At 58.8% G+C, this 57,671-nt stretch carries 51 protein-coding genes, 1 tRNA gene and 1 pseudogene (1 of these 53 running past the window's edge); 25 read left to right on the forward strand and 28 right to left on the reverse strand.

The features are described 5' to 3' along the window. Positions 1-26: 26 nt before the first annotated feature. The 7 genes from clpB to miaA form a co-directional block, all read right to left on the reverse strand. Positions 27-2,630, reverse strand: a complete 2,604-nt coding sequence (clpB, locus tag GXY01S_RS07840) for an ATP-dependent chaperone ClpB (RefSeq protein ID WP_061273839.1) — start codon at positions 2,628-2,630, stop codon at positions 27-29. A 417-nt stretch (positions 2,631-3,047) separates the two neighbouring features. Then, on the reverse strand, positions 3,048-4,121 hold the full coding sequence (locus GXY01S_RS07845) for an aldo/keto reductase (RefSeq protein ID WP_061273841.1): 1,074 nt from the start codon (positions 4,119-4,121) through the stop codon (positions 3,048-3,050). Positions 4,122-4,291: 170 nt separating this feature from the next. Beyond that, positions 4,292-5,068 carry a fumarylacetoacetate hydrolase family protein gene (locus tag GXY01S_RS07850; protein WP_061273952.1) on the reverse strand — a complete coding sequence of 259 codons (777 nt, stop codon included), beginning with the start codon at positions 5,066-5,068 and terminating at the stop codon, positions 4,292-4,294. A 90-nt stretch (positions 5,069-5,158) separates the two neighbouring features. Beyond that, complete coding sequence (gene ilvC, locus GXY01S_RS07855) at positions 5,159-6,178, reverse strand: ketol-acid reductoisomerase (RefSeq protein ID WP_061273843.1); 1,020 nt, start codon at positions 6,176-6,178, stop codon at positions 5,159-5,161. Between the two features lie 51 nt (positions 6,179-6,229). Then, on the reverse strand, positions 6,230-6,745 hold the full coding sequence (gene ilvN / locus GXY01S_RS07860) for an acetolactate synthase small subunit (RefSeq protein ID WP_061273845.1): 516 nt from the start codon (positions 6,743-6,745) through the stop codon (positions 6,230-6,232). Positions 6,746-6,845: 100 nt separating this feature from the next. Next, complete coding sequence (ilvB, locus tag GXY01S_RS07865; RefSeq protein ID WP_061273847.1) at positions 6,846-8,666, reverse strand: biosynthetic-type acetolactate synthase large subunit; 1,821 nt, start codon at positions 8,664-8,666, stop codon at positions 6,846-6,848. Positions 8,667-8,738: 72 nt separating this feature from the next. Further along, positions 8,739-9,743, reverse strand: coding sequence for a tRNA (adenosine(37)-N6)-dimethylallyltransferase MiaA (miaA, locus tag GXY01S_RS07870; protein ID WP_061273954.1), 1,005 nt, complete (start codon positions 9,741-9,743; stop codon positions 8,739-8,741). 31 nt (positions 9,744-9,774) lie between these two features. Here miaA and serB point away from each other — a divergent pair, with 31 nt between their 5' ends. After that, positions 9,775-10,665 (forward strand): phosphoserine phosphatase SerB, encoded by an 891-nt coding sequence (serB, locus tag GXY01S_RS07875; RefSeq protein ID WP_061273849.1) that lies wholly within the window; start codon positions 9,775-9,777, stop codon positions 10,663-10,665. Here serB and GXY01S_RS07880 read toward each other — a convergent pair. After that, positions 10,655-11,614 (reverse strand): cation diffusion facilitator family transporter, encoded by a 960-nt coding sequence (locus tag GXY01S_RS07880; protein ID WP_061273851.1) that lies wholly within the window; start codon positions 11,612-11,614, stop codon positions 10,655-10,657. The genes serB and GXY01S_RS07880 overlap by 11 nt on opposite strands. A gap of 140 nt (positions 11,615-11,754) precedes the next feature. Between GXY01S_RS07880 and GXY01S_RS07885 the strand changes: the two genes are divergently transcribed. Together GXY01S_RS07885 and GXY01S_RS07890 are read left to right on the forward strand one after the other, a co-directional pair. Further along, positions 11,755-12,606: a carbon-nitrogen hydrolase family protein gene (locus GXY01S_RS07885; protein ID WP_061273853.1), complete on the forward strand. Its 852-nt coding sequence runs from the start codon at positions 11,755-11,757 to the stop codon at positions 12,604-12,606. After that, positions 12,603-13,406, forward strand: a complete 804-nt coding sequence (locus GXY01S_RS07890; protein WP_061273855.1) for an NAD kinase — start codon at positions 12,603-12,605, stop codon at positions 13,404-13,406. The genes GXY01S_RS07885 and GXY01S_RS07890 overlap by 4 nt, the downstream gene beginning before the upstream one ends. A gap of 98 nt (positions 13,407-13,504) precedes the next feature. Here the strand turns inward: GXY01S_RS07890 and GXY01S_RS07895 are convergent, their stop codons facing one another. Genes GXY01S_RS07895 through GXY01S_RS07915 form a run of 5 tightly spaced genes read right to left on the reverse strand, consistent with a single transcriptional unit; the run spans position 13,505 to position 17,398 of the window. Beyond that, positions 13,505-14,224 carry a M48 family metallopeptidase gene (locus GXY01S_RS07895; protein ID WP_061273857.1) on the reverse strand — a complete coding sequence of 240 codons (720 nt, stop codon included), beginning with the start codon at positions 14,222-14,224 and terminating at the stop codon, positions 13,505-13,507. Continuing rightward, positions 14,224-14,712 carry a YcgN family cysteine cluster protein gene (locus tag GXY01S_RS07900; protein WP_061273859.1) on the reverse strand — a complete coding sequence of 163 codons (489 nt, stop codon included), beginning with the start codon at positions 14,710-14,712 and terminating at the stop codon, positions 14,224-14,226. The genes GXY01S_RS07895 and GXY01S_RS07900 overlap by 1 nt, the downstream gene beginning before the upstream one ends. 33 nt (positions 14,713-14,745) lie before the next feature. Beyond that, positions 14,746-15,210, reverse strand: a complete 465-nt coding sequence (locus GXY01S_RS07905) for a hypothetical protein (protein ID WP_174520930.1) — start codon at positions 15,208-15,210, stop codon at positions 14,746-14,748. Continuing rightward, positions 15,210-16,241, reverse strand: coding sequence for an extracellular solute-binding protein (locus GXY01S_RS07910; protein WP_061273863.1), 1,032 nt, complete (start codon positions 16,239-16,241; stop codon positions 15,210-15,212). The genes GXY01S_RS07905 and GXY01S_RS07910 overlap by 1 nt, the downstream gene beginning before the upstream one ends. A gap of 44 nt (positions 16,242-16,285) precedes the next feature. Then, complete coding sequence (locus tag GXY01S_RS07915) at positions 16,286-17,398, reverse strand: ABC transporter ATP-binding protein (protein ID WP_061273865.1); 1,113 nt, start codon at positions 17,396-17,398, stop codon at positions 16,286-16,288. 101 nt (positions 17,399-17,499) lie between these two features. On the opposite strand from GXY01S_RS07915, the gene GXY01S_RS07920 reads away from it, so the two are divergent. From GXY01S_RS07920 to GXY01S_RS17040, 10 genes are all read left to right on the forward strand, one after another. Beyond that, positions 17,500-17,760 (forward strand): hypothetical protein, encoded by a 261-nt coding sequence (locus GXY01S_RS07920; RefSeq protein WP_061273866.1) that lies wholly within the window; start codon positions 17,500-17,502, stop codon positions 17,758-17,760. 40 nt (positions 17,761-17,800) lie between these two features. Further along, positions 17,801-18,235 (forward strand): hypothetical protein, encoded by a 435-nt coding sequence (locus tag GXY01S_RS07925; RefSeq protein ID WP_061273868.1) that lies wholly within the window; start codon positions 17,801-17,803, stop codon positions 18,233-18,235. Between the two features lie 181 nt (positions 18,236-18,416). Then, positions 18,417-18,896, forward strand: coding sequence for a MarR family winged helix-turn-helix transcriptional regulator (locus tag GXY01S_RS07930; protein ID WP_061273870.1), 480 nt, complete (start codon positions 18,417-18,419; stop codon positions 18,894-18,896). A 187-nt stretch (positions 18,897-19,083) separates the two neighbouring features. Beyond that, positions 19,084-19,278, forward strand: coding sequence for a DUF1656 domain-containing protein (locus GXY01S_RS07935; protein ID WP_061273872.1), 195 nt, complete (start codon positions 19,084-19,086; stop codon positions 19,276-19,278). Between the two features lie 27 nt (positions 19,279-19,305). Then, positions 19,306-20,217: an HlyD family efflux transporter periplasmic adaptor subunit gene (locus GXY01S_RS07940; RefSeq protein ID WP_061273873.1), complete on the forward strand. Its 912-nt coding sequence runs from the start codon at positions 19,306-19,308 to the stop codon at positions 20,215-20,217. A gap of 15 nt (positions 20,218-20,232) precedes the next feature. Then, entirely contained in the window at positions 20,233-21,759 is a 1,527-nt protein-coding gene (locus GXY01S_RS07945) for an efflux transporter outer membrane subunit (protein WP_061273875.1), read from the forward strand. A 318-nt stretch (positions 21,760-22,077) separates the two neighbouring features. Next, positions 22,078-22,165 (forward strand) — tRNA-Leu (locus tag GXY01S_RS07950). Between the two features lie 95 nt (positions 22,166-22,260). Continuing rightward, a complete protein-coding gene (locus GXY01S_RS07955) occupies positions 22,261-23,862 on the forward strand; it encodes a DUF6538 domain-containing protein (RefSeq protein ID WP_061273877.1) in 1,602 nt (533 codons plus the stop codon). A gap of 44 nt (positions 23,863-23,906) precedes the next feature. Further along, a complete protein-coding gene (locus tag GXY01S_RS18050; protein ID WP_146222743.1) occupies positions 23,907-25,067 on the forward strand; it encodes a DUF3644 domain-containing protein in 1,161 nt (386 codons plus the stop codon). A 114-nt stretch (positions 25,068-25,181) separates the two neighbouring features. Beyond that, complete coding sequence (locus tag GXY01S_RS17040) at positions 25,182-26,162, forward strand: DNA cytosine methyltransferase (RefSeq protein WP_082770780.1); 981 nt, start codon at positions 25,182-25,184, stop codon at positions 26,160-26,162. Between the two features lie 48 nt (positions 26,163-26,210). Here GXY01S_RS17040 and GXY01S_RS17045 read toward each other — a convergent pair whose 3' ends face one another. Together GXY01S_RS17045 and GXY01S_RS07965 are read right to left on the reverse strand one after the other, a co-directional pair. After that, complete coding sequence (locus tag GXY01S_RS17045) at positions 26,211-26,864, reverse strand: HNH endonuclease (protein ID WP_082770781.1); 654 nt, start codon at positions 26,862-26,864, stop codon at positions 26,211-26,213. A 149-nt stretch (positions 26,865-27,013) separates the two neighbouring features. Next, entirely contained in the window at positions 27,014-27,334 is a 321-nt protein-coding gene (locus GXY01S_RS07965; RefSeq protein ID WP_061273881.1) for a hypothetical protein, read from the reverse strand. A gap of 478 nt (positions 27,335-27,812) precedes the next feature. Between GXY01S_RS07965 and GXY01S_RS07970 the strand changes: the two genes are divergently transcribed. The 5 genes from GXY01S_RS07970 (at position 27,813) to GXY01S_RS18055 (ending at position 33,385) form a co-directional block, all read left to right on the forward strand. After that, positions 27,813-29,204 (forward strand): hypothetical protein, encoded by a 1,392-nt coding sequence (locus GXY01S_RS07970; RefSeq protein ID WP_061273883.1) that lies wholly within the window; start codon positions 27,813-27,815, stop codon positions 29,202-29,204. Between the two features lie 786 nt (positions 29,205-29,990). Next, positions 29,991-30,422, forward strand: coding sequence for a hypothetical protein (locus GXY01S_RS07975; RefSeq protein WP_061273885.1), 432 nt, complete (start codon positions 29,991-29,993; stop codon positions 30,420-30,422). Positions 30,423-30,496: 74 nt separating this feature from the next. Beyond that, positions 30,497-30,916, forward strand: a complete 420-nt coding sequence (locus GXY01S_RS07980) for a hypothetical protein (RefSeq protein WP_061273887.1) — start codon at positions 30,497-30,499, stop codon at positions 30,914-30,916. A 316-nt stretch (positions 30,917-31,232) separates the two neighbouring features. Further along, entirely contained in the window at positions 31,233-31,616 is a 384-nt protein-coding gene (locus GXY01S_RS07985) for a hypothetical protein (RefSeq protein ID WP_061273889.1), read from the forward strand. Continuing rightward, positions 31,616-33,385: a hypothetical protein gene (locus GXY01S_RS18055; protein WP_146222744.1), complete on the forward strand. Its 1,770-nt coding sequence runs from the start codon at positions 31,616-31,618 to the stop codon at positions 33,383-33,385. Before GXY01S_RS07985 ends, GXY01S_RS18055 begins: the two co-directional genes overlap by 1 nt. Positions 33,386-33,453: 68 nt before the next feature. On the opposite strand, the gene GXY01S_RS17050 is transcribed toward GXY01S_RS18055, so the two are convergent. Then, positions 33,454-33,642, reverse strand: a complete 189-nt coding sequence (locus GXY01S_RS17050) for a Flp family type IVb pilin (protein WP_082770782.1) — start codon at positions 33,640-33,642, stop codon at positions 33,454-33,456. Positions 33,643-33,848: 206 nt separating this feature from the next. After that, positions 33,849-34,577 carry a Flp family type IVb pilin gene (locus tag GXY01S_RS17055; RefSeq protein WP_082770783.1) on the reverse strand — a complete coding sequence of 243 codons (729 nt, stop codon included), beginning with the start codon at positions 34,575-34,577 and terminating at the stop codon, positions 33,849-33,851. Between the two features lie 215 nt (positions 34,578-34,792). On the opposite strand from GXY01S_RS17055, the gene GXY01S_RS08005 reads away from it, so the two are divergent. From GXY01S_RS08005 to pglX, 3 genes and pseudogenes are all read left to right on the forward strand, one after another. After that, on the forward strand, positions 34,793-35,338 hold the full coding sequence (locus GXY01S_RS08005; RefSeq protein ID WP_061273897.1) for a hypothetical protein: 546 nt from the start codon (positions 34,793-34,795) through the stop codon (positions 35,336-35,338). After that, a complete protein-coding gene (locus tag GXY01S_RS17060) occupies positions 35,335-35,961 on the forward strand; it encodes a recombinase family protein (RefSeq protein ID WP_082770784.1) in 627 nt (208 codons plus the stop codon). Before GXY01S_RS08005 ends, GXY01S_RS17060 begins: the two co-directional genes overlap by 4 nt. A 967-nt stretch (positions 35,962-36,928) precedes the next feature. After that, a pseudogene (gene pglX / locus GXY01S_RS18900) lies at positions 36,929-40,048 on the forward strand (BREX-1 system adenine-specific DNA-methyltransferase PglX). 15 nt (positions 40,049-40,063) lie between these two features. Here pglX and GXY01S_RS08015 read toward each other — a convergent pair. The 3 genes from GXY01S_RS08015 to GXY01S_RS08025 form a co-directional block, all read right to left on the reverse strand. Further along, complete coding sequence (locus tag GXY01S_RS08015; protein ID WP_061273899.1) at positions 40,064-42,607, reverse strand: polynucleotide kinase-phosphatase; 2,544 nt, start codon at positions 42,605-42,607, stop codon at positions 40,064-40,066. Beyond that, complete coding sequence (locus GXY01S_RS08020; RefSeq protein WP_061273901.1) at positions 42,604-44,007, reverse strand: 3' terminal RNA ribose 2'-O-methyltransferase Hen1; 1,404 nt, start codon at positions 44,005-44,007, stop codon at positions 42,604-42,606. The genes GXY01S_RS08015 and GXY01S_RS08020 overlap by 4 nt, the downstream gene beginning before the upstream one ends. A 289-nt stretch (positions 44,008-44,296) precedes the next feature. Then, a complete protein-coding gene (locus GXY01S_RS08025) occupies positions 44,297-45,055 on the reverse strand; it encodes a class II aldolase/adducin family protein (protein WP_061273903.1) in 759 nt (252 codons plus the stop codon). A 54-nt stretch (positions 45,056-45,109) separates the two neighbouring features. On the opposite strand from GXY01S_RS08025, the gene GXY01S_RS08030 reads away from it, so the two are divergent. The 4 genes from GXY01S_RS08030 to GXY01S_RS08045 all read left to right on the forward strand — a co-directional run bounded on the left by GXY01S_RS08030 (position 45,110) and on the right by GXY01S_RS08045 (position 48,985). Next, complete coding sequence (locus GXY01S_RS08030) at positions 45,110-45,322, forward strand: hypothetical protein (RefSeq protein ID WP_129551489.1); 213 nt, start codon at positions 45,110-45,112, stop codon at positions 45,320-45,322. A 333-nt stretch (positions 45,323-45,655) separates the two neighbouring features. After that, on the forward strand, positions 45,656-46,636 hold the full coding sequence (locus GXY01S_RS08035; RefSeq protein WP_061273907.1) for a LysR family transcriptional regulator: 981 nt from the start codon (positions 45,656-45,658) through the stop codon (positions 46,634-46,636). A gap of 47 nt (positions 46,637-46,683) precedes the next feature. Beyond that, positions 46,684-48,252, forward strand: a complete 1,569-nt coding sequence (locus GXY01S_RS08040) for an ABC transporter substrate-binding protein/permease (protein WP_082770785.1) — start codon at positions 46,684-46,686, stop codon at positions 48,250-48,252. Beyond that, positions 48,242-48,985, forward strand: a complete 744-nt coding sequence (locus GXY01S_RS08045; RefSeq protein WP_061273909.1) for an amino acid ABC transporter ATP-binding protein — start codon at positions 48,242-48,244, stop codon at positions 48,983-48,985. The genes GXY01S_RS08040 and GXY01S_RS08045 overlap by 11 nt, the downstream gene beginning before the upstream one ends. A gap of 176 nt (positions 48,986-49,161) precedes the next feature. Here GXY01S_RS08045 and GXY01S_RS08050 read toward each other — a convergent pair whose 3' ends face one another. The 8 genes from GXY01S_RS08050 to GXY01S_RS08085 form a co-directional block, all read right to left on the reverse strand. After that, positions 49,162-51,531 (reverse strand): phosphoketolase family protein, encoded by a 2,370-nt coding sequence (locus GXY01S_RS08050; protein ID WP_061273911.1) that lies wholly within the window; start codon positions 51,529-51,531, stop codon positions 49,162-49,164. Between the two features lie 38 nt (positions 51,532-51,569). Further along, complete coding sequence (locus GXY01S_RS08055) at positions 51,570-52,784, reverse strand: acetate/propionate family kinase (RefSeq protein ID WP_061273913.1); 1,215 nt, start codon at positions 52,782-52,784, stop codon at positions 51,570-51,572. Positions 52,785-53,109: 325 nt separating this feature from the next. Next, positions 53,110-53,790: a phosphorylase family protein gene (locus tag GXY01S_RS08060; RefSeq protein WP_061273959.1), complete on the reverse strand. Its 681-nt coding sequence runs from the start codon at positions 53,788-53,790 to the stop codon at positions 53,110-53,112. Positions 53,791-53,813: 23 nt separating this feature from the next. Next, positions 53,814-54,095 (reverse strand): hypothetical protein, encoded by a 282-nt coding sequence (locus tag GXY01S_RS08065; protein ID WP_129551492.1) that lies wholly within the window; start codon positions 54,093-54,095, stop codon positions 53,814-53,816. A gap of 3 nt (positions 54,096-54,098) precedes the next feature. Continuing rightward, complete coding sequence (gene hpnE, locus GXY01S_RS08070; RefSeq protein ID WP_061273917.1) at positions 54,099-55,412, reverse strand: hydroxysqualene dehydroxylase HpnE; 1,314 nt, start codon at positions 55,410-55,412, stop codon at positions 54,099-54,101. A 4-nt stretch (positions 55,413-55,416) separates the two neighbouring features. Further along, complete coding sequence (hpnD, locus tag GXY01S_RS08075) at positions 55,417-56,298, reverse strand: presqualene diphosphate synthase HpnD (protein ID WP_061273919.1); 882 nt, start codon at positions 56,296-56,298, stop codon at positions 55,417-55,419. Positions 56,299-56,383: 85 nt separating this feature from the next. After that, positions 56,384-57,247, reverse strand: coding sequence for a squalene synthase HpnC (gene hpnC, locus GXY01S_RS08080; protein WP_061273922.1), 864 nt, complete (start codon positions 57,245-57,247; stop codon positions 56,384-56,386). Further along, on the reverse strand, positions 57,244-57,671 hold the end of the coding sequence (locus tag GXY01S_RS08085) for a glycosyltransferase (RefSeq protein WP_061273924.1). 805 nt of this gene lie beyond the right edge of the window; only the last 428 of its 1,233 coding nucleotides appear in the window; its start codon lies beyond the right edge, outside the window — the gene reads right to left on this strand; its stop codon occupies positions 57,244-57,246. The genes hpnC and GXY01S_RS08085 overlap by 4 nt, the downstream gene beginning before the upstream one ends.

A 57,671-nucleotide genomic window follows, 5' to 3' on the forward strand; every position in this document is an offset into this window, starting at 1 on the left:
TCCCAGTCCGGTAATGTGCGCCGGTATCAGTCGGCCTCGACCTCGGTGCCATTGATGGTCAGGCGATCATCCTTCGCATCAACGGTCACGGTTTCACCGTCATGGATGGTGCCTTCAAGCAGCAGGCCTGCCAGCGGGTTCTGCAGGGCGCGCTGGATCACGCGCTTGAGCGGACGCGCACCATAGACCGGGTCATAGCCCTCATTCGCCAGCCAGATCTCGCCGCCCTTGTCCAGGCGGAGCGCGATGTTGCGCTCGGCAAGCAGCTTGCGCAGGCGACCGATCTGGATTTCCACGATCTTGCCCATATCCGCTTTCTGCAGGCGGGAGAACAGGATGATCTCGTCCAGACGGTTGAGGAACTCGGGCCGGAAGTGGTTGCGCACCACCTGCATGACCTCGGGCCGCACGCTATCAACCGATTCACCATCAGGCAGATGGGCCAGCACGTCGGAGCCGAGGTTACTGGTCAGCACGATCAGGGTGTTGCGGAAGTCAACCGTGCGTCCCTGCCCATCGGTCAGGCGGCCATCATCGAGCACCTGCAGCAGGATGTTGAACACATCCTCATGCGCCTTCTCGACCTCATCGAACAGGATGACCTGATAGGGCCTGCGGCGGACGGCCTCGGTCAGCACGCCGCCTTCCTCGTAGCCGACATAACCAGGAGGCGCACCGACGAGCCGCGAGACGGCATGCTTCTCCATGAACTCGCTCATGTCGATGCGCAGCAGGGCCTTCTCGTCATCGAATAGGAAGCGGGCCAGCGCCTTGCACAGCTCGGTCTTGCCCACGCCCGTCGGACCAAGGAACAGGAACGAGCCGATGGGGCGGTTGGGGTCCTGCAACCCGGCACGCGCACGGCGCACGGCGTTGGAGACGGCCTTGAGGGCTGGTTCCTGCCCCACCACGCTCTTGCGCAGTTCATCTTCCATGCGCAACAGCTTGGCGCGCTCGCCTTCAAGCATGCGGTCCACCGGCACGCCGGTCCAGCGCGAGACCACGGCGGCGATGCCCTGATCGGTCACGGTATCGCTGACCATGCCATCGCCCTTGCTGATCTGGTCAGCCTCTTCCTGCGCCTTGGCAATCTGAGCCTGAAGCTGCGGCAGGCGGCTGTACATCAGCTCCGATGCCCGGGCGAGGTCACCCTTGCGCTGGGCGATCTCGATATCCGAGCGGATCTGGTCCATTTCCTCCTGCAGCTTCTGCACCGCGTTCACGCGGTCCTTTTCAGCATGCCAGGCGGCGGTCAGCGCATCGGATTTTTCCTGCAGTTCCGACAGTTCGGCTTCCAGCTTGACCAGACGCTCCTTGCTCGCCGCGTCGTCTTCCTTGCGGATGGCTTCGCGCTCGATCTTGAGCTGGATCAGGCGGCGGTCGAGTTCATCGAGTTCCTCGGGCTTGCTGTCAATCTGCATGCGCAGGCGGCTTGCGGCCTCATCAACAAGGTCAATCGCCTTGTCCGGCAGGAAGCGATCGGTGATGTAGCGATTGGACAGCGTTGCCGCCGCCACCAGCGCACCATCGGAAATACGGATACCGTGATGGAGTTCGTATTTCTCCTTGATGCCACGCAGGATGGAGATGGTGTCGGCCACCGTCGGCTCGCCTACATAGACCGGCTGGAAGCGCCGGGCGAGGGCCGCGTCCTTCTCGATATACTTGCGGTATTCATCAAGCGTGGTGGCGCCGATGCAGTGCAGCACGCCACGGGCGAGTTCGGGCTTGATGAGGTTGGAGGCATCCATCGCGCCATCGCTGCGGCCTGCACCCACAAGGGTATGCATCTCATCGATGAACAGGATGACCTGGCCCTCGGCGGACTCGATCTCCTTGAGCACGGCTTTCAGGCGTTCCTCAAACTCGCCACGGAACTTGGCACCCGCGACCAGCGCGCCCATGTCGAGCGAGAGCAGCTTCTTGTTCTTGAGCGCCTCGGGCACGTCGCCATTGACAATACGCTGGGCCAGCCCTTCAACAATGGCGGTCTTGCCCACGCCCGGCTCACCGATCAGGACCGGGTTGTTCTTGCTGCGGCGCGCCAGCACCTGAATGGCGCGGCGGATTTCCTCATCGCGGCCGATGACCGGGTCAAGCTTGCCCTGAAGGGCGACCTCGGTCACGTCGCGGGCATATTTCTTCAGCGCGTCAAAATTGGCTTCAGCGTTTTCGCTATCCACGGTGCGTCCCTTGCGGATGGTGGCAATGGCTTTTTCCAGCGCCTGGGGCGTAGCACCACCCGCACGCAGGGCCTGACCGGCAGGCGTTTCGGATGCGGCGATGGCGGCCAGAAGCCGGTCCTGCGCTACAAAACCGTCACCCGCCTTCTGCGCGGCCTGCTCGGCGGCATCAAGCACGCGCACCAGTTCACCCGTGGCGCTGGGCTGGCCTGCGCCGCTGCCCTGCACCTTTGGCAGTTTGGCAAGAGCGGCCTCGTTGGCGCTGGTAATGGCGGGCACGTCACCGCCTGCGGCGCGGATCAGGGCAGAAGCGGCGCCCTGGTCATCATCAAGCAGGGCCTTGAGCAGGTGCTCGGGCGTAAGCTGCTGGTTGTAGTCGCGCATGGCGATGGTCTGGGCAGCCTGCAGGAAACCGCGCGAACGTTCCGTGAATTTTTCGATGTTCATATGTTTCTTCGTCCCTTTCAATCAGGCGACAATGATGGTTCTGCCTTTGCGCCGTCCCTCAACAGGCAACGGCAAGGCGCTGGATTCCAGATGGGATCCAGCCGATGTTATTACAAGATGCCGGTCGCCAGTTTCCTTGCTTCCCTGCCGTGTCTGATCATGGGGTTAGCTGACCATTGGCGCAGGGTCCGCAACCTTGATCCAGATCAAGCTTGCCGTGCCTTATCGGCGTAACGGCCATTCGCCCGGGACGTTATGAAGAGACCCTGCACCGGTCATGGACGATTGATGCAGGATGCAAATCTGCCCCCGCAAAAAATTATCAATAACAAAGAAGTTTTTGGTGAAGCTTTTTTTAAAAGCTTCAGAAGAACGCCGCCTTTTTGAAAAATGGCGGCACCCGAAAACTTCTGTTTATTATTCTGGCTTACCAGCCTTGGCCGCCACCGCCGGACCAAGCAGCAGCAGGTCGGCGGCTGACAGCCGGTCGGACGCATTACTGGCCTGATGCCAGTAGGGATAGAGCAGCGGGGGCGCGCTTGCTGCATCAAGGCGGCTGATGTCTTCAGCACTCAGCACAAGGTCGGCGGCCTTTAGGTTATCGACAAGCTGCGCCTCGGTGCGCGCGCCGATGACGATGGAGGTAATGGCCGGCCGCTGCGCCACCCAGGCCAGCGCCACCTGGGCTGCGGAAATGTTACGGGCCTCGGCAATGCTCACGAGCACTTCCACCACATCGTAGAGTTTTTCAATGTCATGAACCGGCGGCTCGCCCCATTTCTCGATCTGGCGCGTGCCTGCGGGCTGTGGCCTGCCGCGGCGGTACTTGCCCGAAAGCAGGCCACCAGCCATGGGGCTCCAGACCTGCACGCCAATGCCCTGATCGAGCGAAAGCGGCAGCAGTTCATATTCCGCCTCGCGCGCTTGCAGGGAGTAGTAGATCTGCTGCGCCACGGGGGCGATCAGCCGGTCGCGCTCGGCCACCGACAGCGCCTTCATCAGGTGCCAGGCCGAGAAGTTGGACACCCCGGTATAACGGATCTTGCCCGCGCGGGTCAGGGTATCGAGCGCTTCCAGCGTTTCATCAAGCGGGGTCTGGCCATCCCATTCATGCAGGTAATACAGGTCGATATGGTCGCGCCCCAGCCGCCTGAGGCTGGCCTCGCACGCGCGGATGAGGTGATAGCGCGACAGCCCGGCATCATTGGCCCCCTTGCCCATGGTAAAACGGGCCTTGGTGGTGACCATGATGTCATCGCTGCGGCCTTTCAGCGCAGCACCCAGTATTTCCTCCGACACGCCCGCTGAATAGATATCCGCCGTATCGAACATGTTGATCCCGGCTTCGATGCACAGGTCAAGCTGGCGGCGAGCGCCTGCAAGATCGGTATCGCCGGTCTTGGCGAAATCACCCTTGCCGCCAAAGGTCATGGTGCCCAGCGTGAAGGCTGAAATTCTGAGGCCCGAACGGCCAAGCTTACGGTATTGCATCTCTTTTCCTTCCCATAATGCCTGTAAAGCGCCTGTCACGTGGCATTACGCCAATAATGAAAAGTTTTTGGTGAAGCGTTTTTCAAAAAGCTTTGAAAAGAACGCCGCCTTCCTGAAAAAAGGCGGCACCCGGAAACTTTCATGATGACAGGCGCCACATACGGCAGGCTTCAGCCGGTATAGGTCACGTTCAGTTCGCCCACCCCGGCACAGGTGGCATGCATCACATCGCCCCGCCTGACCGGCCCCACGCCCGAGGGCGTGCCGGTCATGATCAGGTCGCCCGGCGCAAGGGTGACGAAACGGCTGAGGCAGGCAATGATTTCGGGCACGGACCAGATCATCTCCATCAGGTCGCCTTTCTGGCGCTGCTCGCCATTGACGCTCAGGGCAATGGCCCCGCTTTCGGGGTGGCCAATGCGCGCGGCGGGCACCATGGCGGAAATGGGACAGGACTGGTCAAACCCCTTGGCCAGCGCCCACGGGCGGCCTGCCTTCTTGGCGGCGGCCTGCAGGTCGCGCCGGGTCATGTCCAGCCCTACCGCGTAGCCATAGACGTGCGAGAGCGCCTTCTCCACCTCAATGTCAGCCCCCTCGCGCCCGATGGCGACGACAAGCTCCACCTCATGATGCAGGTCGGCCGTGCTGACGGGAAAAGGCAGCAGCCCCCCGCCGGGCACCACCGCATCACCGGGCTTGGCAAAAAAGAAGGGTTCGGAGCGCTCGGGGTTGCTGCCCATCTCGCGCGCATGGGCGGCATAGTTCTGCCCCACGCACCATATCCGCCTGACAGGAAAGACGCCCGCACTCCCCTCCACTGGCACGACAGGAAGGGTGTAGGGGGGAATTACGTACTCCGTCACGATACGGCGCTCCTGCTGTTCATACCGGCGCGCATGGTGGCACCCGTGCCCGGTCGTGTCACGGCAAATGCGGGGCAGCCCCATGAAAGCGGACATAAAAAAAACGCCAGCCGGAACACTCCGGCTGGCGCTGAAAATACGGTGGCGACAGGTGCCGCCGTTATTTTACGCAGATCAGTTGCGGGCCTTGTCGACCAGCTTGTTCTTGCCGATCCACGACATCATGCCGCGCAGCTTCTCGCCCACTTTCTCGATCTGGTGCTCATTGTTATGCGCACGGGTGGCCTTGAAGCCGATGTTGCCGGACTGGTTTTCCAGGATGAAGTTGCGCACGAAGGTGCCGTCCTGGATGTCGGTCAGGATCTTCTTCATCTCGACCTTGGTTTCCGGCGTGATCACGCGCGGGCCGGACACGTATTCACCATACTCCGCGGTGTTGGAGATGGAGTAGTTCATGTTCGCGATGCCGCCTTCATAGATCAGGTCGACGATCAGCTTCATTTCGTGCAGGCACTCGAAATAGGCCATTTCCGGCGCATAACCGGCCTCAACCAGCGTCTCGAAACCCGCGCGGATCAGCTCGACAAGGCCACCGCACAGCACGGCCTGCTCGCCGAACAGGTCGGTCTCGACCTCTTCCTTGAAGGTGGTCTCGATAATGCCCGCACGGCCACCGCCATTGGCGGAAGCATAGGACAGCGCGATTTCAAGCGCATTGCCCGAGGCGTTCTGCGCCACGGCCACCAGCGACGGCACGCCACCACCCTTCTGGTATTCCGAGCGCACGGTGTGGCCGGGGCCCTTAGGCGCGATCAGGAACACATCAAGGTCGGGACGCGCCTCGATGATGCGGAAGTGAATGGCCAGGCCATGCGCGAAGGCAAGGGCCGCACCCTGCTTGAGGTTCTTCTCAAGCGATTCCTTGTACAGCGCGCCCTGGCCTTCATCAGGCGTCAGCACCATCACCACATCGGCCCACTTGGCGGCATCGGCGGGGTTCATGACCTTGAAGCCTGCGGCCTCGGCCTTGGCAACGGCCTTTGATTCGGGGCGCAGGCCGACAACGATGTCGGTCACGCCGGAATCCTTCAGGTTGTTGGCATGGGCATGGCCCTGGCTGCCGTAGCCGATGATGGCAACCTTCTTGCTCTTGATCAGGTTCACGTCGGCATCGCGATCATAATAGACGCGCATGGTCTTGCTCCTTGGGGAATGAAAAAACGGATAAAGTAAAAAACGCGACCCTTACAGGATTGCCGCCCCACGGGCGATGGCGGCAATGCCCGTGCGCGAGACCTCGGCCAGGCCGAGGGGACGCATGAGGTCGATGAAGGCATCAAGCTTGTCGGACGCGCCGGTCAGCTCAAAGACGAACGAGGTGGCCGAGGCATCAACCGGGTGGGCGCGAAAGGCCTGCGCAATGCGCAGCGCGTCGGCCCGGCGCTCGCCGCTGGCAATGACCTTGACGAGCGCCATCTCGCGCGCCACGTGCGGCTCGCGCCCGGTCATGACCGCCACGCGGTACACCGGCACCAGCCGCTCCACCTGCGCGCGGATCTGGCCCAGCACATGCGGGGTCGCGGTGGTGACGATATTGATGCGCGACTGGCGGCGGGTTTCATCCACCGCGGCCACGGTCAGGCTCTCGATATTGTATCCACGACCTGAGAACAGGCCGATCACGCGGGCGAGCGCGCCGCTTTCGTTCTCGACCTGAATGGAAATGACCGCGGAGACCGGGCTCTCCTGCTGCGTGGTCATGATGTGTTTCCTGACTGCTTGGGGCGCCGCCCTGCAGGAGCAGGGGCGGCAGGAAAGGACAGAGAAACCTGCGGCACAACCGCCGCAGGCAGGCGCAAGATCAGACCAGCATGCGGCCTTCGGCGCTGATCTCGTCATCCTGATCGGGGCCGAGGAGCATCTGGTTATGCGCCGCCCCCGAGGGGATCATGGGATAGCAGTTTTCATCCTGCGCCACGCATATGTCCGCCACCACCGGACCGGGATGGGCCAGCATCTCGGCAATCACGCCATCAAGCTCGCCCACGCAGGTCGCGCGCAGCCCCTTGCCATGAAAGCTTTCCGCAAGCTTCACGAAATCGGGCAGGGCCGCGCTGTAGCTCTCGGAATAGCGCGAGTCATGCAGCAGTTCCTGCCACTGGCGCACCATGCCCATATACTGGTTGTTCAGGATGAACACCTTAACCGGCAGACGGTACTGCGCGATGGTGGACAGTTCCTGGATGTTCATCAGCGTCGAGGCTTCGCCCGCGATGTCGATCACCAGCGCATCGGGGTGGGCGATCTGCGCGCCCACGGCGGCGGGCAGCCCGTAGCCCATGGTGCCAAGCCCGCCCGATGTCAGCCAGCGATTGGGTCTGTCAAAGCCGAAATGCTGGGCCGCCCACATCTGGTGCTGCCCCACCTCGGTCGAGACATAGGTATCGCGCCCGGTGGCGGTGACGAGTTCATGCAGGCGGCGGATGGTGTATTGCGGGCGGATGATGGCCCCGGGCGCCCTGTCCTGCACGAAGCCGAGGCTGTCGGTCTTGCGCCATTCGTTGATCTGGTGCCACCACTGCGCCATGTCGATGGGCTGGCGGGTATTGGCGGGGGTGCACTCCCACTCTTCGAGCATCATCTCGATCACGCGCCGCGCATCACCCACGATGCCCACGTCAACCGGCACGATCTTGTTGATCTGGCTGGGGTCGATATCGGCATGGATCTTGAACGAGCCGGGCGAGAACGCATCGAGCCTGCCGGTCACGCGGTCATCAAAGCGCGAGCCAAGGGCGATCAGCACGTCGCAGCCATGAGTGGCCATGTTGGCTTCGTACGTGCCATGCATGCCCAGCATGCCCAGGAAGCGCCGGTCGCCCGCGGGCATCGACCCCAGCCCCATCAGCGTGGAGGTGCACGGAAAGCCCGTCTTTTCCACCAGTTTGCGCAGGGCGGCTGATGCCTCCGGCCCGGCATTGATGATGCCGCCACCCGTATAGAACAGCGGGCGGCGCGCGCCCTTCATGGCGGCCACGGCGCGGGCAATCACCTCCCGGCCCGGCTCGGTCTGCGGGCGGTAGGAGGGATGCGGCACGCGCGGGGCCTCGCTATAGGGCGCGGGGCCGACCATCAGGTTCTTGGGCAGGTCAACGAGCACCGGGCCGGGGCGACCGCTGCGCGCGATATGAAAGGCCTCGTGCACGCAGGGCGCCACATCTTCCGCGCGACGGATGAGGTAGTTGTATTTGGTGGCCGGGCGCGTGATGCCGGTCGTGTCCGCCTCCTGGAAGGCATCGGTGCCGATCAGCGGCACGCCGACCTGACCCGAGAAGCAGACCACCGGAATCGAGTCCAGCATGGCATCAAGCAGGCCGGTCACGGTATTGGTGGCACCCGGCCCGCTGGTGACGAGCACCACGCCCACCTTGCCGGTCGAGCGGGCATAGGCTTCCGCCGCATGCACGGCGGCCTGCTCGTGGCGGACCAGAACGTGGCGAATCGCATCCTGGCGGAAAATGGCATCATAAATCGGCAGGACCGCGCCACCGGGATAGCCGAAAATAACCTCGACCCCCTGCTCGGCCAGCACGCGCAGAAGCACTTCCGCGCCGCTGAGCACGGATGTATCCGTGCCCGCTGCGTGAGGCTTCAGGTCGGTCTGGTGCGATGCTGTGTTCATGGTCCTGCTCCTTCGCCACTGGTGGCCAGAACAATCCGGCCAGCCCTGATCAGGCGAAATCCCGGCCCGGGTTTACGGAAAGCCTTGGCCCGCGTCAATGCGTTTAATAACAAAAGAAATGATTTTATCGCCCACCCTTTCCATTTGTTGCGCAGCTTCGTCTTTTTCGAATCGTTTTTCATATAAAAAGGTGTCCGCCGGGGCAGCACACGGGTGATGGGCAAACCATGTGGCCTGCCGCTTGGTGTATTGCCCGGTCAACTGAATGGCGCGCGCCGCCGCATCCGCCCGCGTCATCTCACCGCGCAGCACGGCGGCCAGTTCGGGCACGCCATGGGCACGCATGGCGGGCAGGTCGGGCGGCAGGTTTTGTGCCAGCAGGGCTTCCACCTCCGCCATGGCGCCCTGCCCGAGCATGGCGTGGAAGCGCCGGGCAATGGCCGCGCGCAGCCCGTCACGCGCGGGGTGCAGCCTTATGGCGATGAAGCGGGCATCAAGCCCGGGCAGCACGGCCTCTCGCCGCCACCACGCCATGCCATGGCCGGTGGCGGCATGCACCTCCCACGCGCGGGCCAGGCGCTGGCCATCATTGGGGCGCAGGGTGGCGGCGGTTTCGGGGTCAAGCTGCTGCAGGCGGGCATGCAGGGCGGGGGCGCCAAGTTCGGCCAGCAGGGCGCGCGCGCGTTCGCGGATGGCGGGTGGCGGCTGGGGAATATCAGCCAGCCCATCGGTCAGGGCGCGGAAATACATGCCCGTGCCACCACAGAATATCGGCACGCGCCCGGCATTCCACGCGCTCTGCGCCGCCACCAGCGCCTGCTCGCGCCACCACGCCACCGAGCCATTGCACGCAGCGGGCAGCACGCCGTACAGCGCATGGGGCACGCAGGCTTCCTCCGCCACGGTGGGGCGGGCGGTGAGAATGCGCAGGTCGCGGTAAACCTGCATCGAATCGGTGTTGATGATGGTGCCGCCCACATGCCGCGCCAGAGCCAGCGCGAGTGCGGACTTGCCCGAACAGGTCGGACCCGCCACGATTAGCGCCACGCGCGCCTGCCCTGAAGGGGGGCGTGTCATTGTTTCATCCTTTTCACTGACCCCGGACCCCATGGCTGATTCCCCTTCCCACGCCCATACCCTTGTACTGGTGGCCAACCGTGACGCCACATCGCTCACGGCGATCGATATCGCGACCGCGCGCGACCTTGCCCGCGCTGCCGCCCCCGTGACCCTGTCGGAAGGGGAAGCGGTCGAGATGGCCTGCACCGCTCCCGATATCGCCGCCCTGCGCGCCGTTTTTGCCAAGGGCCATATCGACGTGCTGGTAACGCCCGCTGGCAACCGCCGCAAGCGCGTGCTGGTGGCCGACATGGACAGCACCATTGTCAGTTGCGAAACGCTGGACGACATCGCGGCCCATGCCGGCATTGGCGAGAAGATTGCCGAGATCACGCGCCGCTCCATGAATGGCGAGATCGAATTCGAGGCTGCCCTGCGCGAGCGCGTGGCCCTGCTGCGCGGCCTGCCCGTGACCTTGCTGGAAAAAGCGTGGAAGGACGTAAAGCTCAACACGGGGGCAATCGAACTGGTGCGCACCATGGGGGCGGGTGGCGCGCGCACGGCGCTGGTGTCTGGCGGGTTCACGTTCTTTACCAGCCGGGTGGCAAAACTGTGCGGCTTTGATGAAAACCATGCCAACACCCTGCTTGCCGCAGGCGAGAGCCTGACCGGCGCGGTGGGCCAGCCCATTTTAGGTCCGGATGCCAAGCTTGCGCACCTGCGGCGTCTTGTCGCGGCTCAGGGCGTGAGCGTGGCGGATGCGCTGGCCACCGGCGATGGCGCAAACGACCTGGCCATGCTGCGGGTTGCGGGGCTTGGCATCGCCTTCCACGCCAAGCCTGCCGTGCGGCGCGAGATCAGCAACCAGGTCAACGCCACCACGCTGCGCAGCCTGCTCTTCGCGCAGGGCTACCGGGCGGCGGAATTCGTCACGGCGTAACGACCGTGCCGCGGGCGGCGGTGGCGGCGGGCTGGCCACGGCTGTCCTGCGCCTCGATGAACACGCGCGTGACCTCGGGGTAGGCCTGCTTGATCTGGCGCTCGAGCGTGCTGACCACGATCTCGACCTGCCCTGCCGTCATGTCGTTGCGAAAATCGAGGCTGATCACCACCAGCACGTCGCGCGGGCCGAAATGCATGGAGCGGATCTCGTTCAGCCGCTCGACCCCGTCCGCCCCCAGCGCCATGGTGCGCAGGGCGCGCAGCACTTCCGGCGCAACCCCTTCGCCCGTCAGCAGCGACTGGGATTCGCGTGCGAGGAAGGCCGCCGTCACGGCCAGAATGAAGGCAATGAGGATGGAGGCCACGCCATCGAGCACCGGCATGTCCAGCCACTCGGCCAGGACATTGCCCAGCAGGGCCACGAACAGCCCGCTCAGCGCCGCCGTATCCTCGAACAGGACGGTAAACACGGTGGGGTCCTTGCTCATCTGCACGGCCTCGACCCAGCCGCGCCGGCCCTTGCCCTCCTTGCGGAAGGCCCGCAGCGCCATCAGCCACACCGAGCCTTCAAACACGATGCTCGCCACCAGCACGGCGTAATTGACCAGCACATGCGCCACCGGCTGCGGGTGGATGATGTGGATGATCCCCTCATAGAGCGAGACCCCGGCGCCCAGGCCAAAGATGAGCAGCGCCACCACAAAGGTCCAGAAATACAGCTCCAGCCCGTAGCCGAACGGGTGCGTGGCCGTGGCCGGGCGGGTCGCGCGCTTCATGCCCACGAGCAGCAGGCCCTGGTTGCCGGTATCGATCAGGGAGTGGATGGCCTCGCTGAGCATGGAGGCGCTGCCGGTCAGGAAGGCCGCGCCAAATTTGGTGGCCGCCACCAGCAGGTTGCCGCCAAGGGCCGCGAAGATGACCGTTCGGGAAGATGAGGAATGTGCCATTGATTTTTCAATATTGAACCAGAGGCCATCCTATCGCGCCACGCCCCCTTTTAACAGTGCGGCAGGCCTGCGTGCCGGTTGCTAGGGGCGTGCCGCCTGTCCTATGGTCACGCGGCACTGCCTACGGAGTACCAGCCCAGATGCGCACCACCGTCATCCAGATGGCGCCTGGCGCCTCCGCGCCCGAGAATATCGATACCGCCCGCGCCCTCATCACCGCCGCCATCACCGCCGACAAGCCCGACCTCGTGGTGCTGCCCGAGATGTGGAGCTGCCTTGGCGGCACGCGCGACATGAAATTCGCCGCAGCCGAAGTGCTGCCCGCCCCCGATGGCACGGGCGAGGCGGGGCCGCTGTACCGCTTCCTGTCCGGCATTGCGCGCGCGCATGGCGTGAGCGTGCATGGTGGCTCGATTGGCGAGCGACATGGGGAGAAGCTGTTCAACACCGCCCTTGTGTTCAACCCGCAGGGCCACGAGGTCGCGCGCTACCGCAAGATCCACCTGTTTGACGTCACCACCCCCGGCGGCGAGGGCTACCGCGAGAGCGATACCTACGGGCCCGGCTCCGACATCGTGACCGCCCCGCTTTCACCCGATCTCACCGCCGGGCTTGCCATCTGCTACGACATCCGCTTTCCCGCGCTGTTCCATGCGCTGCGCGCGCGCGGCGCCAACGTGCTGCTGGTGCCCGCCGCCTTTACCGTAGAGACCGGTCTGGCCCATTGGGAGACGCTGCTGCGCGCCCGCGCCATAGAGACCCAGTGCTGGATGGTGGCCTGCGGCACCACCGGCACCCACACCGATGCCGCCGGCCAGCCGCGCCGCACCTATGGCCATTCCATGATCATCGACCCGTGGGGCACCATCGTGGCCCAGGTCTCGGATGGGCCGGGATGGAGCACCGCGCGCATCGAACGTGGCGTGATTGACAGCACGCGCGCGCGCATGCCGGTCATGGCACATCACCGCCTGTCCATCCACACTCCATGACCGACATGTCGTACCCCGGCTGGGCCGATGGGTACATTCCCACAAAACTGTGCTTCGCCGCCGCCCCCAACGAGAGTGCCGGAATATGGCGCAAACGGCTGGTGGACCAGTACGGCCAGTGCCCGCCCGAGGAGGCGGACGCCCTGATCTGCCTCGGTGGCGATGGCTTCATGCTGGAAACGCTGCACACCACCCTTGGGCGCACACTGCCGGTTTACGGCATCAACTGCGGCACGGTGGGCTTCCTGATGAACCCCGCCGTACCTGATGACCTGCCCGCCCGCCTTGCCGCAGCCCAGGTGGCCATCCTGCACCCGCTGCGCATGCAGGCCACCACCATGGATGGCCAGTGCGTGCATGCCCTTGCCCTCAATGATGTATTCCTGTTCCGCCAGACCCGGCAGGCCGCCAAGATCCGCATCGGGGTGGACGGGCGCGTGCGCCTGCCCGAACTGATCTGCGATGGCGTGCTGATCTCCACCCCCGCAGGCTCGACCGCCTACAACCTCTCGGCCCACGGGCCGATCGTGCCGCTCTCGGCCAATCTGCTGCCGCTGACCCCCATCAGCGCCTTCCGCCCGCGCCGGTGGCGTGGCGCGCTGCTGCCCTCCACCGCGCGGGTGCGCTTTGACATTCTGGAAACCGACAAGCGCCCCGTCGCCGCCGTGGCGGATTTTACCGAAGTGCGCGATGTCATTTCCGTCGAGATCAGCGAGGCACGCGAGCTGCACACCACCGTGCTGTTCGACCCCGGGCAGAGCCTGTCGGAACGGATCATCGCCGAACAGTTTACGGCCTGAATGATAAAAGTTTTTGGCGAAGCTTTTTGCAAAAAGCTTCGAAAGAACGCCGCCTTTTTGAAAAAAGGCGGCGCCCAAAAACTTTGATCCGTTCCCTTTTACCCAACCAGCCGGTGCAGGCTCGCCCCGTTGGCCCGCAGCCATTTCTCGGCCTGGCGGCGATGGGGGGTAAGCTGATCGACCAGCAGCCAGAAATCCGGCCCGTGATTCATGTGCCGCAGATGGGCGAGTTCATGGGCGATGATGTAATGCTGCACCTCCTGCGGGGCCATGACCAGCCGCCAGCACAGCATGATGCTGCCATCGGATGAGCAACTGCCCCAGCGGCTTTTCGTATCGCGCAGCCTGAGCTGGGTGGGGCGCAGGCCACTGGCTTCGGCCTGAAGGCGCAGCCGCGCGGGCAGCAGCACCTGCGCCTGCGCGCGCAGATAGGCCATGACGCGCCGGGAGATGAACTCGGCCGCACCGCTCACATGCAGGCGGCCTTCTTCCAGCCACGCACCCCGCCGGGCCTCGGGGCAGTGCACGATCTCGCGGCTCTGGCCATCAAGCAGCACATGCCCGCCATGGCGCAGCTCGGCGGCAGGCGGCAGGCGTGCAAGACCGGCCGCGACCCAGCCGGAATGGGCGCGCAGCAGGGCCAGCCCATCCGCCCTGCGGGCCGCGCGCGGCAGGGTCATGACCACATGCCCCGCCACGGGGTCGATGCGCATGGAAATCCGCCGCGCCCGCGCCGAGACACGCCAGCGCACCGGAACCGACCCCGATGCGATGGGCACGCTCTCCAGCCCGTTATCCTGCCCCGCGCCCTGCGCCATCAGCGCCCGCGCGGGCGGGTGCGGCAGAATGCATCCTTCGGGGCCTCGCCGGGCCAGTCGATGATGTGGTCTTCCAGCAGGCCCGCGCGGCGCTCGCTGATGGCCCGGCCACTGACCGATATGCCCGCCTCATGCACCGTCTCGTGCGTGCCGGACACCAGCGGGTGCCACCAGGGTAGCGGCTCGCCATCGCGCACCAGCACGTAACCGCAGGTAGGCGGCAGCCAGTCGATATCGGCCAGCATTTCCGCCGTCAGGCTGATGCAGTCCTGCACGCGGCGATGGCGGTGGGCGTAATCGGTGCACAGGCAGGTGGTGGTGTCGAGCAGGCGGCAGGCGACATCGGTAAACAGCACCTCGTCCGTCTCGTCCTCGCGCAACTTGTGCAGGCAGCACCGCCCGCAGCCATCGCACAGTGATTCCCACTGCGCGCGGGTCATCTGCGCCAGCGGCGTCGTCTCCCAGAAAGGAGGGGTCTCATCGGTCATGATGTCGTCCTGCCATATCGCATCCGTATATTTTCATTGCAGTGCCGCCGCCGCCATGGCGCACAGCACGGTCATCACCGCGCAGAACACACCCACCCCCGCCACCGGGGCCGCCAGCAGGGGCAGCCACAGCAGGCGCAGCCGTGCCTGCGCCCCGGCGCCAAGTCCGCGCGCCGTGCGCGACAGGCCGGGCGGCACGGCATCAAGCACGCGCAGCAGCGGCCACAGGGCCGCGGGCGCCACAAACGCTCCCTGCGCCACGCTCCCCATGCCGCCACCCTGCCCCGCAAGGCCCGGCCACAGCAGCGCCAGCGCCAGCCCCGGCAGCATGAGGGCCAGCATGAGGCCACGCAGCACCACGCACCGCGCGGGCCAGGCCCGATGCATAATGGCCTGCGCCCCCAGCACCAGCACGCAGGCCAGCCAAAGCCCCAGCGCGGTGCCGCACCCATCGGCCACCAGCGCGCCGAGCGGGTGGGTGGCAAGGCGGGGCAGCATCAACCCGCCTTGCGCAGCCATAACGCAAACCGCCGGGACAGGGGGGCGTAATTCACCTGCCAGAACTGCACATCAACGGGCAGTAGGGCCGCCGGATGGGCCGGGGTGGACGGCCCTGCGGGTGCTGCCCCCACGAAAGCGGCCTGCCGGTCTGGCTGGACAATGAAATGCAGCAGGTCGCGCGACCGGCCCAGCCGCTCGGCGGACTGTCCCGCTACTACCGCCCATGACAGGTCATAGGACAGCGCCATGTCGGCATTGATGCCAATCCGCCCCGGCTCCCCGCGCGTGGCGAGGCTGTCCACAGCCTCACGCGGCGCGCTGCCCATGAGCACCTGCTTGCGTGACAGGAGGCTTGCGGCCTCATTGGGGGTGGACCACCACGTTATATAAGGACGCAACTGGCTGAGCTTGCGAAAGGCGCGGTCAACGCCCTGCGGCGTGGCGAGCTGGCCATAAACCTGGGCGGGCGGCACGCCATCAGCCAGCAGCGCGATCTCGAGCGTGGTGCGCGGGTCGCGCCGCAGGCCGCGCTTGCCCGGAAAGCGCACGATATCCCAGAAATCATTCCATCGCGGCGCGCTGTCACGCCATGTCTGGTCCCATGCCACCACGACCTGTGTTGCCAGCCCCGGCGCGCCGCAGCCATCGGGGTTGGTGGCGCTGCCTGCCAGATGCACCACAAGGCCCTGCATGCAGGCGGCGCGGATGGTCGTATCCTCGGCAAAAACCAGCGACCAGGCGCTGGCGCTCCCCCCGGCCTGCACCCCATGGGACTCGAGGTCCGGCAGGGCGCCCGTCCAGGCCCTGCGCGTAACGGACTGCCCCGTGGCCTGCCTGAAAGGCTGGAAAAACGCGACATCCTGCGCCGGAGCGAGCTGTGGCTCCGTGCTGGCCACCACCAGCGCGGGGCCGTGGTGGATGCGGGCGGCCGCCTGCACGCCAGCCACCGGCACGGGCAGGGCAGTCAGGGCCACGAGCAGGCCGGGCAGGATGGCGCTGAGGGAACGGCGGGACACAATCTGGAACACGGGTGGGAAACAGCCTTTCGGGCGGGGGCGGAAGATGGCGGACGCTACTCCATTTCACCCCGGAACGGAAAGGCCATTGCCTGCGCGGGCTGCCACGCCAGCACCGCCGCCTGCCCCGGCGCCACGCGCTGCAGGGCGGCAGTGGGCGGGCGGCGCACGAGCAGTTCCGCCCCGTTTTCCAGCCGCAGGCGCAGCAGCACATGGTCGCCCATCTGGCGCAGGTCGGTCAGCGTGGCCGCGAGCAGGGGCGGCTCGTCAGGGTCGGCCCCCGTCATGCCGGGGCGGGAGGGAAACATCACGGCCACCCGGTCGGGGCGGATGCACAATGTGGCCAGGTGGTCCGCCGCGACACCGGGCATGGCCATGGCCTCGACCGGCAGGCCGCCGGGCAGGTGGGCCAGCGCCACGTCATCCTCCACGCTGGCCACGCGCACGGTCAGGGCATTGACATCACCAAATTCGGTGGCCACGCGGTCACAGGCGGGGCGCTCGAACAGGTCGCGCGCCGTGCCCACCTGCAACACGTCCATGCCGTGCATGCAGGCGATCGTATCGCCAAGCAGCAGGGCATCATCACGCGCGCGGGTCAGCAGCACCACGCACAGCCCGCGCGCGCGGACGAGACGGGCGACAAGGCGGCGCATGGCGCGGCGACTGGCAGCAGGCAGCGGCGCAAAGACATCTTCAAGCACCAGCACGGGCGGCTCGAACACAAGGGCGCGGCCCAGCATGACGCGCAGCGCCTGCTCGGGGGGCAGCATTGCCGGGCGGGCCTGCTCCAGCCCGTCAAGCCCGAGCAGGGCCAGCACGCCGCGCACCCGCGCCATCGCCGCCTGCGACTCCATGCCCCGCGCCCGCAGCCCGAAGGCAAGATTGGCCTGCACGCTCATATGCGCGAACAGCGGGTCACGCCAGCCAACCAGCGTGCACGGACGGGCCTCGGGCGGGAAGGCCGTGACATCCACGCCATCGATCATGACCTGCCCGGCCCCTGCCGACACATGGCCCGCAAGCAGGTCGGCAACCGTGCTCAGGCACGCCGCCTGCTCATTGACAATGGCCAGGCACGCCCCGGCAGCAGCCGAAAAGGACAGGCCCGGCGCGCCGGGAGAGGCGGCCAGCGCGCTTGCAACCAGCCGTATGGAGAAAGGAGACATGCGATAACAGAAACCTGACTGGGGGGATAAAGCGTTATAAGCAATGGTTACCTCCTTGCCAGAGGATTATCCGCTTCACCCGCCCTAAAAAGGAAACGACAATGAGCAAGACCACGGACACCATCAAGAACGTGACCCACGAAGACCTGCAGGCCCTGAAAAGCCACATCGAAACCCTGCTGCACACGCATGGCAAACAGGCGCTGCATGACGTGGCGGGCAAGGCCGAGAAGCTGGCGGGCCACGCCCGTGAAAGCCTGGAAGAGCATGCGCCCAAAAAAGGCGGCTCACGCGCTCGTTCGTTTGTGGCTATCGCCATTTTCTCGGTGATCGGCTATTTTCTTGGCCGCGCAACGAAATAAGGCATTCTAGCCTGCCGTAACCAGAGGACATGCGAGCATCATGAGAATAGGCGAAATCGGTAAAACCATCATTGAAGGGGAACTGACCCTACGTAAACTGATGGCGATCCGTCTTGGTCGTCAGGCCGCATTCCTGGTTGTGGCAGCGATATTTGCCTTCTTTGCCGTCATTTCAGGCCATGGGCTGCTATGGGCCTTCTGTTACCAGACCCTGGGCTTCAGCGCCCTTGGCGCGGCGGCCACGGTCTTCGCGGCCGATGTGCTGGTGGTGCTCATGGGCCTGGTGATGGGCCGCCGCTCCTACATGACGCCAGAGGAAATCCGCGTACGATTCGCACGCGAACACGCCCTGAACGAACTGCGGCAGACCGTGGCGCTGTCCGCCGTGGCCACCACGGTGGCGGGTCCGCTCACGCGCCATACCTTCCGGGCGGTATGGGGGCTGCTGCGCAGCCTGTCCGGTCGCGGCAGATAACGCCAGCAGACCGCCGCACACGGACTATCTGGCAATGATCCACGTCATTGCCAGATAGTATCCATGCTGAAATTGCATTGGCTCACATTCGCGTTTTCTGGAAACGTGCAGCTTCCGGACATACTAAGCACGCAAATGGTTTGCATGCTTAATATCTGTATGTTCCCGCTGGCGGAGCCCGATGCCCGATCTGGAGCGCAACAAGAAGGAACTGTCGTTCGGTCGCCGCCTCGCCCGGCTTGGTGCTGCGTGGCGTCGGCAGGTCGATCACGACCTGCGCGAATATGGCCTGACCGAAGCGACATGGCGGCCTGTCCTGTATCTTGGCCTGCTGCCGCCCCCCGTGCGCCAGACAGACCTCGTGCGCGTGCTTGAAATCGAAGCCCCATCCGTCGCCCGCCTGCTTGATGTACTGGAACGCCGCGACCTCGTGTTCCGTTCCCCCGACCATGAGGATAAACGCTCGAAACTCGTCAGCCTGACGGAAAAGGGCGAACGCACGGCACGCCAGGTGCGCCACGCGGTGGAAGCCGTGTCGAGCCGCCTGCTGCATGGCATTTCCTCACCGGAACTGCTGGCCTGCTATTCGGTTTTCGAGCGGATCGAAGCCAACCTGCATAAAAAACCCGCCCTCCCCCCCCAGACGGCGGCAATGCGGTGATGCCCCTGCCCTTTCCTCCCCTTTTTCCACCCCATGCCGGGGGCGTGTCCCTGCATTGTGGCACCATTGACGGTTTCTTCCCGCCGCCGTGTCGGCTACAGATAGCGGCACAGCGGCGCGGAGTCTGTCACCGGGTGTCGCTACCTGCTTCTCCTTCAACGGGACCGTTCGGAATGAGAACCGCCTGATGCTGAGCGAATTCAACCTCTTCGGTGTCTTCATGGCACCGATTGTCGTCTATGCCGTCGCTGCCCTGCCTGTCACCATGCTGTTGCGCTCGGTGCTGTGGTGGTGCGGCATAATGAAATGGTTCTGGCATCTCGCCCTGTTTGAGGTCGCGCTATACACTTGCGTCCTGTGCCTGATGATCCTGTACATCTGACTGTCCCAAGAAGGTTCGAGAATCCCCATGCCTCTCCTGCGCACCCTGATCCGTGTGGTCCTGACCCTGGCGGTCGTGACGATGGCCGTCGTCATGGGCATCACTTTATGGGACACCTACATGATTGCCCCCTGGACGCGTGACGGGCGTGTCCGCGTCTATGTCGTTGACGTGGCGCCGGAAGTATCGGGCACGGTGGTGCAACTGCCCGTGGTGGACAACCAGTACGTCCATCGTGGCGACCCTCTGTTCGTGCTTGACCCCGTGCGCTTCCGCCTTGCCATCCGCGAGGCGCAGGCCCGGCTCGATGGCGCGCTGGAAGACCTCAAGCTCAAGCAGAACGACGCCCGCCGCCGCATGGGCCTTGGCGGCATTGTCTCGGCGGAAGAGCAGGAAGTATTCAACTCGAACGTGGCAACCCAGATCGCCTCGGTCGATGCGGCGCGCGCGGCCCTTGACCTGGCCAAGCTGAACCTGCAGCGCTCCATCCTGTATTCGCCCGTCAACGGCAACATCACCAACCTCAACCTGCGGATCGGTGATTACGTGACCGAGGGGCATGCCCGCCTGGCCGTGATCGACTCCGACTCCTACTGGGTCAACGGCTACTTTGAGGAAACCAAGATGTGGGGCGTGCATGTGGGCGACGAGGCGCGCGTCAAGCTCATGGGCTACAAGGACATCATTCCCGGCCACGTGGTCAGCATCGCGCGCGGTATCAATGACCAGAACGGCCGCCCCGACGGGCTTGGCCTGCAGGATGTCAGCCCGATCTTCACATGGGTGCGGCTTGCACAGCGTATCCCGGTCCGTATCCACCTTGACCATGTGCCCGACAGCGTGACACTCGCCGCCGGCATGACGGCCACGATCAGCGTCGGCCCGCAGGCCCGCACGCAGCGCGGCCGCCTGACGACATGGCTGCAAGACCACCTGTAAGGCGCGGGCACAATCATGAACATTACTTCAGTTACCCGCAGGACCGGCCTGTTCCTGACATCGGCCATCTTCCTGGCCGGTTGCACGGTGGGGCCGCGCTACCAGCCGGACCGGATGAAGCTTCCCGCCAAGTTCACCGAGGACGAGCATACCGCCACCCCCGAGGAGATCGAGGACACCAACAAGGAACTCAAGGAGTGGTGGCACCTCTTCAAGGATCCTGAACTCGACAAGCTGGTCGACAAGGCCATTGCCGGCAATTACAACCTGCAGGTGGCGGGCCAGCGGATCATGGCCGAGCGCGCCATCCGCGATGTGCAGGCATCGCAGTGGTATCCGCAGGTTGATACGCAGGCATCGGCCGGTAATGTCCGCTATTCGGTCAATATCGATAACTGGCCGCTGCGCCCCGGCTCGGCTGCGGGCGCGGCCAACCAGCCCCAGGCCGCGTATCTGGGCTACGGGTTCAGCGCAAGCTGGCAGATTGACGTGTTCGGCCGCATCCGCCGTGGGGTGGAAGCCGAGAACCGCGCGGTCGAGGAATCGATCGAGGACCGTCGTGGCGTCATGGTCATGATGCTGTCGGAGCTTGCGGGCGACTACATGATGCTGCGTGACCAGCAGTTGCGGCTGGAAATTGCCAACAACAACATCCATGTGGCGCAGGACGCCTATGACCTGACCAACCGGCTGTATCTTGAAGGCGTGGGCAACACCATGCAGATCGCGCAGGCCAAGGCGGAACTGGATTCCCAGACCGCCGCGCGCGAACCGCTCAAGACCCATATCTCCCAGATCACCCATGCGATCGACGTGCTGATGGGCCAGATGCCGGGCACGTCGGAGCTGGAACTGAAAGTGGCCAAGCCGCTGCCGCCGGTGCCGGAGTTCCCCGCCACCCTGCCATCGATGGTCATTGCCAACCGCCCCGACATCCGCAAGGCCGAGCGCACCTATGCCGAGGCCACGGCGCGCATTGGCGTGGCGGTGGCCCAGCTTTACCCCAACTTCACCATTCCGCTGAACTTCAACCCCAATGCATCGGCGATGTACCAGGTGTTCCAGATGGGGGGCATGAGCTGGCAGTTCCTGATGATGGCCTCGCTGCCCCTGATGCATGGCGGCAAATACACCTCGCAGATCCGCATGGCGCAGGCTGCGGCCGAGGCAAGCCGCCTGGCCTACCGGCAGTCCGTGCTGAACGGCTTCAAGGAAGTCGAAGATGCGATGGCCGCCTGGCATGATGATGAGGAACACACCGAACTGCTGGCCAAGGCTGCGGAAGACAGCTCACTGGCCAGCGAACGCGCCCGCAAGCTGTATGCGGCGGGTCTTGTGGGCTTCCTGGAAGTGCTGACGACCGAACGCACCACGCTGAACGCCCAGAATGCCGAAGCCATGGCCCGACTGGAGCGCCTGCAGGATGCGATCAACCTTTACACCGCACTCGGCGCGGGCTGGCAGGGCATTGCGCTGACCAATACCACCCTGCCCGTGTCGCTTGAAAAGCAGAACATGCTGGCGCGCGCCTTCCAGCAGTAATGCGGTTTCGGCCTGCCCCGCCCTTATGGCGCGGCAGGTTGCGCACGCCAGGAGGGAACCGATAAAGACTGTCTGGAAAATTGGCCCGCCAAAAATCCAGAAATCATAGGGAAGTTTTTGGCGAAGCTTTTTTCAAAAAGCTTTGAAGGACGCATTACGCTTTTTGACCAGCCTGATGCCCTGCACATTACATGGGCTGGTCTTTATAAACTGATTCAGGCTGCTACGATTTATGAATAGAGCGGCAACAACTCAATTCAATAAAATCAGGACTGATGATTGTGCTACGCCCTGTATATGCTAAACAGGGCGGCATAAGCGAGCTTGGCGGAATGGTAGACGCACGAGACTTAAAATCTTGCGCCTGTAACTGGGCGTGCGGGTTCGAGTCCCGCAGTTCGCACCACTCATAACATATTGATTTAATTGACTTTTATGGTCTTTCCACAACCATAAAAGCCGAACCTTCTACAATCGGCTTCTACAAAATGAGCCGTCTGTATGTTGATTCGTCTCCAATCCGGGTATCATTTCCGCAGGGCCGTGCCTTCACATATCCGTGATATTGTGGGCAAAAAGGAGCTATGGCTCTCCCTTGGCACTAACAAACGCGAGGTTGCCAAACCATATGCGTGTGCAGTTTTCGCAGAGACCGAAAGGCTGTTCCGTTCCGTAATGCACCTCAAGACAGAACTCAGCGAAGACGAAAATTTTATCAGGGATGAACTCCCTGAAGACGTGCAGGAACTCTTTGACCTGCTTATTCAGGACTATCAGCACAGGATTGCAGAACTCCAGACGCAATATGACCATCAGAAACTCAGGCATTCCATGGACAGTCTGGAACAGATGGAAAAGCTGGAGAAAGCCAGAACACTGACTGGTAAGAGTGTGAATCTGCTGGAGCGCACTGTCACAGACCTGAAAAAGACCAAAGCCAGCCTTCCAGCCCTGACAGATATCCAGAGCCAGATTAAGGACATGAAAGCCTTTCTGGCTCCGAAGGAAAAGCCTTCTCCCCTCTTTTCAGAAGCGATTAAAATTTTCCTGGAAAGCAAGGACACCACAGTCAAATCCACTGTGGTCAAATCCTACGAACGCACCTTCAAACGCTTTCTGGAGGTCTGCGGGGATAAACCCATGCGAGACTATACCGGGGCAGATGTTGGGCATTTCAAAGCCCTGATGGAACAGCTACCGGAAAGTTATGGCAAACAGCGCAATGACACCCGGACAGTTCAGGAATTTGTGGCTGATGCGAAGAAACGCAAGCTGGCCCGTATCTCCGGGAAATCAGTCAAAAACCATTTCACCAAACTTTCCGGGCTTTGGAAACATTTCCTTCTGCGTGACCTTGTGGACCGTAACGTGTTCACTGGTGGCTGGCAGTTTGACACAAAGTCCAAAACCAATCGTGTGCGCTGGAGTGATAACGACTTAAAGGCCATTGCAGGTCAGCCCTGGCAGTTTGGCACCATCAGCCACAAGACAGCGTCCATGATTGTGGGGATTGCGTCTTACACAGGGATGCGACTGGAAGAAATCTGCCGTTTAAGACCGCAGGACATTCAGGAGATTCAAGGTATTCCGTGCATTCTGGTGCAGGACCACCCTGCCCTTAAAGGCAAACCCTGGACTGAATGGAGTGCGAAGACCGAAGCCGGAAGACGTGTCGTTCCCATCTGCACAGCCTTGCAGGAAGCCGGATTGCTAGACCTTGCACAAAGAGCGACAAACCAGAAACGTCACTACCTGTTCCATGACCTTGATTTTAAGGGGCAAGACAATAAACGCTCTGCTCACTTCCAGAGAGACTTCAGCAAGTTCAAATCACGTCTGGGCATTGGCAAGAGCGTGGTGTTCCATTCATTCCGGCATAACGTCTCGACCAAACTCAGGAACATTCATGAGCATGGCGTGGGTGGCTTACGTGAATCCTGGATTGATGACTTTCTTGGGCATGAAAGCCACGACAAGTCAGTCGGAAGCACTGTCTATTTCGATGATGTGGATATTGTGAACCTCAAAAGAGTTGCGGAAAGCGTGAAATATCCTGAGTATTGGGATATAAAGTCTCTCTTTACATCTAAAGTGAAATGCTAAATTTTTTGTTTTTCATTGAATCTTAAATATTTTCGGAGGATCAAATGCGTGGAAAAACTGGAGGTTCTCTAACACCGGAAGAAAAGCGAATAGTTAAAGCTTTATTAAATCGGGGCATAACGGGGCAAGATATTCAGAATACCATCAACATAGGCCGAAAAGCACCCGTTAATAGTGGTCGTATTTCAGCCGTTAAGACATCGACTATCACACCAGCCAGTGATGCAGAAGTTGAAGCTTACCTTTACAAAAAAAACTCATATGACCTGCAAACTGGTCTGAACATTGTGGATGATGAAAGGATTATAAAATCTCGTGAAGCAATGTTTCTCGCTGTTAATCTCTTCAACACTCCCCATCTAAAATTTAAAGCAGAAGGATTTTCAGTTTATGCAACCATCGCATGGACGTATCTAGTTCATGAATATTGTTCTCGCAATAACGTACCCTTTGAAGATAAACACGGTCGCACTGCTACTCTTTGTGTATTAATTAAAAAACAAGAATTAAAACTATCTACCGGAATCATAAAAAATTTAGAAGCTCTCAAAGAAATCCGAGACGCTGTTGAACATCGTATCACGGGGAATAGTGACGCCAATTGGTATTCTATTTTCCAAGCTTGCTGCCTGAATTATGACGCAACATTAGTTTCATGGTTTGGAATAAAAGTATCCCTTCAGAAGAATCTTTCTTTCGCATTGCAGTTTGCGAAACTATCAATTCCACAGATTGCATCAATACAAAACTTCAATGTTCCACCACGTATTCTAGCTTTAGATGCTCGCTTAAACAAAGACGTACCTATTGATAAGGAAGACATCGAATATCGCTTGAAGGTTATTTACACCTTAGACAAGGTTTCCAAAAGTGAAGCTAATGTACATTTTGTGAACCCCTCATCTTCCGCAGGACAAGAAATCCATAATATTTTATTGCACGAACGTCTTGCAGATGACTTATACCCATTCAAAGCCAAGCCAGTCCAAGAAGCTGTTCAAAAGTCTGTAAAAATTATATTCAATATGAACTCTCATACACGTGCTTGGAAAAAATATAAAATAAGACCCTCATCAAAAGATAAAAATCCCGAAAAAACAAATAAAAAATACTGCGTTTACAATAAAGCCCACAAAGACTACACATACAATCAAAGCTGGATAAATTTTTTAATATCTGAAATAAATAAAGGAGATTTTTTTTAGATTTTCCCCAGATATACAAATCTAAATTATCAAAAATTTCCTATATTTTTCACTCGCCACCAGCACTTAATTTAGTTAAAATGGAACCAGAACAAAAAGTGTACGAGGATTTCCATGGCTATCACATCGCTTGAACTCTGCGCTGGAGCCGGAGGACAAGCCCTTGGTTTAGAAAGGGCTGGCATTGAGCACTCTGGTCTTATGGAAATTGATGCAGATGCATGTGCTACTCTTCGCTTGAATCGTCCTAAATGGACCATCCATAATGCTGACCTTACCACTTTCTCTGGCACTCCATGGAAAGGAGTAGATTTGGTAACGGGAGGATTACCTTGCCCCCCATACTCTATTGCAGGGAAACAACTAGGTCCTCAAGATGAACGAGACCTTTTTGGCCATGGCCTACGTGTCATTGATGAAACTCGCCCAAGAGGCGTAATGATAGAAAACGTAAAAGGTATTCTATCTCCTCGTTTCGAAGAAGTTAGGACCGACCTCAGAAAGAAACTACGAAAACTCGGTTATGATGTGCAATGGCGTCTCTTGAATGCATGTGACTTTGGAGTTCCTCAACTGCGCCCAAGAGTGATTTTTGTAGCTCTTCCAACTCAAACAATGGACTTCTTTGAGTGGCCGACCCCCAACCCATCCTCTGCCTCTACAGTTGGTGATAGCTTATTAGACTTAATGAGTGCAAATGGGTGGGAACTCGCAGAACAATGGGCCCAACAATGTGACGATATTGCTCCAACATTGGTAGGAGGCTCTAAAAAGCATGGGGGTCCTGACCTTGGGCCAACACGCGCAAAACGAGCATGGGAAGCTTTAGGAGTGAATGCAAAATCTATTGCTGAAACTGCTCCAGAACCTGGGTTTGTTGGTCATCCAAGATTAACTGTTCGTATGGCGGCTCGTTTGCAGGGCTTCCCTGATACGTGGCAGATTTATGGACGCAAAACAACTTCATATCGACAGGTAGCAAATGCTTTCCCTCCCCCTGTAGCCTGTGCGGTTGCATCACAGATAAAAAAAGCGATCGAGGAAACTGCAAAAATATCATTGCCAAAAAAACGCTATAACAAAACAACTGTTTAAAAAGCATTAAGTGCATTGGCCTAAAAAACCAATGCACTGTAAAAGAATTTATTTTTTACCATATCCGTGAATATATCTTTTTAAAATATTTTCTATTTTATCCCCAGTTTCTCTTTCTATGATTTCCACTCTATCGGCATCATCATCATCCAAGAAAACCATAATCTTATTGTTTGTTTTTTCTGGAAAAGCCCAATAGCAAGAAAGACAATCATCTGAACAGTTCATACACTGTCTACGTTTAACAACATTACAGTTATGACAAAGAGCCTGCCAATTACCAAGGTCATTGGTCCCTCCCCGTATAAGGGGAATTTTATGGTCGGCCTGAAGTCCTCTTGTCCCTGGCAGAACATGTTTTTTACATATAGCACAACCATAATTTGCTTTAGTAAAAATATCTATTTTTTCTTTTTCTGATAAATAAGTTCTGACATTTCCTTCCTTAATTATATCTGAAATCAGCCTCCAAACAGGGAACCCCTCCTTCATAGAAGCTTCTAAATCACAACCTTTTTCATCACGTAACTCTCTCAAACGTCTGTCAAAATATTTTTGTCCTGTAACATCTAACAAATGTTTGGATTTTACCCAAGCTTTCGGGAAATTATTATCCAAGGGTTCTCCCCATAACTCTCTAAGCAAAATATTTTTAACTTTGCTTTTTTCTCCAACTTTTTTTAAATATTCTTCAATATCCATTATTGAAAAACTCCCAGATACAATGAAAACTGTATCAATGATATCAGGAAGTTATTCCGCTAACTAGGACCTATCATTAAACTAGATTCAATATCTTCATCATAAAAATGGCTTATCAAAACACCATGTTTCTGGTATGCGCCATTACATCACGCCTTCGTGAGCATCATGCACCTTCTGACAAGAGTGAGGACTTTCTTCTTCATTCTGTCAGGAGGTTCAATTCCCATACCCTGAAGACGTTCCAGCAAAGCCAGAACAGCAGAGGCATCCTCTGCACTGACAGCAGGTTTCCCGTTGGTAGCCACCAGGGCTTTCCCTACGTTTCTGTCCTGTCTGATTTTTTCCAGAATAGCCACTGTCAGCCATTCTCCGGCTTTCATGCCCTGCTTCTGGCTCTGGGTAATCACAGCTTGCCGGACATCAGCAGAAATCCCCCTGATACCCCATGTTTTCGTGTTGTCTTCCATATGTTTCCTTCCCTGTTAAACAGCCCTGTCCAACCAGTATGACAGGAACACAGGCAAGGAATACTGGATGTTGCAAGGAATGGCTCAACAAGCAGTTTGACAGGAAACCCCGACAAAAAAACCAGATACGTGAATATCTGGCTCCTGTAAGCCCAATGGTGAATACTCCATCAGGATTACCACTTTCGCGATAATTTTATTATGTGCATTATTGAGTATAATATCAAGTAAAACAGGGATATGCATTCAAAAAATAACTACAGATTATATTTTACTTGAATAAATCCATTTTCAATGCTTTAATAAGAAAAAAGCCAGATGCAATAACATCTGACTTTCATAACCACGATGGAGGAAGCCCCCCAAAAACACTTACTACGTTTTATTAAGTTGATTATGTAATATTTAAATGAATTAGTCAAGTAAAAAATGTTGTTTTTGGTAATTTTTCTCCATCATAATTAAGGAGAAAAATTTTATGGGCGCAATTTTAAAGAAAGACATTTATACAGACCCAAGTGAAGACAGAATATTACCCTATAACGGGCAAGCCTTCTTTACTCTCAATCGTATCAATAATGGGCATATGACCCAGAAAGCCTACAAGCTGGATCAGCTTGAGTTTGTCCTGTCCAATATTGCCAATAACAGAGATACCTACATGGCTCAGGGCTTCTTTTCCAGACCATGCAGACGTGCCCTGTTCATAGAAACCATGACACACGCCTATGTGGATATCGACTGCTACAAGACAGAATTCTTTCCCGACTGGATGACCAGACAGCAGAAGGTGCAAAGCATCCTCTCCTATTGTGATGACAATCTTATTCCTGTTCCTTCAGCCATTATCTCATCCGGGCGTGGCATTTATCTGAAATGGTATTGGGCCTCACCTATCCCAAGAGAGGCTGTAGGACGTGCTGTAGCCCTCAACAAACAGCTTGTGTCCCTGTTTGCCCCACTTGGTGCTGACCCGGCCTGTGTGGACGTATCCAGAATCCTGCGTGTTGTGGGAACCCTGAACAGCAAGAACAACCAGCCTGTAGAACTGTTGCACCAGACTGACAGGGATGGTCATGCCATCACCTATGTCTTTGATGATTTTGCAGACGAGGTTCTGCCCTATTCCCTTGAGCAGATACGCGAATGGAGAGAAGCCCAGAAGGAACGCTATGAAGCCAAGGGACAGGTCATCCATCTGGCACGTGAGAAAGCCAGGGAAAGGCTCAAGGCTGGCAACCGCAAGGCATTCAACAGGTTTGACTGGTGCTGGCGTGTTGTTGAGGACATCAGAACCATTGCTGACAAAAAATATGGGGACGTCATTCCCTATTGTGAGGAATCCGGGCATGTGGCTGGCCCTGACATGTATGCCCATATCGGGGCGTCCATGCTTGGTAATATCATCCCATCCCAACAGCTATGGCCGGAAATCAAAACATGGGCTGGTCTTATCCTTCCTGCTTCCTATGTGAATGACAAAAGGAACCTGCTGGCTCATTCTTCCTCTCTGCTCAAGAAAGCGAAGCAGGTTGCCAATATGACGGAAGAAGAACGTAAAAGGAACGAGGAAGCCGGACTTCATCGTAAAGGAGCTTATCGCTACAAAACACAGACTATCATCGACAGGCTTGGCATCACGTCTGATGACATGCGAAATTTCAATCTCAAGGTGTTAATCGACAAGGACGAGAAACGCAGGAGAGACAGGGAAAACACCATGCAAAAGAGACGCGAAGCCGGAACTGTGGAACGTGTCGAATGGCTCGCAGAAACAAAAGCAAACAGCCAGGAAGGGCAAAAGCCCTGGGAAGCCATGGGAATAAGCCGTGCAACTTATTTTAATAGAAAAAAGAACGGGTTAATTTAAACCCGATTTATTTCGTAATAAATTAGACTGGGTCTGTCCCTACATATAATCTGCGTAGCCCTGAGATTAATTAAATCTTAAAAATAGGGTTTAATATTACAGGAGACTACCAGAAAAATACTGAAAGAAACCAATAAATCGAAAGCGTAGCATTGCGGAGCGACAAAATGGAACAGACAACAAAAAACAGTCTCACGCTTGAAAAGAAGAAATAGGGCAATGAACGAAGTGAAGCCCTTGGCGGTAGCAGAGTAAGTATAATCTTGGGTCACTATGTGACCGGGGGGTCTGGGGGGATTTTTTCGATTTTTTGACCAAAGTATCGATTTGGCTTTTTTGTGATACTGGTCTGTCCCTCCATATAATCGCACATTCAATGGTAAACGCGCAGAATTGCCACGTTATGACCGTTTGACCCATCAGACATATAATCCTACCCCTTAAAGGTTTTTCGTTGCTCCATGTGTCTTATTCCATGTTTTTCATACTATCCCGCGTGATGGATATACCGGGATTATACCAGAACCTTGGTTTTCTCTGGTTTTTGGGATGTTTTTCCTTTTTCTACCCATTCATCAACAGTATTTTATGTTGAATGACACACTGTTTTTTCCTTTCATAGTCAACACAAAATCCTGTTGACCATTCCATAAAAAACATAACAACCATTCAACATTAATAATAAAATACGATATTTATAAATATAGATTAAATTATACTTGTATTTATGTTTAATATTATGTTAATATTTAAAAATACAGCAACATAATTTAAAGGAGGACTATTATGGCAAAAGCCAAAAAAGCATTATTCACATCATTTGGTCTGCTTAATTTTCAGGAACGAAAGGTGCTGAATGAAGGTAATGCGTTTTTTGAAGCAACACCAGAGGGAGGCAAGTCTGACAAGACCTTTTGCGTCACGTTGGATGATGGGAAGCAGATGTATTGCTATGTAGGCAATGACAAACTGACTTTTTACAAAGCCAATCTGGATGGCACGGACAAGCAATGGCTGTTCAATATTTTCCCGGATGGGGGCATATTTTCTGCTCAGTCCATGGAAAACAAAAAGCGCAGAAAAGAGAAAGCCAAGGCTCAGGAGCAGAAAACACAGCAGACTGATGCTCAGAAACCGGAACGCAGGACTTTGACACTCCCCAAGGCTCCACACAGGAAAGCCCCTGTTGTCGTGGAAATCAAGAAAAAGAAACGCTAATTTTCTTACCCCCAACCATTCAAACAGACAAAATTCACAAGGAGTTTTCAGACATTTTATAAGGAGATTTAAATATGCAATTTCGATTATTAGACAACAAAGGCACACCCAAATGGGAAATCAGTCGTTGGACTTACAGCACTGAAAAGAAGCGAGCCATCAAGGAAACCCTTGGCTCTTTTCCCTGCTATTTTTCCATGGTTTCCGGTGACATTCTGGATAAATGCACCAAACAGGAAAAGGCTGAGGTTCTGGAATGGTGGCGTGTCACCAGTGAAGCCGTGAACAGGGAACGTCTCAGAAGACAGATAACGACTCTTCCCGCTATCTTTAAAGACCTTGAAACCCTGCTGGATGTTATCCAGGACAATCCTGAAGACCTCGCGGAACTTAAAAAACACGCCTATGCGTTCAAGGAGGCTGTCAGCAAGGTTGTTCGCAGGAAGTCACGCCAACAGAAAAATCAGGAAACAGTCAACAGCGTTCCCGCTTGACCATTCCTTATGTTTTCCCCTTCATAGTCAACAGGGTTTTATGTTGACTACTGACCTATTTTTATAAAATCACATCAACATAGATTTATGTTTAAGCGTTCGCGCTTGTAACACATTTTATGTAAAGCACCTGCATTATACCCGTAAAATACCTTTTTATCCCTGCTTACGTTTTCTCATCTTGTTTGCCATCCTTTTTGTTATCTTTTGATTATAGCCAGGCATACCGAGTATCCGCGTTGCTCCACTCGGTAATCTGGCAAGGGGGAAAATGCTTTTCCCCCGTTGACCCCCATTTAAGCAGGAGACCCATTTCATGAGTGAAAAAAGAAAACTGAACCATTCCCTTTTAGTCCGTTTGGATGATGACCTGTATGGCAGGATAACAGAACAGGCCAGACAGCAGGATGTGACTGCAAACAGTCTTGTTCGTCGCACGATGGCTGACACATTATCCTACCCATTGCCTCCAAAGCAGAGCGTTAAAGCCTTTGCTCCCCCCAAGCCGGAATACATCAAGGAGCTTTACAGGCTCAGGGAAAGCACGGCTGAACTATGTGGAGCATTGGTGCAATATGCCATCAAATCCCGTCAGGAGGGTCATGTCATGGCTCATGCTGAAGCAGAATCCCTTATCCCGGATGTGCGTGATGCTGTGCGTAATCTGGACAAGCTCCGCAAAAAGCTTGAAGGAAAATAATGATTAGCGGGGCTACACGTGGCAAGGGTGGCTCAGGACTATGGCGTCACCTTCTGGACTATAAGCGTCAGAATGATGCTGTCATGGTTGGTGCATCACGTGGGTTGATTGAAACCGGCACGAAAGACCAGATTAAGGAACTGACCCACATTGGCCGTTATGCCAGCCATTCCAAACCTCTCCACCATGTTCATGCAGACCCCGCGAAAGACTGGACACCAGACCAATGGGCTGATTTCTGGAAGTCCTATGAAAATGAATTTTCTCTCCAGAAACAGTCCTTCACTGAAGTTGTGCATGTCAAGCATGGCCGGGAACACAAGCACAGGGTGTATTCCCTTCTGTTGCCATCGGGTTCCTGTATCCGAATGGATAATGATTTCATCAGACGTGAGAAGCTGAACCGACTGGCAGAAATACGCACAGGAGAACCTATCCTGTCCGGCAGACATAATGATGCTGTTATCAAGGCTCTGGAAGCCGAAGGGAAAACAGCCCAAGCCCAGATACTCAGGGATGCAGGACTGGAAGGAACACGCACCAGAGGGAAACTGAAGCCCCAGGAACGTGCCCAACAGGAACGCACCCATATTGATAAGGCTGGTCTGGCTGTAATCGTTCTCAAGGGATGGAAGGGCTATAACCCGGATGTTCTCAAGGAGCAGTTAAAGGCTCATGGTTGTCATCTGGCTATGGGGGATAAGGGGCCGGTTGTCATAGACCAGACGGGCAATGTTCATGCTTTGAACAGGCTGGTCAACATGGCCTCCAAAGCAGAGGGGAAACCTCTGAAAATCACAGCAAAACAGGCTGTGGACTACGTCAGGGGGTATGACCTCCCATTTTATGCAGACATTCAAAAGAAAGGAAAAATTAATGAAAGAACACTTCCAGAACTCGGAACAGTCCAAGAGAATTTCTTTATACCGGCAGACCTACCAGGAAGCCTATGGAGCGAACAAGAACACACAGAACATTCTCGACCTGATGAGCAACCAGACAGGAGACAAACCCTCACCCATCGACCAGATACAGCAGTTACTCGAAACCATCGCACAGCAACAGGTTCAAATCCTGTCAGCACAAAGCCAGATATTAAAAAGATTGTCTGCACTGGAACACTGAACAGACACATCACCCATGTTGTCAGTCTGTCCCATATTGTTCTGATAACCCCGGATTATATCAGGGACATCAAAACCCGATTGAAAGACGCCAAAAAAGCAGACTGGTATTTTTATCGCAGAGCCTATCAGAACCTTAAAGACCAGGAATACTGGCTTGACCAATGGAACAACAGCATTGACAGCAATATTCTGCTTTTGCTGGTGGAACTGTTCCTGAGCCTGTTTTTTGGTGGTTCTGTGACCATCAGAGAGAAGGTTTATCCTGTTGCCATTAATTTTGGGCTTCCTGCTCCTATCAGTGATAGCACATGGAACATGATGAGCGATGACCAGCAGGAAGATATCCTGTTTCAGAGCTACCTTTTATACAAATCGTCCTACAAAAATTATCAGAAGCTTCATGCCGAACAGAACGGGAATTCTGTCACGTTTGAGGATTTCCTGAACCTGCATGGCAAGGATATTCTGACACAGATGATTTCCCAAAATATGGATTATCTGGAAGACAAATTAACAGACTGGAAGAACAGGAAGATAGACGCGGAAAATGCGAAAATTCTTCAGAATACAAATGAAGCCATGACATGGATGAAACAGACTAATTCAGACGTTGCAAACCATGGAAGCACATTAAAAATGTAAAGAGATACGCATAAAAAAAGGAACCCCGAAAGGTTCCTCCCTGAAAGTCTTGTGATTGATTCTGTGGATTAATTAGTTGGTGTAGAAGTTGCTACTTTACCTATAGCAGTACTAACATTATTGAACACATCAGTTAAATTGCCACCAAGTGTAGTGACAGCAGTGATAATTGCAACAGAAATTAAGGCAGCAATCAAACCATATTCGATAGCGGTTGCCCCAATTTCATTTTTGCGAGTTTTAAGTAAAGTTTTCATATGAAATCCTCCAAATATTAATATTGAACACCTTATTATTATGATGCCTTAAATATATAATAATAAATGTATTTGCTAATATGCAAGAAAATCGAACTTTTTTAAATTATTTTCTTGACATTATCATTTATATATAAAATAATAATTTTATGTTGTAGCGACATAAGTGACCATCAGACCCCCTCCTAAAACGGTCTGGTGGTTTTTTATTGCCCGGTTTGAAGTTGTTCTGTCATTGTACCCAATAAACCATCGATAGTAAACACACGGCCCTTCTGTGTCGTAAATTCAAATTCTCGACCATTATTTCCTCCTGTATGAATATTATTTTCTACATAGCCAGCATTATTGATAGCATCATTTAGAACTTGAGAAGCTTCTGACCAAGAAGTGATAGGATGTTGAGTTAATCCATCATAAAGGCCAAATACGTTTTTAATTTGATCATCAGGATGTAACTGATTGTAACCTGTCATCTGGGTCAATAAATTCATTGAGATACTAGGAATTAAGGGTTGTGCTGAAAAACCATTAGTTCCTCCCAAACTTTGATCTAAATAAATAGGATTGAATTCATCTTTCAAAGAACTGTCCAGAGCATTTAAGTATGCGCTTCCTGTTAGACTATCTAAGTCTGCGCTTTCTGTCGTTCCACCAGCTCCACTATTATTTACACTTGAGCTACCACCAGTTACGCTAGTGCTACCACCACCACCACCACCACCACCACCACCATTAGCATTACCCGTAGATGCACCTGAACAGGTTCCAGACCCACCAAGATGTTTGGATATTGTGCAATAGGTGTTTGATAAATTCCCGCCAACTGCGGACATGCCAGTAACAGCAACAACAGCCACTAACGATGCAATAAGCCCATATTCTATGGCTGTTGCTCCAACATCCTGCTGTGCTTTCTTTTTATAATAAATCATGATTTAAAATCCTCCAATGTGTATATACGTAAATCATTATAGTATACATTGATGAATATATTCAATAATACTTAAATATAGACTGTTTCAAAAACTTGACTTTTTGAATACGTAACCCTTATTATATAAATACAAAGGGAAAATCGTATTCAATATTGTATATTCAAAAGTATTTTAGAAAATAATCCCTGATTAACAATTTAAGGAGACATTTTATGAGTGAAATTACATTCCGCACTAAAAACCTGACCGTCCATCATATTTTTTCACCTGTTGAGGGGTTTGATGACATCGCACCAGGATATGTGAAAGACTTCAGGACATTCCTGCAATCATCTAAAATTACAAAGACAATGCAGGAAGCCTATATTTCCGCATTGCGTGAATTCCCGACATATCCCAAAAGCACCACACTTGATGGCACGATAGAAGAACAAGCCTATAAATTATTAGATTTATATCATTCTGATGCCATCCAGAATATTCTGGACGTGCTCGCTCCTCAGATTATTGAAAAATATGGCGAAGACCAGTTATCCGTTTTCATAGTGGCTTTTCTGGAAGGTGTTTTAAGGGACATTGAAATCATAAAGGGAGATGGCAAAAATCACCTGTCCTATTTCAATCGTGACCTTGATTGTAGCTGTGCTTCTATCCTGAAGAGCTACTTGCCTGATGATTATGCATTGGGAGATTATCTGGCCCGCTATTTCCTTGCGGACAGAGTGACAGCCCTGCACGTCTTTGGAGGTGTGCAATGATTTATGGCTATGCACGTGTCAGCACCAGAGACCAGTCGACTGATATGCAGGTCAGTCGATTGCTGGAAGCCGGGATTCCAAAAGAAAGAATTTTTATGGATGTCATTTCCGGTGCAACAGAAGACAGGCCACAGTTAAACAGTTTGCTGTCTCTGTTAAACAAGGGGGATGTTCTGACAGTCTGGAAGGTGGACAGGCTTGGAAGAAGGACAGCCCATCTCGCACGATTGCTGGAAGAATTTGACCAGAAAGGAATAACAGTAAGAAGTCTGACAGAGGGGGTTGATACGTCAGACAGGTCAAGCCGTGTCAGTTATCTGCTGATGTCTGTCATTGCTCAAAATGAACGTGAGACGATTAATGAACGCATCAGAAGTGGCATAGACCATGCCCAGAAATATGGAACGAAAACAGGTCGTCCCATAGGAAGACCCAAAGCCAGTTCTGCAAAGGTGCAACATGCTCTGGACCTTTTAGCATCAGGGAAAAGCTACAGACATGCCTCTTCCATTGCGGGTGTCTCTTTAGCCACATTGGTCAGACGTGTTCAGGCTATGCAACAGAAAAACCAGTTCACACGCCAGACCAGTATTTTTGAGACACTGAAGCAGAAAGCCTCCTGACAGAAAGGTCTTGATTTTCTACGAAGGTCTTCTACAATTTCCTTCACGTCAGGATTATAAAAGTCTTTAATATCAGCATGTTATTTAGGCGACTGCGGGATTCTTGACTTTCGAGTCCCGCAGTTCGCACCAATATAATGCATTGATTTAATAAAATTTCATGGTCTTACCGTAACCATATAAAGCCGAAGCCGGTAAATGTATAATTTCTGTCTGCACGACTTTATAGAAATACTTATTACTTGAATTTAGATACTGTTTAAAAAAATAATTTATAAAAAAATAATAAAAGTTTTTAAGTTCTTTTGTTTTTCAAAAATTCAGCACACTTCAAAGCTTTTTGAAAAAAGCTTCACCAAAAACTTTCTTATGATTGCTGAATGTTTTCTGAGCTAACTTTTGAAACAGTCTTTCAGATATATGGGCGTATCGCTTCCTCATAACACCTTACGTTTCCGAGGCTCCAGACTCATAATCAGAACATGACCGTAGTTTCAACACAGATGGCGGCGCAGAAAGCAGTCAAGCATCTGTCATACCGGGTTGTAACACGTCCCTGTCCTTCTGCCTGGCAAACCGAATTTCAATGCGATTTCAGCATCTGCAAGACAGGTTGCATTCGTGAGAACCCGCCTCGAAAACACGGCGTGGTGTGCTACCTCCATAACATGAAAAAGACCCTACTGGCTGGGACGGGCGGCGGCGGGAAGGCGTTTGCCTGATGGATGTCAACGCGCTCAGACGCTTCGCCCGGACCTCACGCCTGTGGATGATCGATCAGGTCACGACCCAACTCGACAGGGTGCTTGCCGATGAAACCGGCGCGCACGCCGGTGCGATCACAGCGCTGAAGGCCGCCACTGAACGCAACCGCGAGGCGGTTATTGAACAGGCAGCCTGCACCTGGTTCAACCGCTTCACGGCGCTGCGCTTCATGGATGTGACGGGCCTGACCACCCTGCATGTCATGCACGAAGCCGCCCATGACGGGCAGGAGGAAGCCTGCCGGCAGCGCATACTCCAGACCTGCCATGACTGGCACGGCCGCATGCCCTTCCTGTTTGCAAAGACCGGGGATGACACCGATCTCCTCATGCCTGCTGACCTGCTCGCGCCCGATGGCTTTCTTGCCCGCCTGCGCACGGTACTGACCGAGGCGGCCTGCCAGCATGTCGAGGTCATCGGGTGGCTGTACCAGTTCTATATCTCGGCAAAAAAAGATGCGGTCTTTGCCGGGCTGAAACAAAACATCCGGATCGCGCCCGAGCATATTCCCGCGGCAACGCAGCTTTTCACCCCGCACTGGATCGTGCGTTACCTCGTGGAAAATTCGCTGGGGCGGCTATGGCTGCGCAATCATCCGCAGTCGAAACTGGCGGCGAAGATGGCGTATTACATTGCGCCTACCACACCTGAAGCGGACTTCGCGCAAGTGGACCGCCCCGAGGATCTGCGCCTGTGCGATCCCGCCTGTGGCGCAGGCCATATGCTGACTTACAGCTTTGACCTGCTGTATGAAATCTATGCCGAGGCAGGCTACGCCCCGCAGCATATCCCCGGCCTGATCCTGACGCATAACCTGACCGGACTCGAGATCGACGCGCAGGCGGCAGCCCTCGCGGCCTTCGCCGTGTTGATGAAGGCGGCGGCACGTCTGGGGCGGCAGTTGTTCCTGCGCCTGCAGGCACGGCCTGATATCGTCGTGCTGCGCAATGTCGCCTTTACGGCCGCCGAGATGACGGAAATCGCTGCCGTGGCCGGGCATGATCTGTTCACGCCCGGCCTGCGCACACTGCTGGGGCAGTTCGAACAGGCACGCAACCTGGGTGCGCTGATCGTGCCCGCGCAATGCGACATGCCCGGCGCACGCCGCCGCCTTGCGGCATATAAGGGCGGTGCTGAGCCGCGCGTGGCGGATGTACTGGCCCGTGCCCTGTCCGCGCTGCGCATGGCCGAAGTACTTGCCCCCCGCTACCACATCGCGGTGGCCAATCCGCCCTATATGGGGGCGAAAGGCATGAACGCGGCACTGGCCGCCTTCATCAAGGCCAACCATCCCCATAGCCGGTCCGATCTTTTTGCCGTGTTCATGGAGCGCGCGCTGGGCCTGACCGTGCGGCACGGGCTGATGGCCATGATTACCATGCAGTCATGGATGTTCCTCACCTCCTATGAAAAACTGCGCGCCCGGCTGCTGGCCGAAACCACGATCCTGTCCATGGCGCATCTGGGCGAGCGGGCATTTGACAGCATCGCCGGTGCCGTGGTTTCCACCACGGCATTCGTGATCGGGAATACCCGTGATGCGCAGCACGAAGGCACGTTCATCCGCCTTGTCGAGGGCGCATCGGAGGCTGAAAAGAACGCCCGGTTGCGCGAGGCCATCCATCACCCGGAATGCGGGTGGCGCCATCAGGCTTCAGCGAAAGATTTCAGACATGTGCCGGGCCAGCCGATTGCGTACTGGCTATCGGACTCCCTAAGGCAGTGCTTTGTCCGCTTTCCATTGGTCGGGGCATCGGCCGCCGCCGTATGCGGCATGACCACGGGCGAGAATGCACGCTTTGTCCGGGCATAGCATGAAGTGGACCGCAGCCGGCTCAGAACGGATGCGGCCTCCCCTGCCGCAGCCCGGCAGTCGGGCTGCACATGGTTCCCCTATGCCAAGGGCGGCGAATTCCGCAAATGGTACGGCAATGCGGATTACGTGGTGAACTGGCACGATGATGGCCGCGACATCGTAGCCTCGGGCCGGGCCTATCCGCGCGCAAGGCAACGGTATTTCCGCCCCTCGGTCAGTTGGTCTTTCCTGTCATCAGCCTATTTTGGCGTGCGCCAGCAACCGCCGGGTTTCATCTTTGACATGGCAGGCTGCTCCCTGTTCCCTGACGCACCTGACCAGATCAGCCTCTATACGGGTGCCCTATGCGCAAAAACGGCCAGCCTGTTTCTTCAGGTCCTGAATCCGACCCTGAATTTTCAGGTCAATAACGTCGCCTCCATCCCGCTGCCCGCACAGATCGACGTCAAGGCCATACAGGCCATCGTGCAGGCCGCCGTGCAGATTGGCAAATGCGACTGGGACGGGCACGAAACATCATGGGACTTCACCACCCTGCCGCTGCTTTCAGCCGCCTGCCCGGGCGATACCCTCGCCCGCGCCTATACCCGCCTGCGCGCGCGCTGGCAGGGCATGACGGACACCATGCAGCGCCTGGAGGAAGACAATAACCGCCTCTTCATCAACGCCTATGGATTGCATAATGAACTGACACCCGATGTGCCGGTCAGGGAGATCACGCTCACCTGCAATCCTGCCTATCGCTACGGCCCCCGGGCGCATGATGGCGAAGCCCGCCTGCGCGCGGATACGGTGGCCGAATTGCTGCACTACGCCGTGGGCTGCCTGTTCGGGCGCTACAGCCTTGATGCCCCCGGCCTCATCCTTGCCCGGCAGGGCGCGGGGCCTGAGGCGTATTTCGCCCGCGTGCCCCACCCCCGCCTTGCCCCCGTGCGTGACAACGTCATTCCCGTGCTGGAGGAAGACGGGTTAGGCGATGATATCGTAACCGCCGTTTGCCAATTCCTGCGCGTGAGCTTTGGCGCGGCGCAGTTTGAGGAAAACCTTGCCTTCATTGAACGCGTGCTCGGCAAGGACCTGCGCCGATGGTTCAGCAGGGATTTCTTTGATGACCATGTGAAACGCTACAGGAAGCGCCCTGTTTACTGGATGTTTTCCAGCCCCGATGGGCACTTCAACGCACTGGTCTACATGCACCGCTACCACCAGGACACCGTCTCCACCGTGCTGGCGTCGCTGCGCAAGTTCATTGCACGGCTGGAGCACGAACAGGCCCGGCTGCGCAAACAGGCCAATGATGCAGGCACGCCGCCCGGTCAGCGCATCAGGGCGCAAAAGGAAAGCCGGGCGGTAGCAGCGCGGATCGAAGCCCTGCGCGCATGGGCGGATGGCGTGCTCCATCCGCTGGCGCAGCAGGGGATCGCCCTTGACCTGGATGAGGGCGTCAGGCGCAATTACCGGCTTTTTGCCGGGGCGCTGAAACCGATCAGGGGCGTGCCTGACTGACTTCACCCAGAACTTTTACAGGCGTGAATCCACCGGCTCACTCTCCATGGCCTGCACGCCAAACACGCACTGGTGCACCTGCGACAGGGGCGCATGCGCCACGAACCGGCGCAGGGCCTCCAGCCCCAGCGCGAATTCGCGAATGGCCATGGAGCGTTTCTGGCCCAGGTTGCGCTTTTTCAGCCGCACGAGATGCTCGGGGCGGTCATAATCAGGGCCATAGATAATACGCAGGTAATCGCGCCCCCGGCACTTGATGGCGGGCTGGATCAGGCCACGCCTGCCCCGTGCCAGGAAATCCAGCGGCTTGACCACCATCCCTTCGCCGCCCGCTTCAGTCAGGTCCTCCCACCACGCAATGGCGGCGGCGCACTGTTCGGGGTCGTTAAGGTCAACAAGCCGGTGGCGCGTGGCCATGACCAGCGGGCCGCCTGCTTCGGCCAGCCTGTGGGCGCGCTGCATGTGCCATGCATGGTCACGGTCGGCATGCACATGCCCCTCCGATGCCAGCAGGTGGAACGGCGCGATCCTGACGCTGGCCAGCCCCTCAAACGGGGTGACGTAGCGGTTATAGGCATCGCGGTAGCGAAAGGCATCCTCCAGCCGCACGGCAGTCGTGGCCTGCAGGTCATCCACCGCCACGCCGCGCGCGCGTGCTGCCGCCAGCGCCTGTTCCGCGGCGGACAGGCTGGCAATGGCGGCAGCCCCCACCGGGGCGAACTGCGCATGCACCAGCCCTGCTGCCTTCATGTTCCACGGCATGGCCTCGACATCCCACAGCACCCAGTCGGTTGCCAGATCATCCCACAGGCCGGCGGTGGTCATGGCGGCATCCATCTGGTGCAGCACGGCGGCCTCGATGGCTGGGTCATCAAACAGGCGGCGGCCGGTGCGGGTGACCACGATGCCGCGCGCGCCGTCGCTTACGCCAAAACGGCGGGCCGCAACATCAGGGTTGCGCGCCAGCACCACCAGCGCGCGCGAGCCCATGTGTTTTTCCTCCACCATCACCGAGCCCACACCGTTCTTGCGGTAATAGGCCAGCGCCTCCTCCGGGCGTTCCAGCCAGCCTTCCATGGCGCTGGTCTCGGGGGGCGACATGGTGGGCGGCAGGTGAATGAGCCAGCGCGGATCAACCGCAAAGCGGCTCATGACCTCCAGCGCGGCGGCGGCGTTGTCGGGCGCGATGACGATGGTGCCGAGATCATGCGTTTTGACCGCCTGCCGGCCCAGCACATCGGCCACGTCGGGCATGGTGGCAGGGGGCTGGGCCTCGGGCGTGGCGGGGCCGCCAAGCGGGCGCAGCGGCTCGGCATAGGTCTCGCGCGCCTGCACGGCCACGAGTTCCATCTCCGGGTAGCGCAGGGCGGTCAGCCTGCCGCCAAAGCAGCAGCCGGTATCGATGCACAGCGTGCCGTTATGCCACTGCGCTTCCATAACCGGGGTGTGGCCATACACCACCTTGGCCTGCCCCCTGTAGTCGGCTGCCCAGTCATAGCGCACGGGCAGGCCGAAACTGTCGATCTCGCCCGTGGTCTCGCCATACATGCAAAAGGCCCGCACAGCACCCGAGGCGCGGCCCTGCATGTCCTCCCTGATGCCCGCATGGGCCACGACCAGCCGGCCTTCATCAAGCACGTAATGGCTGATCAGCCCATCAAGCCACGGGCGCAGACTGGCCACGAAGGCGGGCGGTTCGGCCTCGAGCTGTTCTATGGTCTCGGCCAGGCCATGGGTGCGCTTGACCGCCTTGCCCGACAGGTAGCGCTTGAGCTTGTCATCATGGTTGCCCACCACCGCCAGCGCGTGGCCCGCCTCGACCATGGCGCGCACGATGCGCAGCACATCGGGCGTGTTGGGACCACGATCGACCAGATCGCCCACAAAAACCGCGCGGCGGCCCGCAGGCGGCGTGACCTGCACCGCCTTGTCCTGCCAGGTTATGGTGTAGCCGAGCTTTTGCAGCAGGTCCTGCAGTTCATCAGCACAGCCATGCACGTCACCGATGATGTCAAACGGGCCTCTGTCCTCACGCCGGTCGGTCCACAGGCGGGTGCGGGTGAGGGTTACGGCATCGACCTCCGCCGCCGTGTGCAGCACATGGGTGTAGCGTATGCCCTCGCTGCGCATGCCACGCAGGCCGCGATGGAGGTCGCGCATCTGGCGGCTCACCACGCCTGCGTTGATGGCCCGGTCCGCGCGGCCTGCGTTACGCGCCACGGCCACGGCCTCGGGCAGGTCGAACACGATCGCCACCACCAGCGCATGCGCCTCACGCGCCAGGGCCACCAGGCTCTTGCGCGCGGCAGGCTGCACGTTGGTGGCGTCAATGACCGTAAGGCGGCGGTTCCTGAGCCGGGTGCGCGCAAGCGCATGCAGCATGGCGAAGGCATCGGGCGTTGCGGCCTGATCGCTTTCATCATCACAGACCCAGCCCCGCATCGCATCCGATGAAATGACTTCCGTGGGCCTGAAATGGCGCGCGGCAAAACTCGACTTGCCCGTGCCCGAGGCGCCGACCAGCAGGACCAGCGCGAATTCCGGTATATCGATCTTCATGACTCGTGTCCTGCCTGCGTAAAGAGCGCCATCTGCGTGGGCGTGCCGTGGGTGGGGTCAACCGGGCCAATGCCCTCGAACGCCACGGTGTAGCCATAAGCCTGCGCCACATCGCGCGCCCAGCGGCTGAAGGTGGCGCGGTCCCATTCAAAACGGTGGTCGGCATGGCGCATGGCGTGGGCGGGCAGGTTGGGGAACAGGGCGTTATAGTCCCTGTTCGGCGTGGTCACGATGACAATGCCGGGGCGGGCCTGGCCAAACAGCACCTGCTCGAAGGCGGGCAGGCGCTCGGCATCCATATGCTCGATCACTTCAACCACGCAGGCGGCATCAAATCCCTGCATGCGTCTGTCGCGATAGGTCAGCGCGCCCTGCATGACGGTGATGCGCCTGCGCCTGAGTTCAGGCATGTCATCAAGCCGCAGCCGCTGCGCCGCGCGGGCCAGCACATGCGGGGCGACATCCATGCCCACGATGCGGCTGAACGCGGGCACGGCAAGCAGGGCCTGCAAGAGATCGCCCTCGCCACAACCGCAATCGAGCACGCTCTGCGCGTGCAGGCGGCGCAGGGTCTCGACCACGTGGGCGATGCGGGCATCCTGCAGGCGAAGAGGCGCCTCGATCTGTTTTTCTGGCGTGTCCGGCGCATCGGCATCGGCCGGAGCGGACGCATCGGGCGCGTTCAGTTCCGCCTGCGCACGCGCCACGAGCGGGCGGAACCCCTTGAGGGCACGGCGGATGATGAGGTTGCGCTCGGGGTGGGCATCAAGCCAGCCAGCCCCCTCACGCAGGAGCTTTTCCACCTCGTCCTCGCCCACGTAATAATGCTTGCTGTTATCAAGCACCGGCACCAGCAGGAAAAGCTGCCGCAGCAGGGTGGACAGCCGCACCCTGCCCCTGAGCGTAAAGGCGACATAGGGGCTGTCACCCCATTCCGGGTGGGTGGGGTCGAGTACGATGGGCGTGGTCTCGACCTGATAGCCCAGCGGCGTGAACAGGCGGGCGGCAAGGTCCGGCGGCCCACGCACCGGCAGCGGGGTGATGGTGACCTCAAGCGGAATATCGCTGTCAGCCAGGTCTTGGCGCATGCGCGAACGACCGGACAGGGCGGTGCCGAGCAGGCGGCGCATGGCGGTCATCAGCAGCGACGAGGCGGCATAGGGCCGGTCATTGACGTAACTGTCCTGCTGGCCTGTGGCGTGGCCGCGCCCGCGCACAAGGTCGATGGGGTCAACCTCGACCATGATGGCCGCCGTGCAGCGCGCTTCATCCGCCTGCGGATAGAAAAGCGATGCCCGCCCCATGGAAAGTTGGAGTTGATGCACGTTATCGGGATGCTTCATGAGGAGAAAACCCAGATCCGTCGCGGGCACATGGGTGGTGGAAAGACTCAGAAGCATCACGAACTCCAGTTACGGGCGCGCGCATGCGCAGGAGGACATGATGCCTTTAGCCCCACCGCACGGGCACGATGGGGCCATACTTAATGCAACATTTCATTTCAGGACAGGGGTTTCAGGTATTTACCAGCCATATACCTGATGAAACCTGCCCATTATAAGTATTAAAAACGCATCTTTCCCAAAGCCATTTCGCACGGCATCAGGCAAAACATACAGACGTTTTTGGTGATGCTTTTTTCCAAAAAGCTTCAGGTAAACGCCACCCCATGCCAGCCCTTTACCGGGTTCAGTCCCGGTAATCGGGCTGTTCGCGGTCAAGCTTGCGCCGCAGCGCCTGCCAGATCAGGCGGCCTTCGTCGGGGTCATCCTCAAACTGCCCCCGCGCGCGCAGGATCTGCGCCTCGGAGGGGATATGCAGCTTCACGCCCGTGGACTGCGCCGCAATCTGGATGCGGCAGGACTGCTCAAGGTAGTACATGCGGTAGAACGCCTGCGCGATGGTGCCGCCCACCGTCAGTAATCCATGGTTTTGCAGGATCAGCGCATTGCGCGTGCCAAGATCGCGCACGAGGCGCTCGCGTTCGCTCAGATTGTCATCGGCGGCAATCCCCTCATAGGAGTGGAAGCCAACGCGGCCATAGAACTCCATGTTGATCTGGTTCAGCGGCAGGATGTTCTGCTCCTGCGCCGCCACCACCATGCCCGCAAGCGTGTGCGTGTGCATGACGCAGGCGGCATCGGGCCTGCTGCGGTGGATGGCAGAATGAATGACAAACCCCGCCGGGTTGATCGGCCATGACGTGTCCTGCCGGGGCAGGCCATCGGCATCGACCACCACCAGGGAACTTGCGGTAATCTCCTCGAACAGAAAACCGTAGGGATTGACCAGATAGGCATGCGCGCGACCCGACAGCCGGACCGAAAGATGGGTATAGACAAGGTCGGTCATGCCAAACAGCGCCATGAGCCGGTACGCGGCGGCAAGATCCTCACGCAGGGTCTTTTCGGTCGGGGCCGTTGCGGGCGCGGGCGAAAGGGAAGACATGATTGCTGAATATTCCTTCCTGTGGCGGGCATGCCGCCCCTTATGGGGCATGGAATGCCGCAGCCTGCCCCATACGATACGACATGGCGCGACGATTACCTACTGCCTGCCGCGCGTAAACATGAATTCCTTAAAGTAAGCTTCAGCCAGAATTTCAGGGCGTGCCTGGAAAACGCCGTTGATGAAAGCGAAAGGTTTTTCGGGGTGTCTTCTGAAGGCTGTTTGAAAAAATCTTCACCGAAAAACTTCATCATTGCAATGGGTTAATGTTTTATATTTTGCAAAAACTTTTTGTGAACATGTTTTGAAATAACACAGTGGCAGGAAAACAGACCGTTCTCAACAGCCATTTTTCCTAAAAACCTGTCATTTTTATAAATAATTTTGGAAATATTTATCAATAAATTTATTATTATTTAAATATTTTTATGAATATACTCTCTTATAACTGCCAGTTCATGACCGGCGGAAACGCTTTCCTCTTCCATCATTACGGTTTATGTATAATGACGATAACAGACAAGACAGCCCCCGCAGCGCAGTAACGCCCCTGCGGGAAAGCAGTGCCTTCATGCCTTATATTTGGTGGATCGGTTTTGCATGACACGACACCCTGCCCCCATACCCCCCAAGGCCGCCGCCCCGCGCGCTCCAGCCACGCGCCGCAAGGCGGATGGCTTTCATGGGCAGGTAGCCGAGGTGGATTTGCGGCAGTTGCGCGTATTCCGCACCGTGGCCGAGCATGGTGGTTTTGCCGCAGCCGAAGTGGCGTTGGGCAAGAGCAAGTCCTCCATCAGCATCGACATCGCAGCCCTTGAAAACCGGCTTGGCCTGCGGCTGTGCACGCGCGGGCGCAGCGGTTTTGCCCTGACGGCGGAAGGCCGCCTGGTGCTGGAGGCAACCGAGACCCTGTTTTCGGATATCATGCACTTCCAGCAACGCATAAACGAGGCCAGCCGCACATTGACGGGGCGCTTTTGCCTGTACGTGCCCGACAATATCCAGATTCATGGTGAAACGGCGCTGGTGCGCGCCATTGAAACCTTTACCACCCGCTACCCTGCGGTGTTCATGGATATCCGCTCCACCTCCACGCGGGAGGTTGAGTTTGCCGTGCTGAACGGGCAGGCCTGCGCCGGCATTACCCTGAACCCGCGCCACACGCCCGATGTGCAGACCACCGCCCTGTTTCATGAGGAACTGCACCTGTTCTGCGGCAGGCGCCACCCCCTGTTCAACCTGCCCGAAAGCGAGATCACGCCCGCCATTCTCGCCGAGCAGCGCATGATTACGGTGTCAGGTGCCGCCACCTCGCCCATGTGGGACAGGCTGCGCCCGCACCTGAACTTCGCGGCGGCGGCGGAAAATGTTGATTCACGCGCCCTGCTGATCCTGTCAGGCAATTACCTTGGTTTCCTGCCTGAACCCTTTGCCCTGCCCCTGGTGCATGACGGGCTGCTGCGCCGCATCGTGCTTGACGGCCTGCAACTTGAAACCAGTTTCTATTTCCTGGCCCGCCCCAACCCAGAAACGGACCTCATGCACGAGACGTTTCGCGCCATCCTGGAGGCGGCCTGCTGAAGCCAGCCCCCATTCCCCCCCCCAGCCGCGCGCGAGGAGCACACCGCATGACCTCTCTGATGGCACGGTTCAGACGCCTGTGCGCCGCCCGCGTTGCCGTGGCGGCCCTTGCCTGCGTGCTGGCGGGCGGCAGCATGGCGCGGGCCGATACGTCGCCCCTGCCCGGCTTCATCCATGATGGTACGCTGACGGTCTGCACCAACCCCACCCTCCCCCCAATGACATTCGTAAACGGCACCGACATGAAGGCGGTGGACGGCATCGACATGGATATCGCTCACGCCCTGGCGGCCTACTGGCATGTGACGCTGGCCGTCACGACCATGGATTTTACAGGCCTGTTCCCCAGCCTTGCGGCAGGACGCTGCGGGCTGGTGGCGAGTGGCATCATCAAACTGCCGCAACGTGAACGCAACTTTGATGCCGTGGCCTATCAGGATACGGCGCTGGTCATCGTGGCACGCGCGGGCACCCGCCCGCTGGGCGGCATGGCGGAGCTGTCGGGCCGGAAAGTCGCCGTGCAGGCTGGCACCAGCTACAGCGCGCGCCTAACACAGGAAAACGCGGCGCTGGTGGCGGCAGGCCACGCACCGATGATCATACAGCAATACCCCACCGAGGAAGAGGTGGTGCAGCAGGTGCTGATCGGGCGCGCCTTCGCACTCGCCAGCCAGGATGTGGAACTGGCCTACCGGCGCGAACAGTTGCATGGCAGGGTGGGCGTGATTTTTACGCCCCCTTACCCCGAATACAGGCATTTCGCGCTTTACATCCGCAAGGATGCCCATGACAGGGCGTTGCTCGAACACGCCATTGCCACCCTGAGCAATAACGGGCAGATGACCGCGATTGCGCGGAAATGGGCCATAACGCCCGATGCCACGCAGGCGCTGGGCGGCAGCGCGCCCGCTCCGGCCTTTCGCTGGGGCACTTTTTTTGATGCCCTGACTTCAGCCGCCTTCATGCGCGGGGCCTTCATCACGCTGGCCGTGGCCGTGCTGTCGCATCTGACCGCCATCCTCATCTCGATCCCCATGGCGCTGGTGCTGAACGGGCGGGACTCCGTGCTCAGAACAGGGATCAAGGCGTATGTCGCCCTCTTCCGCGGCGCGCCAACCCTGCTGCAACTGCTGTTCATCTGGAATGCACTGCCGCAGTTCCTGCCGTTCTTCCGCGAGGCATGGTTCACGCCCTTCCTGGCCACATGGCTGGCGCTTTCGATCAATGAATCCGCCTATCAGGTTGAAATCAACCGCGCGGCACTCACGGCAATCGATCCCGCCCAGGCGCTGGCAGGCGATGCGCTGGGCCTGTCACGCGGGCAGGTCTACCGCCATGTCATCTTTCCGCAGGCGCTGCGCATCGCCCTGCCGCCCACCATCAACGCGTTCATCAGCCTGCTCAAGACCACCTCGCTGGCCTCCGTCATTTCCGTGCAGGAACTGCTGGCGGTTACCCAGATTCAGGTTGCGCGCACGTTTGAATTTACCGAATATTATGCTGCGGCGCTGGTTTACTATCTGGCCATGGTCTTCTTTTTCCTGCTGGTGCAAAAACGCGTCGAGCGCCGTTTTGCATGGGCTGACCAGTACAGGGCAGGCACGCATGCATCCTGAACCAGACACCGTGCTGTCGATCCGCAACCTGAGCAGGCTCTACAAGGATTTCATCGCCCTTGACCGCATCAGCCTTGACGTGAAGCGCGGCGAGAAGGTGGTGGTGCTCGGGCCATCGGGCTCGGGCAAGTCAACGCTGATCCGCTGCCTCAACCGCATCGAACCCCATGACAGCGGCTCGCTGCACATCAATGGCCAGCCCATTACCGCCAAAACCAACCTGATCGGGCTGCGCGCCCTCGTGGGGCTGGTGTTTCAGAACTATAACCTGTTCCCGCATCTCAGCGTGCTCGACAACTGCACGCTGGCCCCGCGCCAGGTGCGCAAAATGCCGCGCGCCCAGGCGGAAGCGCTGGCCATGCGCTTTTTGCAGCAGGTCAATATTGCCGGGCAGGCGGGCAAATACCCCATCCAGCTTTCTGGTGGGCAACAGCAACGGGTGGCCATTGCGCGCGCGCTGTGCATGCAGCCCGAGATCATGCTGTTTGACGAACCGACCGCCGCCCTCGACCCCGAAGCCGTGTCCGGCGTGGCCACGATCATGAACGACCTTGCGACGCAGGGCATCACCACGCTGTGCGTCACGCATGAAATGCGCTTTGCGCGCCATGTTGCTGATCGGATCGTATTCATGGATCAGGGCCAGATCATGGAAATCACGCCACCCGAACAGTTTTTCACCGACCCGCAGACCCAGCGGGCGCGGGATTTCCTGAACCAGATGATTGGCTGAAATATAAAAGTCTTAGGGTGCCGCCTTTTTTCTAAAAGGCGGCGTTCCTTGAAGCTTTTTGAAAAAAGCTTCACCAGAAACTTTTATTATCAAAGGGTTTTTTCAGGACTGGTTTTTAAACCCTCCATGAAAAAAGGAGCCTTGCGGCTCCCTTTCCCATAACGATCGGACCGGTCTTATGACCAGCGCCAGTTCCTGATTTCAGGCAGGTCCTGCCCGTACTGCGCCACGTAGCGCGTGTGCTCGACCAGCTTGTCGCTGATCGCCTCATTGGCATAGGCCGCCTTTTCGGCCAGGCCCGGCACGCGACGGATCACGTTCTGCACCAGGTGGAAGCGGTCGAGGTTGTTGCGCACCGTCATGTCGAACGGCGTGGTGGTGGACCCTTCCTCGCGGTAGCCATGCACATGGAAGTTGCGGCAGTTGGTGCGCTTGTAGATCAGCTTGTGGATCAGCGCCGGATAACCGTGGAAGGCGAAGATGACCGGCTTGTCGGTGGTGAACAGGCTGTCGAACACGTAGTCCTCCAGCCCGTCAGGGTGCTGGCTGCGTGATTCCAGCGTGAGCAGGTCCACCACGTTGATGACGCGTATCTTGAGGTCCGGCAGGTGCTTGTTGAGCAACTGCACGGCCGCCAGCGTCTCGATGGTGGGCACGTCGCCCGCACAGGCCATGACCACATCGGGCTCGCCGCCCTTGTCGTTGCTGGCCCATTCCCAGATGCCGATGCCCTTGGCGCAGTGCGCGATGGCGGAGTCCATGTCCAGCCATTGCGGCTCGGGCTGCTTGCCCGCCACAATTACGTTCACCCGGTCGCGGCTTTCAAGGCAGGTCTTGGCCGCGCACAGCAGGGTATTGGCATCGGGCGGCAGGAACACCCGCACCGTCTTGGCCTTCTTGTTCAGCACATGGTCAATGAAGCCGGGGTCCTGGTGGCTGAAGCCGTTATGGTCCTGCCGCCACACATGCGAGGTAAGCAGATAGTTCAGCGATGCGATCGGCGCGCGCCACGACACCTCATCCGCCTGCTTGATCCACTTGGCATGCTGGTTGACCATCGAGTCCACAATGTGGATGAACGCTTCATAACACGACAGGAAGCCGTGCCGCCCGGTCAGCAGGTAGCCTTCCAGCCAGCCCTGGCAGGTGTGCTCGCTCAGGATCTCCATCACATGGCCATCAACGGCCAGATGGTCATCGTAATCGAAGGTCTCGGCATTCCAGGCGCGGTTGGTCACGTCCAGCACCGCGTTGAGGCGGTTGGAGTTGTTTTCATCGGGCGCCAGCACGCGGAAGTTACGCGCGGGCAGGTTTTCCTTCATCACATCGCGCAGCCACGTGCCCAGCACGCGCGTGCCCTCGCCCAGCGCATGACCCGGCGATTCCACGCTCACGGCATATTCGGTCACATCCGGCAGGCGCAGGTCGCGGCGCAGCAGGCCGCCATTGGCATGCGGGTTCGCACTCATGCGCAGGTCGCCCCTGGGGGCAAGGGCCGCGATTTCGGGCATCAGGGTGCCGTTTTCGTCAAACAGCTCTTCGGGCCTGTAGCTATGCAGCCATTCATCAAGCAGCTTGAGGTGGGCGGGGTTGGTCATGTCGGTAATAGGCACCTGATGGGCGCGCCAGTAACCTTCCGTGCGCAGGCCGTCCACCGTCTTGGGGCAGGTCCAGCCCTTGGGGGTGCGCATGATGATCATGGGCCAGGCCGGGCGCGTGGTGTCGTTCTTCTCACGCGCGGCTTTCTGGATCTGGGCAATCTTGGCAAAGGCCGTGTCCATCGCCACGGCCATCTTCTGGTGCATGATGTCCGGGTCATGGCCTTCCACCACGATCGGCTCATAGCCGTAGCCCTTGAACAGGCTCACCAGTTCATCGGGCGAGATGCGGGCCAGCACCGTGGGGTTGGCGATCTTGTAGCCATTGAGGTGCAGGATCGGCAGCACCGCGCCATCGGTTTTGGGGTCGAGGAACTTGTTGCTGTGCCATGACGTGGCCATCGGCCCGGTCTCGGCCTCGCCATCGCCCACAACGCAGGCCACGACCAGGTCGGGGTTGTCGAACGCCGCGCCATAGGCGTGCGAGAGCGAGTAGCCCAGTTCACCGCCTTCGTTGATCGAACCCGGCGTGGTGGGGGCTGCGTGGCTGGGAATGCCACCGGGGAAGGAAAACTGCTTGACCAGCCGCTCCAGCCCGTCCGCATCCTGCGTTACTTCGGGGAAGTATTCGCTATACGTGCCTTCAAGGTAGGTGCTGGCCACCACGCCCGGCGCCCCGTGGCCGGGGCCTGCCACGAACAGGATGCTACGATCCTGTTCGCGGATGATGCGGTTGAGGTGCAGGTACAGGAAGTTCAGCCCCGGCGTGGTGCCCCAGTGCCCCAGCAGGCGCGGCTTGGTGTGCTCTAGCTTGAGCGGCTCGCGCAGCAGCGGATTGGCCAGCAGGTAGATCTGGGCAATCGACAGGTAATTGGCTGCGTGCCACCATTTGTTGAACAGCGCGACATCCGCTGTGGAAAGCGGGGTTGCGGATGGGGTTTCACTCATTTCCGTTCCTTCCGAGATAGTCCATTCCTGCCCGGCGCTCAGCCCAGACATATCAGCACGTGGCGGCGGATTGTCGTTTCCTCGTCGGTGGGGATCACCCGCACCTCCACGGCGCTATCGGCCGTGCTGATGATTTCGTGGTGCGCGGCATTCGCCGCCGCATCGAGGCGGATGCCCGCCCAGCCCATCCGCGCGCACACGGCGGCGCGGATGATGGCGTCATGCTCGCCAATGCCCGCGGTGAATACCAGCCCGTCCAGCCCCTGCAGCGCCGCCATCATGCCCCCAGCCTGCTGGGCAAGGCGGTAGACAAACAGGTCCAGCGCCTGTGTCACCTCGGCGCTGACGCCTGCCTTGGCGTGCAGGTCGCGCATATCGGCCGAAACCCCGGACACGCCCAGCAGGCCGGAGCGGTGATAGAGGATGTTCTCGATCTCGGCCGCACCCAACCCCTCTTCCTTGAGCATGTACAGGATCACGCCGGGGTCGAGATGCCCGCACCTTGTGCCCATGACCAGCCCGTCCAGCACCGAAAAGCCCATGGTGGTGTCAATGCTGCGCCCGGCCTGGAGCGCGCACAGGCTGCCACCGCTGCCGATATGGGCGACAAGCGTGCGCCCGTTGGCCAGGTGCGGCGCGCGCTCGCGCAGGGCGGAGGCGATGTATTCATATGACAGGCCATGAAACCCGTAGCGCCGCACGCCGCGCGCCGCATAGTCACGCGGCAGGGCCTGCGCCTGCGCCACGGCAGGCAGGGTGTGGTGAAAGCCGGTATCGAAACACGCCACCTGCGGCAGGTCGGGATATTGTGCCAGCAGCGCACGGATGGGGGCGAGGCTGCCGGGCTGGTGCAGGGGGGCGAACGGCGTCAGCGCCGCAAGCCGCGCCAGCACATCGGGCGTAATCCGCACGGGGGCGATGAACTCAGGCCCGCCATGCACCACGCGGTGCCCCACGGCCATGAGGTCCACGCCACCAAGCTGTTTGCCCACCCATTCCATGAGGGTGGCCATGGGGCCGAGATGGGCCTTGTCGAGATTCGCGCCATCGTTGGTGGGGGCCCATGTTTCATCCACCAGCACGCGGCCACCCGCGTCATGGGCGACAAAATGGGGGTGGCTGCCGATTCCCTCAAGCTCGCCCGAGGCGATGCGATGGCTTGGTGAGGCCGCCGTCTCGCCTTTTTCAATGGCGAAGAGGGCAAATTTCAGGCTGGATGAACCTGCGTTGAGTGCGAGCACCGCCCGTGTCATGCCTCTCTCCGTGCTGTTTGCCAAGAACCGGCAGCATGTCACGCCCATCTGCCGGGCCTGACATTGATGCGAATCAATTGGCCGCACCCAGCCTAGCCCAAAGCAGGCAGGAGAACAGCTATTGCGCCACATGGCGCCTGCGCGCCACGCAGGAGGCCCAATGGCCGGGGAGGGTAAAAGTTTTTCCTGACCGAAGCAGAATCAGGGAAAGGCGCCAGATAAAAGGCCATAAAAGTTTCCGGGTGCAGCCTGTTTTCAAAAAGGCTGCATTCTTCAAAGCTTTTTGAAAAAAGCTTTACCAAAAACTTTTCCCTGGCAGGCCATGTCAGCCAAAACGTCGCGCCAGAACCGCCTTGGCCGCTGTCCGCGCCAGCCCGGCATCACGCCCCACCTTGATCAGGGCCGGAATCTGGAACGGATTGCACATGATGCTGCGGGCCAGTGCGCCCACCGCAAGGCTGCCATCAGGCCGCAGCGCCACCACGGCGGCAGGCGGCAGGGTGCGGTCCGCAGGGTCGCACACCACGCGCAGCACGGCGAAGGGCACCTTGCGGGCCGCGGCCATTTCCGCCACCACACCGCTTTCCATGTCCAGCGCCACGCAGCCCGTCTCGCGGTACAGCGCCATCTTGCGGGCAGCAGCGGTCACGATCACATCGCTATGCAGCAGGTCGCCGCCCACCACATCCGCCCGTTCGGCCCCCAGCCATGCCAGCAGCGCGGGGGCAACGGGCAGGCGCTCGCCATTGACCAGCACATTATGCGGCACGACCACGGCACCGGGCTGAAGCGCCGGGTCAAGCCCCGCCGCCAGCCCGAAGGAGAGCAGCGCGTCCACGCCGCCCTCAAGCAGGTCAAGCACCGCCTGCCGCGCGCCAGACAGGGTCGCGCCACTCAGGCCAAAACGGGCATGGGGCAGGAAGGGACGGATGAGGGCGGCTTCCGCCTCCATGCCCACCACGATGCCCAACCGGGAAAACGGAGAGACTGCTGTGCTACCGGACATATTGATGGATCTCCCTGCCATTATCACAAGCCATGGCCGGTCCAGCCGGCCTGCACGCGACGCGCATATGCCAGCCCCGGCGCCGCGCAGCACGGCCATAAGCCCTGATCGCACCGCCCCGACACCCGGCTGAAGCCAATCGTGCCGTAAGGTGGCCACCCCTTTTTCCCGCGCTCCGTGTGGGAAAAAGGGACAATGCCGCCCTGCTGGCCTGACGAAAACGCCATGCGGTGCCCGCCACGATCGTCATGGCCATTATGTGCCATTGCCCGCCTGCGGGCGCAGGCCGGTTGCCCGTCTACCATGCATCATCCCGGTCGGCCCGGCGTGCCCTTGCGGGCATGCACCGCGCGCGCCGCCGCAGCCCCCGAGCGGATCGCGCCCTCGATGGTGGCGGGCAGGCCCGTGGCCGTCCAGTCCCCTGCCAGCAACAGGTTGGGCACCATGGTGTGCGTGCCGGGGCGCAGGCGGTCCTGCGCGGGCGTTGCGGCAAAGGTGGCCCGCTTTTCGCGCACGATGCGCAGCGGCGGCATGGCCACCGGCAGCGGCGCCGTGGCCGCCGGGTCGATGGCGGCGCGCACCTCGTTCCAGATCAGCGGGGCCAGTTCATCCAGATCACGGTCGGCATAGCGGTTGGCGGCGCTGACCGTGACCGACAGGATGCGGTCCTTGGCGAACACCCACTCACTGATGCCCCCAACAACCCCGATAAAATGCGCCTGCGCCAGCCCGCCGGTCAGCACCGGGGCGGAGGGCAGCAGGAAATGCACGTTCAGGATCGCCTCGAACGCATCGGGCGCGCCAAACCCGGGCAGGTCCGCCAGCAGGCCGGAGGCCACCGGGGCGGGCACGGCCATGATGACCGTATCATCGGGGCTGATTTCAATGCGTTCCGCGCCCAGTTGCAGCGCCGTGACCGGGCCGCCGCGGGTGAATTCAACCGCGCTGACCCGGCTGCCCGTGCGCACCTGCGCCCCGAGCACGGCCAGATGGGCAAGGGCGGGGTCCACAAAACTTTCCGAAAGGCCAATGGCGGGGAAGCGCGGCAGGCAGTTGCGCCCGCCACGGGCCAGGCTTTCCTTCACGACGGCGCCAAGCAGGGCGGCGCTGCCGGTATCGGGCATGGTGTTGAGCACCGATATGGCAAATGGCGCGAGCAGGCGGCGCGAGAGGCTGCCCGCAGGCAGGCAGTCCGCCACCACCATGTCGGGCGTGGCCTCCATCAGCGCCAGCAGGCCACGCAGTTCGGCCAGTCGCATGCCCGGCACGCGCCTGCGCTTTGACAGCACCCATAGCGGCACCCGCCCGCGCGAGAGGTCAAGCGTCCAGCGCAGCCGGTCGGTCAGGTCGATGAATGGAAAAACCGGGCGCTTCGGCCCCACCAGCGTATCCTGCGCCCCGATCAGGCCCAGATAGCGGTACACTGCCGGGTTGCCCGACAGCAGCAGGTGGTTGCCATTGTCGATGCGGCAGTCAAGGTGCCGGTCATGATACGAGCGCGCCCGGCCGCCACAGGCAGGCCCGGCCTCGTAAACCGTAACCTGCTCGCTGCCACCCGCCAGTTCAACTGCGGCGGACAGGCCAGCAAGGCCCCCGCCAATGATATGGACATGCCCCGCCATGGCCTCAGCCCGCCAGCGCGCGCAGCGCGATCAGCACCTTGCGCGGGCGTGAGAGCGACACGCGCTTTTCTGGCGTGCCCCAGCCCTGCCGCTCCTGCGCGCCGAGAATGGCGGCATAGGTCGCCCCCATCAGCCGCGCGGGCCGCATGGCCGTGCGGTCGCACTGCGCCATGGCGGCTGCCGCCGCGCGGAAATGGTCATGCGCGCGCGCCGCCAGAATGCGCCCCACCTGCTCGAGCCGGGAGGCATGCACCACCGCCGATGGCTTTGGCGTGATGTCAAAACGCTCAAGCAGGTCGCGTGGCAGGTAGAGGCGGCCAAGGCGGGCATCCTCGGCCACGTCGCGCAGGATGTTGGTGATCTGCAATGCGCGGCCCAGATGGTAGGCCACCTGGTCGGCCGCGGGCGAGCAATCGCCAAACACCCGCACCGAAAGCCGCCCCACGGCGGAGGCCACGCGGTCGCAATACAGGTCGAATGTCGCCTCATCGGGGGCGACGATGGGGCCGCGCGCATCCATCTCCATGCCGTCGATCACGTCATTGAAGTCCTGCTGGCGCAGGTCGAAGCGGCGGATGGTGGCCATGAGCACGCGGTCGATGCCATCACGCGCCTCACCGCCGTAGAGCCGGGCAATGCGGGCGCGCCATTCCTCGAGCCTGCGGCTCTTGTCCTCCGCCTCGCCCTCGTCATCGGCCACGTCATCGACAAGGCGGCAGAAGGCATAGACGGCATACATGCCATATCGCCGGTCGGGCGGCAGGATACGCATGCCCTTGCCAAAGGACGTGCCCGACCGCACCACGACCTGCTCGACCTCGGCGAGGTCGGCAGCATCACAGCCCAGTACAGGCGCCTCATCATGCCGCGCGCGCAAAAAACCCATTCCCGCGTGTTCCGTTCACTTTTACGAATTAACAGTTGCGCCTGTTCTTAGCGGCAATCACCCCCAAGGACAAAATCACGCCTGATCAGACCAGCGTTCGCACCGCCCCCGCAAGGGCTGCGAGCACATCCCCGCGTGACAGCTTGACCCGGCCCGCCACCGGGTCTTCCCCGCGCAGCCGCGTGGCCAGCCGCTTTGACAGCCCCACGATCACGGCCGCCTCCATGCGCATGCGCCTGTCACGGATCAGGCCGGGCAGCAGCGACGCGCGGCGGTTGAGTTCATCCACCCGGTCAAGCAACTGGTTGAACACCCGGCGCAGGCCGGGGCTGGCATGGCGGCCACGCAGGTCATCAATGCTGGCCCCCGCCTGCGCAAGCCACGGGCGCGGCAGGTAGCAGCGGTCAAGATTGCGCAGGTCATCGGCGCAGTCCTGCAGGTGGTTGAGTACCTGCAATGCCGTGCACAGCGCATCCGACGGGCCGAACGTGCCCGGGTTCTCGCCATGCAGCTCAAGCAGGAAACGGCCCACGGGGTTGGCTGAATAGCGGCAGTATTCCTCCAGTTCCTCCCACGAATCGTAGCGGTTCTTCACCGCATCCTGCCGGAAGGCCACGATCAGGTCGGTCGCCGTGGTGGCGGGCACGCCTGTCTCGCGCAGCGTCTGGCCCACGCGCACCGCCGTCTGGGCATCGGCGCGATGCGGGGCGAGGCGCTTGCCGAGCACCACCTCCTCCATCGCGTCAAGGCGGGCGATCTTGGCAGGCGCATCAAGCTGGTCGGTATCGACGATATCATCGATCACGCGGGCAAAATCATAATAGGCATGCACATGCGGGCGCAGCCTGCGGCTGATCAGCAGGGAGCCTACGGGAAAGTTTTCATCCCCGGCATCCTTGCCCGACGAGACATCCGCGCTGCCCCATACATCCTGCTCATCCGTGTTCACCCTACGTCATCCCCCATGGTGCGGTTCATTACCGTAGCAGTACCCTCGCCACGCATATGTGTCGAGATCGCACCATCGGGTTCGGTATAGGCGCGACTTTTCCAGACCACGCCCCGCCCCCGATGGTGATCGAGCGCCGAGCCGATGGTGGCCAGCGTATAGAACCCCGCAATGACCGGCAGCAGCACCGCCCAGGCAGGCGACTGGCCAAACCGCCGCAACGTGGGCGTGTAGGACGCCATGGACAGCACCCATGCGCCCGCGCCAAGCCCGCAGGGCAGCCCGTGGGTGAACAGCGCAAGCTGGAGCGGCAGCATCCATACCAGCACCATGCCGATCACCGTGCCCGCGAGCAGGAGCGGTGAATAGCCAAGCTGCACATAGGCCGTGCGCGCCACCATGCGCCAGATGTCGGACGGATGCG

Source organism: Komagataeibacter xylinus NBRC 15237 (assembly GCF_001571345.1).
GTDB lineage: Bacteria > Pseudomonadota > Alphaproteobacteria > Acetobacterales > Acetobacteraceae > Komagataeibacter > Komagataeibacter xylinus.

Bases quoted from the DNA above. Each gene is read 5' to 3' on its own strand.
- GXY01S_RS17060 (WP_082770784.1), top strand. From the start codon at position 35,335: ATGATTTATGGCTATGCACGTGTCAGCACCAGAGACCAGTCGACTGAT.
- GXY01S_RS07915 (WP_061273865.1), bottom strand. From the start codon at position 17,398: ATGTCTCCTTTCTCCATACGGCTGGTTGCAAGCGCGCTGGCCGCCTCT.
- ilvB (WP_061273847.1), bottom strand. From the start codon at position 8,666: ATGAACACAGCATCGCACCAGACCGACCTGAAGCCTCACGCAGCGGGC.
- GXY01S_RS07930 (WP_061273870.1), top strand. From the start codon at position 18,417: ATGCCCGATCTGGAGCGCAACAAGAAGGAACTGTCGTTCGGTCGCCGC.
- GXY01S_RS07845 (WP_061273841.1), bottom strand. From the start codon at position 4,121: ATGCAATACCGTAAGCTTGGCCGTTCGGGCCTCAGAATTTCAGCCTTC.
- GXY01S_RS07880 (WP_061273851.1), bottom strand. From the start codon at position 11,614: ATGGCACATTCCTCATCTTCCCGAACGGTCATCTTCGCGGCCCTTGGC.
- GXY01S_RS07970 (WP_061273883.1), top strand. From the start codon at position 27,813: ATGGGCGCAATTTTAAAGAAAGACATTTATACAGACCCAAGTGAAGAC.
- GXY01S_RS07890 (WP_061273855.1), top strand. From the start codon at position 12,603: ATGACCGACATGTCGTACCCCGGCTGGGCCGATGGGTACATTCCCACA.
- GXY01S_RS17040 (WP_082770780.1), top strand. From the start codon at position 25,182: ATGGCTATCACATCGCTTGAACTCTGCGCTGGAGCCGGAGGACAAGCC.
- GXY01S_RS08015 (WP_061273899.1), bottom strand. From the start codon at position 42,607: ATGAAGATCGATATACCGGAATTCGCGCTGGTCCTGCTGGTCGGCGCC.
- GXY01S_RS07985 (WP_061273889.1), top strand. From the start codon at position 31,233: ATGAGTGAAAAAAGAAAACTGAACCATTCCCTTTTAGTCCGTTTGGAT.
- GXY01S_RS07900 (WP_061273859.1), bottom strand. From the start codon at position 14,712: ATGACCGATGAGACCCCTCCTTTCTGGGAGACGACGCCGCTGGCGCAG.
- GXY01S_RS08050 (WP_061273911.1), bottom strand. From the start codon at position 51,531: ATGAGTGAAACCCCATCCGCAACCCCGCTTTCCACAGCGGATGTCGCG.
- hpnD (WP_061273919.1), bottom strand. From the start codon at position 56,298: ATGGGTTTTTTGCGCGCGCGGCATGATGAGGCGCCTGTACTGGGCTGT.
- miaA (WP_061273954.1), bottom strand. From the start codon at position 9,743: ATGACACGCCCCCCTTCAGGGCAGGCGCGCGTGGCGCTAATCGTGGCG.
- ilvC (WP_061273843.1), bottom strand. From the start codon at position 6,178: ATGCGCGTCTATTATGATCGCGATGCCGACGTGAACCTGATCAAGAGC.
- GXY01S_RS07895 (WP_061273857.1), bottom strand. From the start codon at position 14,224: ATGGCGCAGGGCGCGGGGCAGGATAACGGGCTGGAGAGCGTGCCCATC.
- GXY01S_RS08005 (WP_061273897.1), top strand. From the start codon at position 34,793: ATGAGTGAAATTACATTCCGCACTAAAAACCTGACCGTCCATCATATT.
- GXY01S_RS08035 (WP_061273907.1), top strand. From the start codon at position 45,656: ATGACACGACACCCTGCCCCCATACCCCCCAAGGCCGCCGCCCCGCGC.
- GXY01S_RS07975 (WP_061273885.1), top strand. From the start codon at position 29,991: ATGGCAAAAGCCAAAAAAGCATTATTCACATCATTTGGTCTGCTTAAT.
- serB (WP_061273849.1), top strand. From the start codon at position 9,775: ATGGCTGATTCCCCTTCCCACGCCCATACCCTTGTACTGGTGGCCAAC.
- GXY01S_RS07850 (WP_061273952.1), bottom strand. From the start codon at position 5,068: ATGGGGCTGCCCCGCATTTGCCGTGACACGACCGGGCACGGGTGCCAC.
- GXY01S_RS07945 (WP_061273875.1), top strand. From the start codon at position 20,233: ATGAACATTACTTCAGTTACCCGCAGGACCGGCCTGTTCCTGACATCG.
- GXY01S_RS08030 (WP_129551489.1), top strand. From the start codon at position 45,110: ATGCCGCAGCCTGCCCCATACGATACGACATGGCGCGACGATTACCTA.
- GXY01S_RS07965 (WP_061273881.1), bottom strand. From the start codon at position 27,334: ATGGAAGACAACACGAAAACATGGGGTATCAGGGGGATTTCTGCTGAT.
- GXY01S_RS07905 (WP_174520930.1), bottom strand. From the start codon at position 15,210: ATGCTGCCCCGCCTTGCCACCCACCCGCTCGGCGCGCTGGTGGCCGAT.
- GXY01S_RS17045 (WP_082770781.1), bottom strand. From the start codon at position 26,864: ATGGATATTGAAGAATATTTAAAAAAAGTTGGAGAAAAAAGCAAAGTT.
- GXY01S_RS07940 (WP_061273873.1), top strand. From the start codon at position 19,306: ATGCCTCTCCTGCGCACCCTGATCCGTGTGGTCCTGACCCTGGCGGTC.
- GXY01S_RS07980 (WP_061273887.1), top strand. From the start codon at position 30,497: ATGCAATTTCGATTATTAGACAACAAAGGCACACCCAAATGGGAAATC.
- hpnE (WP_061273917.1), bottom strand. From the start codon at position 55,412: ATGGCGGGGCATGTCCATATCATTGGCGGGGGCCTTGCTGGCCTGTCC.
- GXY01S_RS07925 (WP_061273868.1), top strand. From the start codon at position 17,801: ATGAGAATAGGCGAAATCGGTAAAACCATCATTGAAGGGGAACTGACC.
- ilvN (WP_061273845.1), bottom strand. From the start codon at position 6,745: ATGACCACGCAGCAGGAGAGCCCGGTCTCCGCGGTCATTTCCATTCAG.
- GXY01S_RS07935 (WP_061273872.1), top strand. From the start codon at position 19,084: ATGCTGAGCGAATTCAACCTCTTCGGTGTCTTCATGGCACCGATTGTC.
- GXY01S_RS07920 (WP_061273866.1), top strand. From the start codon at position 17,500: ATGAGCAAGACCACGGACACCATCAAGAACGTGACCCACGAAGACCTG.
- GXY01S_RS07885 (WP_061273853.1), top strand. From the start codon at position 11,755: ATGCGCACCACCGTCATCCAGATGGCGCCTGGCGCCTCCGCGCCCGAG.
- GXY01S_RS08055 (WP_061273913.1), bottom strand. From the start codon at position 52,784: ATGACACGGGCGGTGCTCGCACTCAACGCAGGTTCATCCAGCCTGAAA.
- GXY01S_RS08060 (WP_061273959.1), bottom strand. From the start codon at position 53,790: ATGTCCGGTAGCACAGCAGTCTCTCCGTTTTCCCGGTTGGGCATCGTG.
- GXY01S_RS08040 (WP_082770785.1), top strand. From the start codon at position 46,684: ATGACCTCTCTGATGGCACGGTTCAGACGCCTGTGCGCCGCCCGCGTT.
- GXY01S_RS08025 (WP_061273903.1), bottom strand. From the start codon at position 45,055: ATGTCTTCCCTTTCGCCCGCGCCCGCAACGGCCCCGACCGAAAAGACC.
- GXY01S_RS18050 (WP_146222743.1), top strand. From the start codon at position 23,907: ATGCGTGGAAAAACTGGAGGTTCTCTAACACCGGAAGAAAAGCGAATA.
- GXY01S_RS08020 (WP_061273901.1), bottom strand. From the start codon at position 44,007: ATGCTTCTGAGTCTTTCCACCACCCATGTGCCCGCGACGGATCTGGGT.
- GXY01S_RS18055 (WP_146222744.1), top strand. From the start codon at position 31,616: ATGATTAGCGGGGCTACACGTGGCAAGGGTGGCTCAGGACTATGGCGT.
- GXY01S_RS17050 (WP_082770782.1), bottom strand. From the start codon at position 33,642: ATGAAAACTTTACTTAAAACTCGCAAAAATGAAATTGGGGCAACCGCT.
- GXY01S_RS08045 (WP_061273909.1), top strand. From the start codon at position 48,242: ATGCATCCTGAACCAGACACCGTGCTGTCGATCCGCAACCTGAGCAGG.
- GXY01S_RS08065 (WP_129551492.1), bottom strand. From the start codon at position 54,095: ATGGTAGACGGGCAACCGGCCTGCGCCCGCAGGCGGGCAATGGCACAT.
- GXY01S_RS07955 (WP_061273877.1), top strand. From the start codon at position 22,261: ATGTTGATTCGTCTCCAATCCGGGTATCATTTCCGCAGGGCCGTGCCT.
- GXY01S_RS17055 (WP_082770783.1), bottom strand. From the start codon at position 34,577: ATGATTTATTATAAAAAGAAAGCACAGCAGGATGTTGGAGCAACAGCC.
- clpB (WP_061273839.1), bottom strand. From the start codon at position 2,630: ATGAACATCGAAAAATTCACGGAACGTTCGCGCGGTTTCCTGCAGGCT.